The organism is Psychrobacter celer (assembly GCF_016107555.1).
Classification (GTDB): domain Bacteria; phylum Pseudomonadota; class Gammaproteobacteria; order Pseudomonadales; family Moraxellaceae; genus Psychrobacter; species Psychrobacter celer.
In genome coordinates this window covers 1-57,671 of the sequence record NZ_JABASU010000002.1, presented here as the reverse complement: position 1 = coordinate 57,671, position 57,671 = coordinate 1, and the positions used below count along the sequence as shown (strand labels likewise).

Annotated in this window: 49 protein-coding genes (1 of these 49 running past the window's edge); 34 read left to right on the top strand and 15 right to left on the bottom strand. The window is 47.1% G+C overall.

From position 1 onward, the window contains the following. Positions 1-33 carry the start of a lipoprotein-releasing ABC transporter permease subunit gene (locus JFC05_RS01750; RefSeq protein WP_198335518.1) on the bottom strand. It extends 1,203 nt beyond the left edge of the window, so 33 of the gene's 1,236 nt are visible here — the first part of the coding sequence; its start codon is at positions 31-33; the stop codon falls past the left edge of the window. Positions 34-486: 453 nt separating this feature from the next. Here JFC05_RS01750 and JFC05_RS01745 point away from each other — a divergent pair, with 453 nt between their 5' ends. Next, complete coding sequence (locus tag JFC05_RS01745) at positions 487-1,458, top strand: hypothetical protein (protein ID WP_198335517.1); 972 nt, start codon at positions 487-489, stop codon at positions 1,456-1,458. Positions 1,459-1,638: 180 nt separating this feature from the next. Here JFC05_RS01745 and JFC05_RS01740 read toward each other — a convergent pair whose 3' ends face one another. Beyond that, on the bottom strand, positions 1,639-2,028 hold the full coding sequence (locus JFC05_RS01740) for an SCP2 sterol-binding domain-containing protein (RefSeq protein ID WP_105245112.1): 390 nt from the start codon (positions 2,026-2,028) through the stop codon (positions 1,639-1,641). Positions 2,029-2,901: 873 nt separating this feature from the next. Between JFC05_RS01740 and ccoN the strand changes: the two genes are divergently transcribed. The 6 genes from ccoN to JFC05_RS01710 all read left to right on the top strand — a co-directional run bounded on the left by ccoN (position 2,902) and on the right by JFC05_RS01710 (position 9,090). Next, entirely contained in the window at positions 2,902-4,383 is a 1,482-nt protein-coding gene (ccoN, locus tag JFC05_RS01735) for a cytochrome-c oxidase, cbb3-type subunit I (RefSeq protein WP_198335516.1), read from the top strand. 9 nt (positions 4,384-4,392) lie between these two features. Further along, entirely contained in the window at positions 4,393-5,031 is a 639-nt protein-coding gene (gene ccoO, locus JFC05_RS01730; protein ID WP_192993416.1) for a cytochrome-c oxidase, cbb3-type subunit II, read from the top strand. Next, entirely contained in the window at positions 5,031-5,213 is a 183-nt protein-coding gene (locus JFC05_RS01725; RefSeq protein ID WP_075101084.1) for a CcoQ/FixQ family Cbb3-type cytochrome c oxidase assembly chaperone, read from the top strand. Before ccoO ends, JFC05_RS01725 begins: the two co-directional genes overlap by 1 nt. Then, positions 5,210-6,355, top strand: a complete 1,146-nt coding sequence (ccoP, locus tag JFC05_RS01720) for a cytochrome-c oxidase, cbb3-type subunit III (RefSeq protein WP_198335515.1) — start codon at positions 5,210-5,212, stop codon at positions 6,353-6,355. The genes JFC05_RS01725 and ccoP overlap by 4 nt, the downstream gene beginning before the upstream one ends. Positions 6,356-6,760: 405 nt before the next feature. Beyond that, a complete protein-coding gene (gene ccoG / locus JFC05_RS01715) occupies positions 6,761-8,170 on the top strand; it encodes a cytochrome c oxidase accessory protein CcoG (RefSeq protein WP_198335514.1) in 1,410 nt (469 codons plus the stop codon). Between the two features lie 338 nt (positions 8,171-8,508). After that, positions 8,509-9,090 (top strand): FixH family protein, encoded by a 582-nt coding sequence (locus JFC05_RS01710; RefSeq protein ID WP_192993422.1) that lies wholly within the window; start codon positions 8,509-8,511, stop codon positions 9,088-9,090. A gap of 104 nt (positions 9,091-9,194) precedes the next feature. Here JFC05_RS01710 and ttcA read toward each other — a convergent pair whose 3' ends face one another. Continuing rightward, entirely contained in the window at positions 9,195-10,328 is a 1,134-nt protein-coding gene (ttcA, locus tag JFC05_RS01705; RefSeq protein ID WP_198335513.1) for a tRNA 2-thiocytidine(32) synthetase TtcA, read from the bottom strand. A 400-nt stretch (positions 10,329-10,728) separates the two neighbouring features. Here ttcA and queC point away from each other — a divergent pair, with 400 nt between their 5' ends. From queC to JFC05_RS01665, 8 genes are all read left to right on the top strand, one after another. Beyond that, entirely contained in the window at positions 10,729-11,505 is a 777-nt protein-coding gene (queC, locus tag JFC05_RS01700) for a 7-cyano-7-deazaguanine synthase QueC (protein ID WP_198335512.1), read from the top strand. Positions 11,506-11,754: 249 nt separating this feature from the next. Next, positions 11,755-12,084, top strand: coding sequence for a hypothetical protein (locus JFC05_RS01695; protein ID WP_105245104.1), 330 nt, complete (start codon positions 11,755-11,757; stop codon positions 12,082-12,084). A 341-nt stretch (positions 12,085-12,425) separates the two neighbouring features. Then, the gene (locus tag JFC05_RS01690) at positions 12,426-12,923 is read left to right on the top strand and encodes a peroxiredoxin (RefSeq protein ID WP_105245103.1); all 498 of its coding nucleotides are present in this window, start codon (positions 12,426-12,428) and stop codon (positions 12,921-12,923) included. Between the two features lie 79 nt (positions 12,924-13,002). Beyond that, positions 13,003-14,499, top strand: a complete 1,497-nt coding sequence (locus tag JFC05_RS01685; protein WP_198335511.1) for a dihydrolipoyl dehydrogenase — start codon at positions 13,003-13,005, stop codon at positions 14,497-14,499. A gap of 158 nt (positions 14,500-14,657) precedes the next feature. Beyond that, positions 14,658-15,854: a mechanosensitive ion channel family protein gene (locus tag JFC05_RS01680; RefSeq protein WP_227697364.1), complete on the top strand. Its 1,197-nt coding sequence runs from the start codon at positions 14,658-14,660 to the stop codon at positions 15,852-15,854. Between the two features lie 127 nt (positions 15,855-15,981). Beyond that, positions 15,982-18,279, top strand: a complete 2,298-nt coding sequence (gene rlmKL / locus JFC05_RS01675; RefSeq protein WP_198335509.1) for a bifunctional 23S rRNA (guanine(2069)-N(7))-methyltransferase RlmK/23S rRNA (guanine(2445)-N(2))-methyltransferase RlmL — start codon at positions 15,982-15,984, stop codon at positions 18,277-18,279. 258 nt (positions 18,280-18,537) lie between these two features. Further along, positions 18,538-19,113 carry a TerD family protein gene (locus JFC05_RS01670; protein WP_105245099.1) on the top strand — a complete coding sequence of 192 codons (576 nt, stop codon included), beginning with the start codon at positions 18,538-18,540 and terminating at the stop codon, positions 19,111-19,113. A 235-nt stretch (positions 19,114-19,348) separates the two neighbouring features. Further along, complete coding sequence (locus JFC05_RS01665) at positions 19,349-20,410, top strand: DUF475 domain-containing protein (RefSeq protein WP_105245098.1); 1,062 nt, start codon at positions 19,349-19,351, stop codon at positions 20,408-20,410. Between the two features lie 192 nt (positions 20,411-20,602). Here the strand turns inward: JFC05_RS01665 and JFC05_RS01660 are convergent, their stop codons facing one another. Then, complete coding sequence (locus tag JFC05_RS01660) at positions 20,603-21,262, bottom strand: 7-cyano-7-deazaguanine/7-aminomethyl-7-deazaguanine transporter (protein WP_198335508.1); 660 nt, start codon at positions 21,260-21,262, stop codon at positions 20,603-20,605. A 313-nt stretch (positions 21,263-21,575) separates the two neighbouring features. Between JFC05_RS01660 and JFC05_RS01655 the strand changes: the two genes are divergently transcribed. The 3 genes from JFC05_RS01655 to JFC05_RS01645 all read left to right on the top strand — a co-directional run bounded on the left by JFC05_RS01655 (position 21,576) and on the right by JFC05_RS01645 (position 23,810). Then, complete coding sequence (locus JFC05_RS01655; protein ID WP_198335507.1) at positions 21,576-22,151, top strand: TerD family protein; 576 nt, start codon at positions 21,576-21,578, stop codon at positions 22,149-22,151. A gap of 251 nt (positions 22,152-22,402) precedes the next feature. Beyond that, positions 22,403-23,155, top strand: coding sequence for a TIGR00266 family protein (locus tag JFC05_RS01650; protein WP_075101068.1), 753 nt, complete (start codon positions 22,403-22,405; stop codon positions 23,153-23,155). Between the two features lie 46 nt (positions 23,156-23,201). Beyond that, positions 23,202-23,810: a TerD family protein gene (locus tag JFC05_RS01645; RefSeq protein WP_075101067.1), complete on the top strand. Its 609-nt coding sequence runs from the start codon at positions 23,202-23,204 to the stop codon at positions 23,808-23,810. Positions 23,811-23,927: 117 nt separating this feature from the next. Here the strand turns inward: JFC05_RS01645 and JFC05_RS01640 are convergent, their stop codons facing one another. Then, positions 23,928-25,175, bottom strand: coding sequence for a TerD family protein (locus JFC05_RS01640; RefSeq protein WP_198335506.1), 1,248 nt, complete (start codon positions 25,173-25,175; stop codon positions 23,928-23,930). Positions 25,176-25,592: 417 nt separating this feature from the next. Between JFC05_RS01640 and JFC05_RS01635 the strand changes: the two genes are divergently transcribed. Beyond that, a complete protein-coding gene (locus JFC05_RS01635) occupies positions 25,593-26,717 on the top strand; it encodes an ATP-grasp domain-containing protein (protein WP_198335505.1) in 1,125 nt (374 codons plus the stop codon). A gap of 199 nt (positions 26,718-26,916) precedes the next feature. Here JFC05_RS01635 and JFC05_RS01630 read toward each other — a convergent pair whose 3' ends face one another. Together JFC05_RS01630 and JFC05_RS01625 are read right to left on the bottom strand one after the other, a co-directional pair. Beyond that, positions 26,917-27,663 carry an MHYT domain-containing protein gene (locus JFC05_RS01630; RefSeq protein ID WP_198335504.1) on the bottom strand — a complete coding sequence of 249 codons (747 nt, stop codon included), beginning with the start codon at positions 27,661-27,663 and terminating at the stop codon, positions 26,917-26,919. Between the two features lie 270 nt (positions 27,664-27,933). Next, the gene (locus tag JFC05_RS01625) at positions 27,934-28,671 is read right to left on the bottom strand and encodes a hypothetical protein (RefSeq protein ID WP_198335503.1); all 738 of its coding nucleotides are present in this window, start codon (positions 28,669-28,671) and stop codon (positions 27,934-27,936) included. Positions 28,672-29,426: 755 nt separating this feature from the next. On the opposite strand from JFC05_RS01625, the gene JFC05_RS01620 reads away from it, so the two are divergent. The 4 genes from JFC05_RS01620 to JFC05_RS01605 all read left to right on the top strand — a co-directional run bounded on the left by JFC05_RS01620 (position 29,427) and on the right by JFC05_RS01605 (position 34,179). Beyond that, a complete protein-coding gene (locus JFC05_RS01620) occupies positions 29,427-30,674 on the top strand; it encodes a phosphoribosyltransferase domain-containing protein (RefSeq protein ID WP_198335502.1) in 1,248 nt (415 codons plus the stop codon). Continuing rightward, a complete protein-coding gene (locus JFC05_RS01615; RefSeq protein WP_198335501.1) occupies positions 30,671-31,489 on the top strand; it encodes an HAD hydrolase family protein in 819 nt (272 codons plus the stop codon). The genes JFC05_RS01620 and JFC05_RS01615 overlap by 4 nt, the downstream gene beginning before the upstream one ends. 53 nt (positions 31,490-31,542) lie before the next feature. Beyond that, positions 31,543-32,730: a cysteine protease StiP domain-containing protein gene (locus tag JFC05_RS01610; RefSeq protein WP_198335500.1), complete on the top strand. Its 1,188-nt coding sequence runs from the start codon at positions 31,543-31,545 to the stop codon at positions 32,728-32,730. Between the two features lie 372 nt (positions 32,731-33,102). Beyond that, positions 33,103-34,179: an HpcH/HpaI aldolase/citrate lyase family protein gene (locus tag JFC05_RS01605; protein ID WP_198335499.1), complete on the top strand. Its 1,077-nt coding sequence runs from the start codon at positions 33,103-33,105 to the stop codon at positions 34,177-34,179. 138 nt (positions 34,180-34,317) lie between these two features. Here JFC05_RS01605 and JFC05_RS01600 read toward each other — a convergent pair whose 3' ends face one another. Beyond that, positions 34,318-35,130, bottom strand: a complete 813-nt coding sequence (locus tag JFC05_RS01600) for an alpha/beta fold hydrolase (RefSeq protein ID WP_198335498.1) — start codon at positions 35,128-35,130, stop codon at positions 34,318-34,320. Positions 35,131-35,527: 397 nt separating this feature from the next. Between JFC05_RS01600 and JFC05_RS01595 the strand changes: the two genes are divergently transcribed. Next, positions 35,528-36,325: an enoyl-CoA hydratase/isomerase family protein gene (locus JFC05_RS01595; protein WP_198335497.1), complete on the top strand. Its 798-nt coding sequence runs from the start codon at positions 35,528-35,530 to the stop codon at positions 36,323-36,325. 97 nt (positions 36,326-36,422) lie between these two features. Here the strand turns inward: JFC05_RS01595 and JFC05_RS01590 are convergent, their stop codons facing one another. The 3 genes from JFC05_RS01590 to acnB form a co-directional block, all read right to left on the bottom strand. Next, the gene (locus JFC05_RS01590; protein ID WP_198335496.1) at positions 36,423-36,869 is read right to left on the bottom strand and encodes a PACE efflux transporter; all 447 of its coding nucleotides are present in this window, start codon (positions 36,867-36,869) and stop codon (positions 36,423-36,425) included. Positions 36,870-37,038: 169 nt separating this feature from the next. After that, positions 37,039-37,479 (bottom strand): DUF805 domain-containing protein, encoded by a 441-nt coding sequence (locus tag JFC05_RS01585; protein WP_227697363.1) that lies wholly within the window; start codon positions 37,477-37,479, stop codon positions 37,039-37,041. 195 nt (positions 37,480-37,674) lie between these two features. Further along, positions 37,675-40,278, bottom strand: coding sequence for a bifunctional aconitate hydratase 2/2-methylisocitrate dehydratase (gene acnB, locus JFC05_RS01580; RefSeq protein ID WP_198335495.1), 2,604 nt, complete (start codon positions 40,276-40,278; stop codon positions 37,675-37,677). A gap of 587 nt (positions 40,279-40,865) precedes the next feature. Here acnB and JFC05_RS01575 point away from each other — a divergent pair. Together JFC05_RS01575 and lipA are read left to right on the top strand one after the other, a co-directional pair. Next, entirely contained in the window at positions 40,866-41,276 is a 411-nt protein-coding gene (locus tag JFC05_RS01575) for a carboxymuconolactone decarboxylase family protein (RefSeq protein ID WP_198335494.1), read from the top strand. Between the two features lie 117 nt (positions 41,277-41,393). Then, a complete protein-coding gene (gene lipA / locus JFC05_RS01570; RefSeq protein WP_198335493.1) occupies positions 41,394-42,437 on the top strand; it encodes a lipoyl synthase in 1,044 nt (347 codons plus the stop codon). A gap of 301 nt (positions 42,438-42,738) precedes the next feature. Here the strand turns inward: lipA and JFC05_RS01565 are convergent, their stop codons facing one another. From JFC05_RS01565 to JFC05_RS01555, 3 genes are read right to left on the bottom strand one after another with little or no spacing between them, the layout of a single operon-like run. Beyond that, positions 42,739-44,823 (bottom strand): TRAP transporter permease, encoded by a 2,085-nt coding sequence (locus tag JFC05_RS01565; RefSeq protein ID WP_198335492.1) that lies wholly within the window; start codon positions 44,821-44,823, stop codon positions 42,739-42,741. Beyond that, complete coding sequence (locus tag JFC05_RS01560) at positions 44,795-45,319, bottom strand: DUF1850 domain-containing protein (protein ID WP_198335491.1); 525 nt, start codon at positions 45,317-45,319, stop codon at positions 44,795-44,797. The genes JFC05_RS01565 and JFC05_RS01560 overlap by 29 nt, the downstream gene beginning before the upstream one ends. Next, positions 45,300-46,313 carry a TAXI family TRAP transporter solute-binding subunit gene (locus JFC05_RS01555; protein ID WP_198335490.1) on the bottom strand — a complete coding sequence of 338 codons (1,014 nt, stop codon included), beginning with the start codon at positions 46,311-46,313 and terminating at the stop codon, positions 45,300-45,302. Before JFC05_RS01555 ends, JFC05_RS01560 begins: the two co-directional genes overlap by 20 nt. A 380-nt stretch (positions 46,314-46,693) precedes the next feature. Between JFC05_RS01555 and JFC05_RS01550 the strand changes: the two genes are divergently transcribed. From JFC05_RS01550 to JFC05_RS01520, 7 genes are all read left to right on the top strand, one after another. Continuing rightward, positions 46,694-48,457: an amidohydrolase gene (locus JFC05_RS01550; RefSeq protein WP_227697362.1), complete on the top strand. Its 1,764-nt coding sequence runs from the start codon at positions 46,694-46,696 to the stop codon at positions 48,455-48,457. A gap of 116 nt (positions 48,458-48,573) precedes the next feature. After that, the gene (locus JFC05_RS01545; RefSeq protein ID WP_198335489.1) at positions 48,574-49,533 is read left to right on the top strand and encodes an alpha/beta fold hydrolase; all 960 of its coding nucleotides are present in this window, start codon (positions 48,574-48,576) and stop codon (positions 49,531-49,533) included. 101 nt (positions 49,534-49,634) lie between these two features. Further along, the gene (dapD, locus tag JFC05_RS01540; protein WP_198335488.1) at positions 49,635-50,456 is read left to right on the top strand and encodes a 2,3,4,5-tetrahydropyridine-2,6-dicarboxylate N-succinyltransferase; all 822 of its coding nucleotides are present in this window, start codon (positions 49,635-49,637) and stop codon (positions 50,454-50,456) included. Positions 50,457-50,925: 469 nt separating this feature from the next. After that, positions 50,926-51,657 (top strand): 7-carboxy-7-deazaguanine synthase QueE, encoded by a 732-nt coding sequence (gene queE / locus JFC05_RS01535; protein ID WP_192995672.1) that lies wholly within the window; start codon positions 50,926-50,928, stop codon positions 51,655-51,657. A gap of 143 nt (positions 51,658-51,800) precedes the next feature. Next, a complete protein-coding gene (locus JFC05_RS01530; RefSeq protein ID WP_198335487.1) occupies positions 51,801-52,958 on the top strand; it encodes a multidrug resistance efflux transporter family protein in 1,158 nt (385 codons plus the stop codon). A 105-nt stretch (positions 52,959-53,063) separates the two neighbouring features. Next, entirely contained in the window at positions 53,064-53,699 is a 636-nt protein-coding gene (locus tag JFC05_RS01525) for a trimeric intracellular cation channel family protein (RefSeq protein WP_105245076.1), read from the top strand. Positions 53,700-53,940: 241 nt separating this feature from the next. Further along, positions 53,941-54,606, top strand: coding sequence for a trimeric intracellular cation channel family protein (locus tag JFC05_RS01520; RefSeq protein WP_105245075.1), 666 nt, complete (start codon positions 53,941-53,943; stop codon positions 54,604-54,606). A gap of 70 nt (positions 54,607-54,676) precedes the next feature. Here the strand turns inward: JFC05_RS01520 and recJ are convergent, their stop codons facing one another. Then, positions 54,677-56,428, bottom strand: a complete 1,752-nt coding sequence (recJ, locus tag JFC05_RS01515) for a single-stranded-DNA-specific exonuclease RecJ (RefSeq protein ID WP_198335486.1) — start codon at positions 56,426-56,428, stop codon at positions 54,677-54,679. A 343-nt stretch (positions 56,429-56,771) separates the two neighbouring features. Here recJ and JFC05_RS01510 point away from each other — a divergent pair, with 343 nt between their 5' ends. Beyond that, positions 56,772-57,287, top strand: coding sequence for a hypothetical protein (locus tag JFC05_RS01510; protein WP_198335485.1), 516 nt, complete (start codon positions 56,772-56,774; stop codon positions 57,285-57,287). The last annotated feature ends 384 nt before the right edge of the window (positions 57,288-57,671 follow it).

Here is a 57,671-nt window from a genome sequence, read left to right as displayed (position 1 = left end):
TAAGCCGATAAATAACGCTAAAGGACGAAACATATTCAAACTCTTTATCTTATCTACGTGCGACTCTATATATGTTATAAAAACAAGTGGTGGTGCCGCGCTCTATTTTCTAAGAACACTGACCATACCCACATATAAATCAAACACAAAAATAGGGTTTCAGACGAGCCAAACGCAGCCGTCAAAAGGGAGCTAGTTTGACACAATTTGTCTTATATGTGCCAGTCATTCGCACAAACTGTCCATTTTTTTTGCGAAAAAACTCACTTTTGTTATTATTTTTTATGAGGGACTTGCTATTGCTTGCGGCAATACCTATATATTATATGCCAAAGACAATTGTCATTAACCCCTAATTCATTGCGGTTTGTTGACCTCTCGCTAAAACGTCGCAGCTTATCATCATCCAATTTTGATATGATATATTGGTATATAAGCCCGTCACTTTAGGTCCAAACCCCACGCTGACTTAATTTTGAGTATCTCATGACCATCAACTACCAATATAAAAACATCCAGTCCCCCACCAAAGTCGCCTTGAGCGACGAGCAATCAGCCGGCCATGCTGATCATTGGCGTATTCTGACAGACGATATGAGTAACGACGTCCCAGAGTGGCTACAGAAGATGATCGAACATGCGGCGATGCCCAAAGGTCTAAACAACAACATCAGTGCCAAAGACAGCTGTCTGCTGCTCTCAGAAGACCAGCCTTGCCACATCAATCAAGTACTGGCCATGAAAGATGGCAAGCCTGAATGCTTTATCAATGCCTACCCCTGCGTCGATAGCCCATACGGGCTGCATTGTAAAATCGAGCGGATCATTGCCAACGATCACTCGCACGACGCCGTTTTGCGCTTACGCACGGCTGATGGCAGTATCATTTATGCCTTTGACCAACTTTATACCACCAATCGCCATTTATATCAGCAAGACACCAGTTATTTTGTCAATTTTAGCGCATGGGCGCACGAAATCCAGCTAAGCGAACAAAACGAAGTGGTGATGGTAGAGGATCAAGAATCGATTCGTTATCACCGTGCTTTTAATGACATCGTCGCTGCCAATGACGGCCAAATCCCAGATGACCTACAAGAGCAAATCAGCAACTGGCAACCTGAGACCAAAGAGCAGATGGCACCTGTCGAAATCAACCTTGGTCATATGTGCGCGTATTTATTTGGCGACACCTTAGGCCAAGAGGACGAGGCCTGGTGCCAAGGTCAAGTGCTCGGTAAGCAAGAAACGACTTTTAATGACAAATCCATTTTGTTGTTTGATGTAGTGATCCTACGTGAGCAAGATGCCGACCCATTCGTCGTGCGTATCGCTGCCCTCAATACTCCTGAAACTGCCGCGATTGCTGTTCACGACTATGTGCAAGCAAACGTTTGGCTCCAAGCCGCCATCTATAAAGAAAACCAGCAAGCGTCGGCGCAGTCTAAAGCCAGCTGATAAAATTAAATTGATACAATCTAATGAAACAAGACAGTTGTCCGATAAACAGATAATTGTCCAGCTGCTATGACAGTTGAATGTTTGAGCAAATAAAAAGCCCCTAAATAAATAGGGGCTTTTGTATATCTGAGTGAATTGTATATCAATGGCTTGAGTACAAACCACTCAATATAAGATCTACGCCATCGTCGTCATAGACTTGATACGAGTATATAGCTCTTTTTGCTCAGCACTTGGACGCGCGGTCTGCACAGCCATCAGCTGTGACATATCGCCTTCGACACGAATCTTGCCTGCCATAAACGCCCCCATGATTTCATTGGTATTAAAATCGGTGATGATGGATTGTAAAATATCACGATCCAACAGCAAGGTCGTTGTCGCCGATTCATTTAGACCGCGGTGCAGTAGGCCATTGGCAAAATTGGCCTCGATATCTTGCTCAGCATCAGACACTTTTAGATTGACAACCATATTTGCCAAGGCAGGCGGCAGGTTTAACTCACCCGCGTCATTGCTCATTTGCTCTACTTGCTCAAACCATTCATCTGTCAAAAAAACTGCCATATTATTATCCTTAATTGTTATTAAGACGCGCCTCGTACCAATAACGAGGGCACACCTTAGATTAGGCGACCAAAGGTGCGCGGTTATCGATTGTGTTCAGCCACATTATAAAGGCCGAGCGGCGGATAAGTAAAACCTATTTAGACAGCATATGACGAGATTGTTACAAAAATACTGGCCACTTCAAATCGCATAGTCGCAACTATTATGGGTCTGATACAAGATAATTGCGGCGATATCGTTGATGTTTTTGCCTACCATTCACCGCATTTTTTGTCGCAGGCACCCTTTAGAACCGTCCCAAAACTGGGTATAAAATGCACAAATGACACAGCGATTTTCCGCTGTTTGCTCAGATTTTTACCAAAGAGTTTGTATTTTGGCGCATGAGTGTGATGATATTTGATTAGGATTGCGTTACAATACCCTTAAACAGAGTCGGGAGTTTTAACTAAACATTACCTAAACATGTTTTTTTGTCAGCCGCCGCTAGCATACATCTACGGTCAGTAGGCTTTAGGACCTTATGGATATTGGTATCTATCTTCATTGGTACAGCGTTTTTAGTAATAATTAAGATAAATACTTTGCCTCATTAGATGTTTGATGCTCAAAACGGCGCATCTGCTTATTTATTTTGACAGGTTGTTAACAATCCTACTATCGAGCAGCTACAAACCTTTGGCGTCAATACGCTTTGGTCTTTAATACCCGCTGCTATTAAGCGCAAGCTTAGACAGATAGGTGATAATCTAAGGATAATAGGCAGACCAAAAACAGCATGTACCGCTAAGTTCATCTAAGAGATAGCTCTAGATGGTGCGGAGCGTTAGTTAATTCTGTTGATAATTCGGGCTGTAAAGGAATCATCCAATGAGTTTACAAAACACAGCAGTCGCCCCAGTGGACCGTGAATACGAAATCACTATCGTACGTTTTTTTACGATCATGGCCGTAGTATGGGGCATCGTCGGCATGAGTCTTGGTGTGTTCATTGCTTCACAGTTGGCATGGCCAGCACTCAACTTTGACATTCCATGGCTGACGTTTAGTCGTCTCAGACCGCTACATACTAATGCGGTCATTTTTGCGTTCGGTGGCTGTGCCCTGTTCGCAACGTCTTACTATATCGTTCAGCGCACCTGTAAAACGCGCCTATTTGCACCGTACTTAGCTTGGTTTACCTTTTGGGGTTGGCAGGCAGTGATTGTTTCTGCCGTTATTACCCTTCCTCTAGGTTTGACGTCAACTAAAGAGTACGCTGAGCTTGAGTGGCCTATTGATGTCTTAATTGCTTTGGTATGGATCTCTTATGCCATCGTATTTTTTGGTACAATCATCAAACGCAAAACCTCACATATTTATGTGGCTAACTGGTTCTTTGCTGCTTTTATTATTACGATTGCCCTACTGCATATCGTAAACAGCATGGCCATTCCTGTTAGTGCGTTCAAATCTTATTCGCTATTTGGCGGTGCAACTGATGCGATGGTGCAATGGTGGTACGGGCACAACGCGGTAGGTTTTTACTTGACGGCGGCGTTCCTTGGAATGATGTATTACTTCGTTCCTGTACAGATTGGTCGTCCTATTTATTCTTACCGTTTGTCTATCGTTCACTTTTGGGCATTGATTGCTTCATATATGTGGGCTGGTGGTCACCATTTGCATTATTCAGCGCTTCCTGATTGGACGCAGTCATTGGCAATGGTATTCTCCATCATTCTATTTGCACCATCTTGGGGTGGTATGATTAACGGTGTACTCACGTTATCAGGTAGTTGGGATAAGCTGCGTACCGACCCGATCATTCGCTTTATGATTGTGGCATTGTCGTTCTACGCGATGTCGACGTTCGAAGGCCCAATGATGTCTATCAAGACGGTGAACGCACTATCACACAATACTGACTGGACAGTCGGCCACGTACACTCAGGCGCGCTTGGCTGGGTTGGCATGATTACCATTGGTTCGCTATATGTACTGTTACCACGTATCTATAACAAACCAAAAATGTACTCTGTCAGCTTAATCACTACGCACTTTTGGCTGGCAACTGCTGGAACAGTTTTCTACATCGTATCTATGTGGATCTCAGGTATTGGCCAAGGCATGATGTGGCTTGCGACCAACCCTGACGGTACTTTGGTATATAGTTTCGTTGATACGGTTGAGTTCTCACACTTCCCGTATATCGGTCGTGCTTTTGGTGGCTTCTTATACGTATCGGGTATGTTTGTCATGGCATATAACTGCTATAAAACACTCAAGATGCCAGAAGGTAAGCCTGTAGATGTCGCGGATCCAACGGATCATGAACCTAGTGTCGAAAAACCATCGACAGCTAACGTATAAGGAGCGATCATGGCTGGTACACCGCATGAAATTATCGAAAAAAATACAGGCTTGTTGGTCATCGGTATCGTTATTGCTATTAGCTTTGCAACGCTAGTTGAAATCGTACCACTGATTTATGATAACAAAAGCCCTGAAGAAGGCGGGGTAAATGCTCCCCTGCCTGCTATGGAGCCGTGGACCGCGCTCGAATTTGAAGGTCGTGATATTTATATTCGTGAAGGTTGTCACGTTTGTCATACGCAAATGGTGCGTCCATTACGTGCAGAAGTTGAGCGTTATGGACCTTACTCGCGTGCTGCTGAATCTACGTGGGATCACCCGTTCTTATGGGGCTCTAAACGTACTGGTCCTGATTTGGCACGTGTTGGTGGACGCTACTCTGAAGACTGGCAAAAACAGCACTTAATCGCACCGCGTTCATTGGTACCAGAGTCAGTCATGCCTGGTTTCCCATGGCTTGCAACCAATGAAGTAAACGGTGCAAATGTTCAAGCTAAAATGCGTTTATTCCGCGATCGCTTTGGTGTGCCTTACACTGAAGAAGACATCGAAGGCGCGCCAGATGCTGTTCTTGGTGCCACTGAGCTTGATGCTTTGGTTGCCTACTTACAACAACTAGGCACCGCGATGGAAGGACAGCGCTAATGGGTATTGGTGAATTACAAACAATTGCGACCGTTTCTGCCTTTGTTGCCTTCGTAGGTGTTGCATGGTGGGCGTATTCGCCAAAAAACAAAAAACGCTTCGAAGAAGATGCACAACTTGCGCTTGATGACGAGGATGTAAAGTCTCTGTCTGAAGAGCAGCGCAATAAGGATAAACGATGACATTTTTTTGGAGTTCTTGGATTACCATACTAAGTATCATGTGTTGGGCTGCTATCCTCGGTGTCTTGCTAATGGTATTGAAGTACAAGCCAGAACTAGAAGACGATGGTACGACAGGCCACGCATATGATGGTATTAAAGAATACGACAAGCCCTTACCTAAATGGTGGTTGGTCATATTCTTTGGTTCAATCGTATGGGCAATTGCTTATTGGATATTTTTTCCAGCAATTTTCCCATCGAAATGGAATGGTCTTGCCACGGTAGAAGTCGATGGCGAAACTGTGCCTTGGACCTCTAAAAACGAGCTATATAGTGAGCTTGAGAGCAACAACAAAGTATTTACAGACAACTTTGAAAAGAATATCTTGGTTAAAGCAGATGCAGCAGGCGCAACTACGACACTAGCGACGCTGAACGAGCTACAAGCGACCATGCGTCGCAGTGACAACCCGCCAGCTGACCTGCAAACTCAGATCGACCAAAAAGTTGCAGAGCTGGCGCCATATGTCGAAAAGCTGTCTGAAAACCCAAATGCATTGAAAGTGGGTAGCCGTTTGTTTTTACAAAACTGTGCGGTTTGTCACGGCTCTAACGCCAAGGGCGCTTTGGGCTATCCAAACCTCACCGATAACGATTGGTTATATGGTGGTGCGCCTGAAAACATCCTAACGACCCTACATAATGGCCGGGTTGGTGGCATGGCAGCATGGCGTGATCAGATCGGTGAAGATGGTGTACGTGCAGTCTCTGAGTATGTCCTATCGATCTCTGGTAACCAACAAGGTTATGATCTAGATCAGACTAAAGTTGCACAAGGTGAGGTCATCTTTAACGAGCCGACCAACTGTGTGCTTTGTCATGGTGACGACGCTAAAGGTATGATTTCTACTGGTGCGCCAAACCTGACAGACGATATCTGGCTCTATGGCGGCGATCGCGAAAGCATCCGCGAGACCTTACGTTATGGCCGTGCTGGTGTGATGCCTGAGTGGCAGACAAAATTGGGTAATGAGCGTATCATGCTGCTTGCCGCGTATGTCTACTCTTTATCAGACAAGCCTGTTAAATCAGCCAAAGCTGTTACAGCAACTGCGACCGCTGCGACGACTGAAGCGCCAGTAGAAGCTACTGCTAACTGATTATAATCGTTATTAATCAGCCAATTGCTGATATCGTTTAATGGATTTACCAGAAAGGGAGAACTGTCATTGCAGTTCTCCCTTTTATATATATTTTATATATAGGCACCTATATAAGGTATCAGTAGATTGCTTTTTAGGATTATTACCCCATTTATAGTAGGGAGAATGCTAAAATATATACTTGATAGGCAGAGATATTGATGGCTTGCCCGAATGCCGCATTGCCTATCGGCTCTTAGCTATTGACCATCGATCATTTGGTAGTTGGTTTGGCATCGATTAGGTGATTGTCTTGCCCTCTACCCACTGACATTGATAACATCGCACACTCATGCATCTTATTATTCAAGGTGTTTGTTCATCATGCCAGCAGACTGATTCTTTTTTTAAAGAGGCACGTTTATGTCAGCACAACAACCCAATAAGATCCCTGTACAACAAGTAGACCTCGACGCCACCAAGCATCGCGTCCACCCTAGGTTTGTCACAGGTTTTTACCAAAATATTCGTGTCATCACGATGTATGCACTACTGGCGGCGTTTTTGTTATTGCCATGGCTGCGATACAACGGTAGGCAGGCGATATGGTTTGATGTCCCCTCACAGCACTATTATATCTTTGGCTTGACGTTTTTGACCCAAGATTTTTATTTTGTAGCAGCATTCGCCATCATTGCCGCCTTTACCCTCTTTATGGTGACCGTCTATGCGGGCCGCGTCTGGTGTGGTTATGCCTGCCCGCAAACGATTTGGACACATCTTTATCAGTATGTCGAAAAATGGGTAATCGGCGATCGTAATAAACGCATCAAGTTTGACAAAGAACCGATGAGCGCAAAAAAAGCATTTAAGCGAGCGTTGGTCTATTTTATTTGGTTTGTGTTTTCTGTGATTACAGCAGCGACTTTTGTCAGTTATGTCGCGGGCACTGACTATCTGTATCAAAGCTGGCAAATGATAGGGATTGTCCCTGTGCCTGATTGGCCAACGTGGGTATGGATTTCGATGTTTATCTTTACCTTTGCCACTTATGCCAATGCCGGTTATATGCGTGAGCAGATGTGTGTACATATTTGTCCTTATGGCCGCTTCCAAAGCGTCATGTTTGATAAAGACACGCTTATTGTCTCTTACGATTATGAGCGCGGCGAGCCGCGTGGCCCTCGCAAAAAAGGCACCAACCCTGATGACTTGGGCGACTGTATTGAGTGTCAAATGTGTGTGCAGGTGTGCCCAACCGGTATCGATATTCGCGATGGTTTACAAGTCGCTTGTATTCAATGCGCCGCTTGTATCGATGCCTGTAATGAGATCATGGACAAAGTGGGCTACCCACGTGGCTTGATTCGCTATACGACCGAGCGTCAATTGACCGAAAAAGAGCCGAGCCGTGTACTGCGCCCGCGCCTGTTTGCTTATCTGGCATTGCTGACGATACTGTGCGGTGGTGTGGTATATGCGCTCACAGGCCGCGTGCCATTAGAGCTTGATATTCGCCGTGACCGCAACCAGCTGTCCTCTATCAATAGTCAGGGTATGATCGAAAACAGCTATATCATCAAACTGACCAATAAGACCCAAGAGCCGCATACTTATAAGATCGCCTTGGTGCCACAAGAAGGATTGAGCTTAGCGCTACGATTTAACGATGTACCTTTAGAAGCAGGCGAAAGCTTTGATATGCCACTGAGCATCTATGGCGATCCAGATGTGATCGAATTTGGTCAAACACCAGTGACGTTGACCGTGACCAGCGAAGATGGCAAATATCAGGTAAGCAAACAAAACATTTTTACCACTCAAGGTCAGTAAATATTGGCTTTAAAGGCTGTGATTTTTCAAAGCACTTATATTTGAAAGCGCTGACGCTTAAAAGCACTTACATTTAAAAGTGTTTAGGTTCAAAAGCTTTTATGCTGCAAAGCACTGAGAGTCAAGGCTCGGTGCTCAAAAGTACCAAGACGCCGTATTTGGTCCGGCTATTTTTATAACGCTCATCCGTTAGTTGCTCACAATTGGTTTGATTAGCGATTGGCGGATGACTCATTTGTCACTTGGCAGCAGTGTGCCATTAGATTATCCAGTGATAGCGTTTACGGTATCTACTGATATGATATCTGCTAAACCGTTATCTGATTAATAGGTATTTTATGTCTACTCCAGCACCAAACTTTAAGCATCAAGATACGCAGCCATGGTATAAAAACTACATGGTCGTCATCTTTGTGATTGGTATGCCAGCGCTGGTCGTGATCGCATGCATCTGGTTTGTGTATTACTCCTACCAAATCCGTGACAGTGTGGTACGTGACGACTGGTATATGGATGGCAAGACCCTCTACCATGATATCTCTCGTGATAAGCTCACGCATGATTTGGACTTGCATGGCGAAATGCAGTTCGCCGATAATGGCGATATTGTGTTTTATTTAAACTATCCTGAGCAAAGCTTACAGACGGGCAAGCTCCTAAACGGCACACCTCTCACCTATCCTGAGACGCTGGCGCTGTCTATCTCTCATGCCACCGATATCAAAAAAGATCGCGATGTGGTGCTCCAGCACGAAGAAGGCAATAAATACCGTGCTCATGTCGATATCGATCCTGTAAAAGCCAAATACTATCTACAAGTGAGTAATGATGGTAAGGATGACTGGCGTATGCAAGATGTGGCACGGCTACCGCGCTCCGAGGTAAGCTTTGAGCCGCTACCCGTCTTTTCAAAAAGCTAACCACAGGGTTGGCTCTTAACTGGCGCCAAAACCAAAAAAAACCAGCCATTAATCAATAATGCGCTGGTTTTTTTCTGACACGGGTGTGAGTGAATCGGCTCTCTTTAAATCACAGGATTAATCGTTGGAATCTTCTGTGCGGTAGAGCGGCTGTCTGTGGGTCTCTCTGCTGGCGGTTTGCTGGCAAACTTAGGATTAAACGTTTGGGTCTCAGGCGCGATAGGCAGACCAATATCGGCCAAGCTCTGAGTCTGCCCTGCTTGGACATTATCCCCCTCAAACAGACGCTCCTCATTATCGCGATCGAGGCTCAAGGTCTCAAAGTCAAACAACTCACGGTCGGCGAGCTGTGATGGTGCGACGTTTTGTATGGCCTTAAAAATAGACGCCAAACGCTGCGGATGGGCATCGTCCCACTCACGTAGCATGTCATTGATGATGGCACGCTGTAGATTGGTTTGACTGCCACATAAGTTACAAGGAATGATCGGAAACGCTTTGAGTTTGGCATACTCGATGATGTCTTTTTCTTCGACATAGGCCAGTGGACGAATGAGCAAGTTTTGCTTGTCATCACTGAGCAGTTTTGGTGGCATTGATTTAAGCGCGCCCCCATGAAAGAGGTTTAAAAAGAACGTCGCGAGCATATCGTCGCGATGATGGCCTAATGCGATTTTGGTCGCGCCTATTTGCTTGGCAAAACCATATAGCGAGCCGCGACGTAGGCGCGAACAAGCCGAACAATAAGTCTTGCCTTCTGGTACCACGCTTTTGACGATACTATAGGTATCTTTTTCTAAGATATAATGAGCGATGCCCTGCTCGTTCAGATAAGCGGGCAAAATATCCTCAGGATAGCCTGGCTGCTTTTGGTCCAGATTGACCGCCACGATGTCAAAGTGAATCGGCGCGATACGCTTGAGTAGCAGCAAGATATCTAGCAGGGTGTAGCTGTCTTTACCGCCTGAGACACATACCATCACCACATCGCCATCTTCAATCATATTAAAGTCACGAATCGCCCACGATACTTGGCGGCGCAGCTTTTTTTGTAGTTTGCGAAACGCCGCTGTTTGCGTAGGCTCCAACGTGCTACCGTCATCATCCGCGCTATTGTCAGCATCATCTTCTATGCTATCGTGCTCAGGGTACAAATTATCATTGCCCAAGCCTGCATCGGCCGCTGTATCAACAAGCTCTGGCATGGCGTTTGGCGTGAATATGGTCGCTGCGGTCATAAGTTACTCAATATCTTTACTAAAATTATATGGCTATCATGAAGGGCAATCTATTCATCGGCAATTTGTTAAAGCCTGCGCTGACATAGATATCTTGGAAACTTTGGATACTTTGGATGCCCTAGGTGCCCTGACGGCTGCGATTATATCAAAGTTTGCTAACAGATTGAAAAGATGACGTTAATTTATCCGCGCAACTTGTCACAGGCGCGAGCGGTGGCTAGCTTTAGGCACGCATCATTAACAAGACGCCTGAAGGTTCTGTCAGGCAGGTGTTTTTGCTAAAATAGCCAGATAGCCTCCATCACTATGGTGTTAGTCTTTACTTTTGCTCATCACCATTGATAAGCTACTCACTATTTCTCAACCAATAACAAAACAACCAATAACAGACGCCACTATGACTCACGCTACCTTGCCGCCCGCCTCCTCTTCTCAAGCTGCTGACGAGCCAGTCACAGATTTGCATCAGCAAAACGCCGTCGTACTACTATCAGGCGGACTTGATTCGGTAACCTGCTTGTATTGGGCCAAGGCACGCTACGCCTCGGTGACAGCGGTCAGCTTTAACTACGGACAACGCCACAACAGTGAGCTTGTCGCTGCAAAAGCCATCGCCAAAACTGCCAAGGTCAGCCACCGTATCATTGATATCGATATCGCACAGTTGGGTGGCTCGTCTTTGACCGACCACAGTATGACGATCCCTGATGGCGCTACCGACACATTTACCAATCAGCAGCACGATGAGGTCGATAATGACGCCATTCCCAATACTTATGTGCCCGCACGCAATACGATTTTTTTATCCTATGCGCTGGCCGTGGCCGAGGTGACCGATGCCAATCATATCGTCATTGGCGTCAGCTCCGTCGATTACTCAGGGTATCCAGATTGTCGCCCTGAGTATATCGCGGCCTTTGAACACATGGCCAACCTCGCGACCAAAGCGGGCGTAACCGGTCATCATTTGTCGATTCAGACACCGCTGCAGCAGCTGTCTAAAGCCAAAACCATCGAGCTTGGTCTATCACTGGGTGTCGATTATGCTCAGACGATTTCTTGCTACCGCGCAGATGCCAATGGCTTGGCTTGCGGTACGTGTGATAGCTGCGCGCTGCGCCACCAAGGGTTTGCTCAAGCAGGCGTCGTCGACCCTACCCGCTATCAGCCCTAAGCGCAGATAGCGCAGTTTTTGTAGGCGCGCAGCCCAACAATCAACATTTGCGAAACATTCGCTTGCATTAACACAGCATGTCATCATTGTATTTTGCGCCCTATCCTTGCTATGGTATGTGCGATTGCATTGATTGCAAGACATTAGTTACAAAACCTAAGTGACGATATCATCCGCGTATCGCTGTACCTTGATAACAGCGACGCACACCAAATTTATAAAACAAACGCCATCTGTAAGAGGATATTTATGAAGTTGTTGCCAGTATTACCCCTAGCCCTAGCTGCCATCTTTGCGTTGCCCCAAGCAAACGCGGCTGATATCAAGCAAGACAATATCAATACCTGTGTCAATGGCGCGGTCAAATATAAAGTCGCTGACAAAAGTACTGCCACCAAACTGTGCAATTGCACCATCGACGTCCGTAGCAACATGACCATCGGTCAAATGTGGGAAATCGAAAGCTACGCACAGAATAAAAAAGACCCTTCCAATCTTCCATATGTCAAAAAAATGCAAAAAGACTTACAGCAATGCACAGTCGGTCTAGACCTCAAGCAGCCACAAAAACCTGCTTAAGATAACGGGTGCACGATGTACAAAAGACTGGTCATTGCCAGTCTTTTTTGTTGAGGATAAATAGACAAAGTGTAAAACTGATTATTCATTTTTGCTAATCTGCTTATAATAAGAATATGATAACGCTGATAAAGCTCGCTATACTTGCGATGTATACTATACAAACCATCTATAGTCGATACACTCTAAAAATGTCATAGCGCTACTGGGATGCTGTTTTTAAATGTAGGTTGCGCAGCCTCTGGGAACGCAGCACGCAAGTAAAATTTATACCAGTAGCGCGTTTAAATCCATAACAGTTTTACATTCAGCTAACTATATAACACCATAAGGACATTAGCATGGCAAAGCCCACCACAGAGAGCATCAAGTTACCTGATTTTCCTGTTACCATCGTCAGAGCGCTAGACGGTCACTTCATCCATGATGACATCAGCCTAAAAGAGATGGTCGCCCATACCGACAAAGGCCTAATTTTATACTTTTATCCAAAAGACAACACGCCTGGCTGCACCACACAAGCGACCGAATTTACCGCGCGCCTCCACGAGTTTGATGACTTAGGCTATGATATCGTTGGCGTCTCACGCGATAGCATCGACTCTCATCAAAAATTCATCACCAAGCATGACTTACACATCCCGCTTATTAGCGATACTGACGAAAAGCTTTGCCAGTATTTTGATGTAATCAAAGAAAAAAATATGTACGGCAAAATCACCTTGGGGCTGGTACGCTCTGCCTTTGTGTTTGACAAAAATGGCACCCTTACCCATGCACAGCGTAACCTGCGTGCCAAAGGCTATACCGATCGTCTGCTAGCAACATTAACGCCTTAACCAGCTGACAAGATAATAATCACTGACATCATCTGTGATATCTAGGTTAAATAATCATTTCTTAACACTTGAGAATTCTATGAATCAACCGTCTAGTGCTGATAGTGCCGAGCAAAAAATCACTCGTACCGTATCGGTGGCTGTGATTGGCGCGGGCACAGCTGGTCAAAATGCCTTTCGGCAAGCCAGCAAAACCCGTGATGACATCGTCATTATCAATGAAGGGTTTTGGACCACCACCTGTATCCAAGGCGGCTGTATGCCAAGTAAGCTATTGATTGCTGCTGCAGACCGTGCCCATGAGGCCAATCACTCTGCAGACTTTGGAGTGCATGCCACCGCTCAAATCGATGGCAAACGGGTCATGGAACGCGTCCGTGAGGAGCGTAGCCACTTTGCCAGCTATATCAAAAAACAAGTCGAGAGCTGGCCTGAGGACAAAAAAATCGATGGTCGCGCTTATATCAACCAGCAAGGCCTGATCGAAGTCAATAACGAGCTAATCGACGCCAAAAGAATCATCGTCGCCACTGGCAGCTCGACGTTTATCCCAGACGGCTGGGCAGATAAGCTGGGTGCGACCCTGCTTACCTCTGATACCGTCTTTGAGCTCAATGACTTACCCAAATCATTGGCCGTCGTCGGCGCAGGTGCCATCGGTCTTGAGCTTGCGCAAGCCTTTACTCGGTTGGGCGTCGAGGTCACACTATTTAATCGTGTCAAGCGCGTGGCCGGTCTCAAAGACGACGACATCAACAATAAAGCCATTGATTGCTTGAGTCATGAGCTGACCATGCACCTAGGTAGCGATATCAAAGACGTCGGTACACGACATACCGATACGCAAGACCATCCAGAACAAACCGCATTTATCAATTATGAAGACAGTGCCGGCGAAGCGCGCCAGTGGCAAGGCGAATACGTACTGGTCGCCACCGGTCGACGCAATACCATCAAGCAGCTGGGCATTGAAAACTTGGGCGTCGAGCTTGATGATAAAAACCGACCAAAAAACCTCAGTATAAAAACCGGCCAAATTGGCGACTTAAACGTCTATATCGTGGGTGATGCCAATGCACACATACCTTTGTTACACGTTGCTAGTGATGAAGGCTACAGCGCAGGCAACATGATCTGCGGCAATGAAAAAGACGCCTATATACGTCCGCCTGCCCTGCCTTTTTCTATCGTGTTTTGCTCACCGCAGATCGTCAACGTCGGCATGTCGCTTCCTGAGATTCAACAAGACCCAGAGTTAGAGTACGTCGTCGGCCGTGTCAGTTTTGACAATCAAGGTCGTAGTCGAGTGATGGGAGTCAACTGTGGCTTGCTCCATATCTACGGCTGCAAAAAAACCGACAGAATACTGGGCGCCAGCATGATTGGCCCTGATGCTGAGTATATCGGTCATATCTTGGCGACAGCCATTACCAATGACTTAAATATCAAAAACATGCTCGACACGCCATTTTATCACCCTACGATATTAGAAGGACTACGGACAGCATTACGCGATGTACAGCACAAGATGAAAATCCCTTATCAGTACCACGATACGCAAGAAGACAATTTTTAAGGATTTGGACTGTTTTACAGAAAGGACACGCTCTCATAAAAACCCTGATAAAAAAGATAGCATTGCAGGCGATCAGGGCGTATCTTGTGTTTGCTTGCCTCCCTAATTTCAGGTAATTTAATACCTTTACATGTACTCATCACTGCATGGACCAAAAAATGCCAATCGCTAGTATTACCGATTTTTTTCAAGAGATCATTCGTGATCTGCATACTAGCCTTTATTTGGCGCTTGGCGGCTCTGCTGATGAAGAGTCAATCGACTGGTCCTCACAGGTGGTCTATTTGGCCAGTACTGCCATCAAAATCCTAATCTTACTTGCGGTACTTGGGTTTTTTTATTGGTTGGCGATTTATATTCTCAAGCAAAGCAAAACAAAGCTACACTTGAATGAGCGGCGCACCAAGATTGTCCGCTCGGTACTGCGCTATATCTGGATTGTGGCAAGTTTGATTGCCATTATGAGTCAGATATACTTTGAGCCTGAAACCATCAAAGCCACTGCCAAGGCCAGCACATGGGCAGGTATTTATTATGTGCTTTGGACCTCATCTGGGCAGATCATTCACAAAGTCTTGCAGCATTATGGCCTGAATGCCTCGATAGAGCAGCTGCTAAAAAACATCTTGTCTGTGCTGCTACTGGTGCTGGGTCTGGCCAGTGTCATGGCGCAGTTTGGCTTTGATATCGTCTCGCTGGTCGCCGGTCTCGGTATCGTCGGTCTGGCGGTAGGCTTTGCCGCTCAGTCCACCCTTGCCAACTTTATCGCTGGCATCACCATCTTGCTTGAGCAATCGTTTCAAGTAGGTGACTGGATTCATATCAATGAAAATGAAGGCCGAGTGGTACTCATCGCCCTGCGTACCACGCATATCTTGACGCGGGACAACATCACCGTCATTATTCCAAACTCCAATGTTGCCTCCTCTGAGGTGACCAATTTAACCTCCAAAAACTTCATACGGTTTGATATTCGTGTGCGTATCGCCTTTGAAGACGATATCGATACCGCTCGCAAAGAGATCCTACAAGTCCTCAGTGACACCGATGTGGTGCTCAGCCGTCCTGAGACTTCGGCGACAGTCGATGAAATTGGTGAGTACGGAGTTTTCTTTATCGTGCGTTTTTGGGTAAAACCTGCTGCCGTCGCCCGTATGCCAAAAATTAAAGAAGGTCTCAAAGAAGACATCAAACGCGCGTTCGATGCTGCCAACATCTCTACCCCTTATCCACATATGCGTTTGCTGATGCCAAAGGACGTCGATTATCCTATCGCCACTAAGCCCTTTGCCACCACCACGCAGGTAGTATCACAGTCATCAGAGCCGCTACCCCTGACAAAAAATGAGCAGTAAAGACGCGACTATCTTGCTCAATACCCACCACTTTAAACCATCCTACCTGGAAATATGATAAAATCATGGGTTAAACATCGCCATTGCTGATGTGCCTCATTTACCCTTTTAGACCACAGGTATCCGTATGACCGAAACCACTTCGCCAGCATCTTCCACAGCATCTTCGCCAGCGTTGTCGCTTGAGCTTATCGTTACCTGTGCCGATGGGCTCGAAGCACCGCTACAGACTGAGCTGACCAGCTTTGGTATTCAAAGCGATATCAAAAGCACCGGTCGTCTGGCCGTCATTGGCGGCTTGCGTGATCTGTATACCATCTGTCTTTGGTCACGCGTGGCCTCACGGGTACTGCTGCCAATCAAACGCAAAAACATTAATACCGAATATGATGTGGCCGAGCAGCTCTATGGTTTGGCAAAGTCTGTCAACTGGACTGAGCAGTTTGACTTAGAGCAAACCTTTGCCATCCGTCTGTCTGTCGATAAGCGCGTGGCGGTCAGTCAGCAGTTTGCGATGCTGCGTATCAAAGACGCCATCGCCGATACCTTCAATGAAGTATATGACAGCCGCCCCAACGTCGACAGCAAAAACCCAGATTTTTCTGTGTTTGCTACTGTCAATGACAAGCAAGCCGAGCTGTATCTAGACCTCTCGGGTACCAGCTTGCATCGCCGCGGCTATCGTGTGGCCATGACCGACGCGCCTTTAAAAGAAAACCTAGCCGCAGCGCTACTCTATAGCGCAGGTTGGCATAAGAAAAACGACGCAGGCAACGCGCCTTTTTATAACGCTCTTATCGATCCTATGTGCGGATCAGGTACGTTTATTATCGAAGCGCTCTTGATGCATTGTGATTATGCTGTCGGTATCGATAAAGCAGCCAATCAATTCGGATTTTATGCATGGCAACATCATGATGATGCGCTCTGGCAGCAGATGATTGAGAATGCCCAAAACCGTTTTCGCGAGGCGCTCGCCATTGCTCAAGAGCAGCCAGACACCTTGCCGCTGATTTTGGGTTTTGATGCTGATAGCGGTGCGATACTCGCCACAGAAAAAAACCTGATCGCCGCAGGGTTGCAAGAACTGTTGCCGCTGCTTGATATCGAGACGCGCGCTCTCAATCAACTAGGCGGTGTGCTAAAGCCGCTGGTCGATGACGGCCGCTTGAGCAATCCGCTTGTCATTACCAACCCACCTTATGGCGAGCGCTTAGGCGATGAAGACATTATCAAGCCTTTATACCAGTCAATCGGGCTTATTTTGCAAGACAGCTTTGCAGGTAGTGGCATTAATCCAATGCTTGGCATCTTGGCCGCTCGTGTCGAACAGGTCGATATCTTACCAATCAAAGAACCAAAAACTCTGCGCTGTCACAACGGTGCCATTACGGTTTATTTTCGTTATGGTACCCTTATCGCTGGGCAAATAGGCCATCTGGTCAGTCGTTTTGAGAAGCGTGACATCACGGTAGAGGGCGGGCAAGACTTTATCAACCGTCTACAAAAAAACCTCGCCAAGCTTAAAAAACTCGCCAAAAAAGACAATGTCAGCAATATTCGTGTCTATGACGCTGATTTGCCCGACTTTAAAGTTGCCATTGACCTGTATGGTGATTATGCGCACGTGCAAGAATACGCACCGCCCAAAACCATCCCGCCTGAGACCGCAAAAAAACGCTTCAACCTCGCCCTGATGGGTATCCGTGAGGTGTTTGATATCAACCGCGAGCAGGTCTTTATCAAAACCCGCGCCCGTCAATCAGGTAATGAGCAATACAGCAAACAAGGCAGTAGCGAAAAGCGCGGTAAGTTTTATATCGCACGCGAAGATGGCGCTTACTTTTATGTCAACTTTACCGACTATCTCGATACCGGCCTATTTATCGACCATCGCAACATGCGCGCCCGTATCAAAGCCAACAGTCGCGGCAAGTCAGTACTTAACTTATTTGCTTATACCTGTACGGCCAGTGTACACGCAGCACTCGCTGGCGCCAAAAAAGTCACTAGCGTGGATCTGTCACAAAACTATCTCGACTGGGGCAAGCAAAACTTTGCCTTAAATGGTCTGGATGTCAGTGGGAGCAAGTATCAGTTCGTCGCTGCCGATATTTTTGAGTGGATCAAGAACAATACTGAGCAGTTTGATATTATCTTTATCGATCCGCCGACGTTTTCCAACTCAAAAAAATTCCAAGGCACCTTTGATGTGCAGCGCGACCATGCTGCCCTTATCAACCGCGCCATGAACCGCTTAACCTCTGATGGCGTGTTGTATTTTTCTAATAACTTCACCCGTTTTGAGTTGGACGAGCAGCTAAGCGAGCGCTACGATATTGTCAATATCACGCCAAAGACCATCGGCTTTGATTTTAATATCAAAAAACCCATCCACCAAAGCTTTGAGATTCGTCATCGTTAAGGCATAAAAAAGGCCTATACCCGCCTTGTTTGCCCAGCTTTCGTAGTGTTTTGTAGCAAATATCACAATGGCCCAATCGGCTTTGATTGGGCCATTTTTTGTTGTTATGATAGAGCACTACTACGCGGCGAAAAAGCGCAGGCTGTCCAAATACCAATCCCATCATAGGTTTTGCTCGGCTTAATCTACTCAAATGTACCATAATATGGCCCGTGCTTTTATCCTGCGCCTCCCTACTCTAATAATAAGGACAATCCCATGGCTTTATCACTGAACAAAGGCGGTAACTTATCGCTTACCAAAACCGACCCAAACCTAACCAAACTGCTCATCGGTCTTGGCTGGGACGAGCGCGCTACCTCTGGTGCTGAGTTTGATCTGGACGCCAGTGTGTTTTTATTAAATACCGCGGGCAAAGTACGCGGCGATCATGATTTTATTTTCTACAATCAGCTCAGATCTGACAATGGCGCAGTGGAGCATACTGGCGACAACCGTACAGGCGAAGGCGATGGCGATGATGAAGTCATCAAAGTAAACCTCACCCAAGTCCCAGCCGATATCGACAAAGTCGTGGTGACGGTCACCATTCATGATGCGGCAGCGCGCAATCAAAACTTTGGTCAAGTGGCCAACGCCTTTATCCGTGTGGTTAATGAAGAAACAGGTACAGAAGTCGTTCGCTTTGACTTAGCAGAAGACTACTCGGTCGAGACCGCCATGGTATTTGGCGAGGTATATCGCCATAATGGCGAATGGAAATTCCGCGCTGTCGGTCAGGGCTACTCAGGCGGCTTGCAGGCGATGTGTCATCAATATGGCGTCGATATCTAATTTTGAGTATAACCCTCTATCCTAGCGATCAGACAGTCATAGCGCACTGTCAGACACGATGATACGCACAAATTTTGGTTGCAAAACAGTCACAATTTTTCATCGGCAAACGACTAGCAATACTTTAGGTTTCGTTTAAAATTATCCATAAAAAGTGGTTAGCGATAACCACTTTTTTGCAGTTTGTGCCTATAATAGGCCGACCTTAGCTTTACGCAACCAAACAGGATGTGTCATGAGACATTTTTATTTAGACTTTATCTTTACCATTATTGCCCTTGCAATCGCAGCATGGTGGGGATATTCACACGGCGGTATGGGCGGTATGATAACCACCCTATCTATTACTGCTATTTTGGCCGTCATGGAGATTTCATTATCATTTGATAATGCGGTGGTCAACGCTTCAGTCCTCAAAGGCTGGGACGAATTTTGGAAAAAAATCTTTTTAACGGTTGGTATTTTAATCGCCGTATTTGGTATGCGTTTGGTATTCCCAATCGTCATCGTTGCCGTCACTGCTGACCTTGGTATGATGGAAGTGATCAATCTAGCGTTGTATAACCCAGAAGAATACTCTGCCAGACTCATGGCACACCATGCAGAGATTTCTGCCTTTGGTGGTATTTTCTTATTGCTGGTGTTCTTAAACTTTATCTTTGATGATAAAGAAGTGCATTGGTTTGAATGGTTAGAGAGCCGTTTGGTAAAGCTGGGCAAAGTCGATGCCATGAGCGTGTTTGTGGCGCTGATCGTTTTGATGGTTGCGGTATCATGGGCCAGCGCTGAGCAATCAGCGGCGGTATTAATCGCAGGCGTCTGGGGTATTCTTGTCTATCTTGGTGTCCAAGTGGTATCAGGTATGCTCGAGGGCGATTTGGAAGAAGAGCTAGAGCACGAAGGCGGCACCTCAGGATCTGAGGCCACCAGCGCCATCATGAAAGGCGGTATCATCGGTTTCTTATACCTAGAAGTCCTTGATGCGTCGTTTAGTTTTGATGGTGTGATTGGTGCCTTTGCCATTACCAATGACGTGATTGTCATCATGCTAGGTCTTGCCATCGGTGCGATGTTTGTCCGTTCGATGACTATTTTCTTAGTCGATAAAGGCACGCTCGATGAGTTTGTCTATCTAGAGCACGGCGCGCATTATGCCATCGGTGCTTTGGCCATCATCATGCTATTGTCGGTGAAATTCCACGTGCCAGAGCTGATCACTGGTCTTATCGGTATCGCCTTTATTGGTTGGGCGTTTGTTGCATCACTCAACTACCGTAAACGCCAAGCACTTGAATAACGCAGCTGTGTTTAGTGTCAGCATTCGATTTCATTAAGTGATCGAATGACAGGTTATATCGAGCAATTGGTATAACCTGTTTTTTTATGTGTGCTTGCAGACTTCGCTCATTATCTAGCGTGATATCGTTAATCTATTTTAAAATCAGTACCGTCCTACTGGCATTAAGGTGCTCACTATCTTTGCTGGTGTTTACTTCCCTGCTAGCATCTTCTGAAGTTTTGCCAACACCACGCCATAGAGCGGTAAAAAAACACACACGCCCATCACTATCTTAAACAAATAGTCCATCGTACCAATCTCAATCCAGTGCGACGCCATAAAAGGATCTGGGCTTTTATAAAAAGCGATGGCAAAAAAGCAAAAGCTATCGACCAAATTGCCAATAAACGTCGATGCGAGCGGTGCAACCCACCAAATACTCAAACGGCGCAGTTTATTGAATACTTGGATATCCAGCAGCTGTCCGACCACATAAGCACTAAAACTGGCCAACACAATGCGAAAGACAAATAAATTAAAATCCAGCAGATGCTCATGACCAATAAACTGACCATTTGAAAACACCACAGAAAAATAATAAGAAATCATCAGCGCAGGCATCATCGCAAAAAAGATAATACGTCTGGCTAAATGCTGACCAAAGATACGCACGGTCAAGTCAGTAATCAAGAATATAAAGGGAAAAGTAACAGCGCCCCATGTGGTGATAAAGCCAAACAGCTCGACAGGTATCTGCACTAAGTAGTTACTACTGGCGATGATAAAGATATGCAGGCTGACCAGCCAAAATAGCGCGCGGCGATAGCGAATGGGTTCGATCGGGGTTGTCAAAACAGTACTAATACTCATAAATCGGCCTTTTTTTACAGCAGGGTAGAGGGAACCTGAGCGCGCTATTATAAATGATAATCAGATAAATAGCGAAACGACGATGGATATGGTCATAATCTTACTTCTTTGTAGACAGAAAGATATATGTTGTATAGTCACACAAAATACGCCTTGCTTACTCAGCAATCGCTTAGTATAGTTAGACGTAACGATAGGCAGGATATGGCGTACAGGTCGACTTATTGATCTTTTGTGCTCAGATAGTCATGACTGCCCTATTTTTAACTTATAACACCAAAAACTCTTAATTATTAATTCATAGGATATTTATATGGCTATTAGCTTAACAAAAGGCGGCAACGTAAACTTATCAAAAGAAGCGCCAGGCTTGACCAACATCACAGTCGGTCTTGGCTGGGATCCGCGGGCGACCGACGGTCAAGATTTTGACTTAGACGCCATCGCTTTTTTGTTGAATGAAGTGGGTAAAGTCCGTAACGACCAAGACTTTATCTTCTTTAACAACCTAAAATCAGACAACGGCGCGGTCGAGCACACCGGTGACAACCGTACTGGCGAAGGCGACGGCGATGATGAAAAAATCAAAATTAACCTAGCCAATGTCCCAGCGGATGTCAGCAAAGTCGCCATCTGTGCCATCATCTATGAAGGCCAAGCTCGTAACCAAAACTTCGGCCAAGTGGGCGACGCTTATATCCGCGTAGTCAATGATAATGGACAAGCCGAAATCGCTCGCTACGACCTATCAGAAGACGGTAGCACCGAGACGGCTATGATCTTCGGTGAGCTATATCGTCACAACGGCGATTGGAAATTCCGCGCGGTTGGACAAGGCTTTAATGGCGGTCTTGGCCCATTAGCGGCTTCTTATGGCGTAAATGTATAACGCCATCGTTTAACCTTATCTGGGTTTAAACTTATCAAGATCTAGACTTATCATGGTTTAAATCTATCAAAGGTTAAACCCTCCATCGTCGCAGTCACCATCTATATAGGACTGCGGCAGCAAATAAGCCATCAAGTGTGCTCATTTTTCACATTTGATGGCTTTATGTTTATTACGCAGCATAAAGCTTTATAAATCAGCCCCTGTGACATCGCCTCTATCAAAAAGATTAAAAGAAGGATTTGCCCCCTATGGCCGCGACATTTAGCTTAATCGGTACCATTGAGCCTTTTTTGCACTGCAATCTAAAAAAGGGTGACTCTATTTATTGTGAAGCCAACGCCATGGTCATGATGGAGTCCAATCTTGAGTTAAAAGGCAAGCTACAAGGCGGGCTGATGCAGTCGTTGATGCGCCGCTTTGCCAATGACGAATCCCTATTTCAGCAGCAGATAGAAGCGACGGGCGGCGAAGGAGACTGCCTGCTTGCACCAACGCTAGATGGCGACATGCAAATCATCGAGGTCGGCAAGCAGCAATACACACTCAGTGATGGAGCTTTTGTCGCCGCGCAAACAGGCGTCGATATCAGAGCCAATATTCAGCGCAACCTTGGCGGCGCAGTATTTGGCGATACCGGCGGCTTTATGGTGATGCAGACCCAAGGCCAAGGTCAAGTGGTGGTATCAGGTTTTGGCTCGCTGTTTGAGATTGAGGTGACACCAGACAAAGACGTCATCATTGATAATGGTCACGTGGTCTGCTGGGACTCAAATTTAGACTATAAACTGTCGGTGTCGACCAGTAAGAAAAAAGGCATCATGAGCAATATCATCAACTCCGTCACCAGCGGCGAAGGTATGGTGCTAAACTTCTCAGGTAGCGGCAAAGTCATCATCTGCTCACGCAACCGTGACAGCTACCAAGGCTGGCTACAAAGCATCCTAGGCACCAGCTCAGGCGGTCGCGGCGGCGGCGGTGGCTTTTTAGACAATATCTTATAGCGCGGCGCTGTTCGTTTTTACTCACAATTATTATAAGGACAATCTCATGGCAGTTAATCTACAAAAAGGGCAAAAAATCTCTTTAAGCAAAGAAGCTGGCGGCGAGCTGACACAAGTCAAACTGGGCCTAGGCTGGGATGTGGCTCAAGGGCCTCAAGCACAAAAAGGCGGGTTTTTGGGTAAATTGTTTGGCGGTGGTAGCGGCGGCGACTCTATCGATCTTGATGCCTCTTGCATCATGTTCGATAGCAGCAAACAAGCCGTCGATGCGATTTGGTTTAGCCAGCTAAAATCAAAAGACGGCAGCATCGTCCATACAGGCGACAATCGTACTGGCGATGGTGACGGCGACGATGAAGTCATCAACGTCGATCTCGCGCGCGTCCCAAGCAATGTGACGTCACTGGTATTTACGGTCAATAGCTTTACCGGTCAGACGTTTGAGACCGTCGAAAATGCGTTTTGCCGTATCGTCAACGCCAGCAACAACGCTGAGGTGGCGCGCTATAATTTATCCGCACAAGGCGGCCATACTGCGATGATTATGGCCAAGGTCTATCGTCATAACGGCGAGTGGAAGATGCACGCCATCGGAGAGACTGCCTCTGGTCGTACCTTTCATGACTTGATGCCTGCGATTACCCCGCATGCTTAATAGGTGCTACTTGTATTTACTATAACTGTTTTTGTTTACAAAAAATCAGCCCGTCTATTTATCATAGACGGGCTGATTGATATTTGAATACTGATACTTGAAGATTGGGATTAGGTGTTACTTACGTCCACGCTTCCAGCTAAAGCCCCAATGAAAGGCCTTATCCATTTCTTGGTGACCTTTAAAGTATTGGTTGATACGCTCGACATTGATGCTGCCTTGCTGATTGACCAGCCGCGCGATGGCACACATAGGCAGGTTGTCGGTGCCTTCTGTCAGACGAGTCTCAATCGGTGGCTGCTCTGGCACGTGAATGGTCACCACCCCATCAGTTTGGGCCCAGTTTGGCACACCCTCATAAATAAAGGCAAAAATAAACACCTCCTCAATCTGCGACCACTGTTGACCATTGATATCGAGCCATTCACCGTCACTCACCTGCCCGGTTCTATCATCAGCCCGCAAGCACACATAAGGCGCCGACTGCAAGCTACCAAAGCGATTGCCCAGTGCTTGAATCAGGGTTTTTTCGCCATTTTTTAGATGAATCATCGCACCGACATCCAAATCGATGCCGCCAGATTTGTGCTGCTTAAATAAATCGCCTAATAGCCCTTTTTTGGGCGTTTTTTGATCGGCATTTGGCCGCTGGTTCCAGTTGAGATTGACCGCGATTTTGCCAAAATTGTCGCGTTTTTTTAGATTGATGCTGGACTGATTTTTGGTTAAGGTGATTTTGTTTAAATTTACCGTAGGACTGGCGGGTATCGGCGGCGGGGTGGCCTGAGCAGGTCGATTGGGTTTCTGTGTATTGATCGTCTGTGCTTGAGGTGCTGCTTGGCTTGGGGCTGGCGCTTCATCAGCAATCTCGACCCCGAAATGCTCAGATAATGGCTTGAGACCACCATTAAACCCCTGCGCGATAAAACGAAACTTCCAACTGCCCTGCCGGCGGTAGCATTCGGCCAAGATAATGGCTTTTTCGGAGCGGCCAGTACCATTTAGCTGGCAGGTCAACAATACTTGGCTGCCCTGCAATACCTGAATATCCACATCACCGATTTGCGCCAGCGTTTGCTCGCTAGAGAATGCCAAAGCAATCTTGTCGATATTGGCAGGCTGCGCGGGCAAATTGATATCAAAAAACCCATCGCTGTCATGGCCGCGAAAGCTGACATTGCCGTCGTCGCTGCGGGTCTGACCATAAAATATCATGTCGCCATCACCGCGTACCTTACCATCGCTAGTTAAGCGATAAGCGGCGCAATCTACCGCGTTTTGGCTTATGATACGAATACTGATATGGTCATTGGGTAATGGCGCGTTGGCACCCGCCACCAATTGTTGCGGTTGGTTTTGGCTCATATTCTGTCCTTCTTATAAGTAATAATGCTTATTTTTTATTGCTTAATGGATCATACTAGGCTGTGTCTGCATTTCAAAAATAGTGATAAAAATGAGATAAATTGCGGTCAAACAAGGAAAATAGCGCCGTTAATATTGGGTATTGACCTGCTATTTGACGACGTTTAACGATGCTTGCCAAGATTTGGCCATTTTTAGCCCACTCAGATAGCTATCGCGTGAATCGAAGACATGGCCTACACATTGCTCTATAGTAGCAGTCAGTTGAAAATAAGCCCAGTGCTACTGGTATTAAAGTGCGCTCACTATCCCTATGCCATAAAGCTCTGATAAATAAAGCTCTGATAATAAAGTGCTTGAGAAACAGTGACGATCGGATCACGATACTACCCCTAACCCTTAGCATCTGAGAGACCCATGAACAACCCTGCAAACGCTACTCATCACTCAGCGCCTCTAGCCGTCTGGTTGGCTGAAGGTCAATCCAGCCAGCGCGATATGCTCGCTAGCCTGCAAGCTCTAAAAACCAAAACGAGCGCGCCACTGCATATCATTGCCTCACATCGCCATGATAGACCTGAAATCTTTTCGCTGGCCGATACGGTCTATCGTGAGCCTTTAGCGTCCGCAAGTGATGTTCCTAAGCAAATGCCCCCTCTTGATGTACCGCGCTGGCAGTTTGTGCTCGAACAAGCCCAGCAGCAGCAGGTCAAAGTCCTTTTGACTGGACGCAACAGCATAGACTACGAAGCAAAGCGCGACGCGTTTGCGGCGGCTGGCATCCGCCTACTGACAGGGGCCACCAGTGTCGACGCCCTAGCGTCCATCGATGATAAGTTTGCCTTTATGCAGCACTGTCAGGCGCATGACATTCCTGTGGCCGAGGCGTGGCGGTTTGATACCCTAGCCGAGCTTGAAGCATTGCTGGATAAATACTGCGATCAGCCGCTGTGTGTCAAGCCGGTCACAGGTATTTTTGCCCAAGGGTTTTGGCGGCTTGATACCGGAAAGGCAGCAGCTGACCTTTATGACAGCTTTGAGCATCTGTACTTTACCGAAGAGAAAAAAATCAGCACCAAGCAGTTTTTGCAGGCATATAGCCATAGCCAGATGGTGCATGAGCGTCCTATCCCTATGCTACTGATGCCCTATCTATCAGGCCAAGAATACTCTATCGACGTGGTGTGTGAATACGGTGAGGTGCTGGCGGCCGTTACACGCCATAAAACAGGAAAAATCCAGCATGTCGGCTACGATCAGGAGGTGATGGCAGTGGTGATTCCATTGATTAGTGCCTTTGGCTGCGATGGTATCGTTAGCGTCCAGACCAAGGCCGATAGCGACGGCCAGCACCGTGTCCTTGAGATCAACAGCCGCCCCTCAGGTGGTATCGGCTATACGGCGCACAGCGCTGTCGACTTGACTCAAATTGGCTTTGGCTATTGGCTGGGCCTGAGCGACAAGCCCAAACTGGCTGACGTCATTGAGCAAATCACTCCCTGTCAGGTGCGCTCTTTGATGACCAGTGTCAAAATTAAATAAAACTGCCGTCTATTACCCTTGATGCAGACCCTTATTTTAAAGACAATTAGGCAACATCAAAAAAGTGGCGGCATAAAAAAAGGTTTTTAGAGCGTACTCTAAAAACCTTTTTGTCTAAAGCATGCTTTCAATTTAATTGATTGAGATATTGATTGAGCTGACGACACGCCCTAATCTCATCGGGCTGCAGTATGAGATATCACTCACCAAATACCAGTGCTGCCTTTTGCGGCGCATTTTTAGAAGCAATCACCCACAGCAAGCTTAGGACGATGGCCGAGCCGATAAAGATAAGCATCGATGACATAAAAGCGTCTGAGCTGCTATGCGCCATAGACATCATCTCACCCGTATGAACCATTTGCATCTCCATCGCGGCCATACCTGTGTAATGCATCCCGCACACCGCAATACCCATGATAAAGGCACTGCCAAAACGTTGTAGATTGCCACGCAGATTAAAGGCCAACCATAGCGCAGCGATCGATGCGGCAATGGCAATCGCAATCGATGTGAGCAAAAGCGGGGTGTTATAGGACATGGTTGCGTCCATCTGCATGGATGCCATGCCGGTATAGTGCATGGCGGCCACGCCAAGACCTGTCAATATCCCGCCGCCGAGCAGTTTTGCCACACTTGGTACACCGCGGCCAACGATGACCACACCAACCGCCACAAACAGTACCGCCAGCAGCATCGACACAATCGTCAAGCCCAGATCATAGGTCACTGGCATCTTCATATCCACGGCCATCATACCGATATAGTGCATCGACCAAATCGCACCACCGATGGCGAGCGAAGACAGCGCTACCCAAAAGTACAAGTCATTGCCAGGCTTAGCAGACGGAACTCGGATGGCCAAGTTTAGACCAACATACGAGCCAAACACAGCGATGGCATACGAGACAAGCACCAACATCAGGTTATATTCAACTTCTATCATTTTTTCGCCCTTTACATTTTTATAAACAGTGAGCCCAAGCCATTTAAGCCACTTAAGATTTGTACGAGTCGCCGTACTTGAGACGCTCATTACTTTTTTGTCATAGGTGTTATTTGACCCATGAGTGATTTTTACCAGATATAGTTAGCTGAATGTAAAACTGTTATAGATTTAAACGCGCTACTGGTATAAATTTTACTTGCGTGCTGCGTTCCCAGAGGCTGCGCAACCTACATTTAAAAACAGCATCCCAGTAGCGCTATGACATTTTTAGAGTGTATCGACTATAGTAAACTCGCAAACATGGGTACTGCCCGCACCGCAGCTGGTTTCTTCTGCGCGCACTCTGCCCACCGCGGGATTGCTTGCCAAAAAGCCTTCTATATACCCCACCACAAAATGACAGCCTGAATGCGAATGCTCGGATGACTGACAAAACGGACATTTCACCAAAGTAATGACATGATCACGGGCCTTGATTTTAGAAAACACTTTGAGTGCAGGCACCAACTCGCGGCTGATGGCAGCAGACATCTTGAGCGGACTACCGAGCGCATAGTCACGCTGATAGATACCGCCGCCAACCTTGCGGCCTAGCTCATGCATGGCACTAACGCGTCTTTCGGCCGGCAGACTGGCTTTGTACTGAGTGACCACCTCGGCTATGTCTGGATACCGCGCACCGATAGCGGCCAGTACGCTTTTTTCATCTATTGCGGGTGCAGTAGGTGCCGATGGTATCGGAGCCGCAACCGGCGCCGCCGCCTCGTCTTCCTCAATTTCCAGCTTAAGCAGCGTACACCCATCGATGGCAGACAAGTCAGCGATCACATCCGCTTGCGTCTTCGCGCCTTGGCTTTTGGCCACCACCTGTATGATGTTGCCGCCATTGCTTGACGGCTCTTGTCTTTGTGAGACAAGCTGATAGCCAGCTTTGATCAATGGTGAAATCACATTGACCAAACGGATGCGTTCCGAGGCGGTTTCTAGTGCACAAGAAAATCTCAAAGCTCACTCCTTTTTAACAATACAGCCAAACTTTTTCGTGCTGAGTTATTTTGGTAAACTGCGGCGCTGATTAGGTCACCAAAATATCGCCAGACGTACAACTGTTTTGCACCTTTTTTTAACGTATCAATCAGCAATAGCAGTATTGCCAGCGAACACATGGTTTTTTATATATTAGCTGCTCAAAACCTCGTTACCATCTGGTTACTTTACAGAAGTAATTTTGGCTGCATTATCAACGAATACATATTGTCTCGCAAGCAGATAGCCGGCATTGACCGATAAATGGCAAGATTATCCGATAGGTGGCTAAACGCTCACGTTGAGGGTGGGTTCATTGTTTAAAAATCGCCATAAGGCTTGAATACCATGGCTTTGGTGAGGATTTGCTATCATTGGATAGGTGGCGCAGGTCAGGCATTACCACCTTTATCATATGATTTCAGTTATCATGCGGCTATGGTTAACCTATTTTAAAACAGTACCGTCCTACTGGTATTTGTTTCTCTTGCGTGCTGTGCCAACACCGACAGATGCCGCGCAAAATGAATGCCAGTCGCACATGACATAAAGTGTGCCAATATGATGCCGGATTGGCTATATTTATTGATTGTAAAAACGCGGCTCAAGGCTCATATCACCATCAAGGGCACCATAGTTGAAAAGGCCTGAGTGTAAAAATTTCAATATAAAAACCAAGTATAAAAATCAAATATAAACCTAAGTATATTTGAATAATCCTAAAAGGAAAATGAATGCCAAAGCAGCGTACCACCATCGAGCTACCTCGCGGTATCCTTGATCTCACGTATCAGACCAATAGCCATAACGGCCATGCAGCGTATCAATTAAATGATTTATTGGGCTTTGCTCAGCGCATCAATCCTAAGCGCGCATTTTTGTTTGTCTCAAAAGTCTTAGGTCGCCATATTCCTGTCGCTCCCAGCACCATGCGTACCGCTTTTACTGATTTGGCCGCGTTGATTCCCAGCCATTTGCCTGAGCCTATTTTGGTGATTGGTATGGCGGAGACTGCGGTGGGTCTATCAGCAGGCGTGCATCAAGCGCTGCAAACCCGCTACCCCAACGCGCTACTGCTCAACTCCACCCGTCACGCCCAGCATAGCGCTGACGCCGCACCCAACGACAGCGCCTGCCTGCTGACGACTTTTAGCGAAGATCACAGTCACGCCAGCCAGCACCTGATTTACCAAAGTGCAGAGCAAGCAACGCAAGCGCAATTACTTGCGAGTAAGACACTTATTATGGTCGATGACGAGGCCTCGACAGGCAACACCTGCGTCAATGTCGTCACTGCCCTACGTCAAGCTGGACTTAGTCAGTTAGAGCAAGTACATCTAACCACGCTGGTTGATTGGTCACTCAACCAACAGCAAGACACCACGGATACTGCGGACGCTATATCTAGCCGCCTGCCTGATATTGACTTTTATCGTCATCACTTATTGTCTGGCGCGTGGACTTGGACAGATGCCCCCAATCCTGAGCCGATTACGATGCCAGCCGTCGATACCACCGAAGCTGGTAGCCAGCCGTTAGGTGACACCGGCAATTGGGGGCGCTTCCCAACGCTCGATAGTACAGAGGGGTTTGATCGTTATTTGGCGCACTTCCAAACGGTATTTACACGCTTTCGCGAGCAGGTATCGCCTAGCCTGCCTCAGTGGCCTGCGCGCATATTGGTATTAGGCAGTAATGAGTTTGTTTGGTTGCCGTTTTTGTTGGCAGAGTGGCTAGAAAGCCAAACGCAGGCTACCGTCAAATTTGGCGCGCTGACACGCTCGCCGATTGCTCTTGGCGGCGCGATCGGTACGATGCTAAGCTTTCGTGATCATTATGGTCTTGGCATGACCAACTTTGTATATAACGTCGAGCCAAAGGCGTGGGACTTGATTGTACTGTGTGTGGAAACTGCGGCTGATAGCGTCGATGAGATGTGGCAAGATTTGGACAATGTATTGATAGTAGGTGGTAAAATATGACCACGATGTTTTTTCAGCCCAGCGCTCATATCGTCAAACCCTACGCCCTTATGGATCTAGACGATACGCTGTTTCAAACTCAGCGCAAAATTGATGCATGGCATCTGCCTACCGCTGCGCCTGAAGACTTGATCTGCGCCTCCGTCAACAAACAAGGCGAGCCGCTGAGCTTTATGAGTCAGCGACAAGCAAGCTTTGTTAATTGGTTATTAGCGAGTACTGAATTGATAGTGGTCACTGCCCGCGATCGCAAAGAGATCAAACGGGTGAGACTGCCCTTTGATAGCTGGCAGGTATTGACTCACGGGGCGATTGTTTTAACTCAAGATGGCAAGCTTGAGACGCAGTGGCAGCAGCGCATGTATAGCAAGCTTGCGCCCTTGCAAGAGAAGCTGGGGCAGCTAAGCCAGTTATTTACTCAGCACAGCAGCAGCGACAACAGCCATTTAAAGTTTACCACGCATAAAGATCATTTTAATAACGGCACTGAAAACAAAGAACTGACCATCTATCTTGCTATCAAACACGCGCAAAAAAATCATCAAGCTCTGATACAGCTCGCTGAGCAGTTGCCTAAATTGATACGACACTTTGATCAAGACTTCTATGTGCATGTCAATGCCAATAATTTGGCCATCCTACCGCATGCGGTGCATAAGCGTCATGCCGTGCAGTTTTTATTAGCACAGCACTTAGATGCTCAGCGCCCTAGCTTTGGCTTTGGGGACAGCTTGGCCGATTTGCCATTTTTGCAGCTGCTGGACTGGTATGGCATGCCAAATCACGGTCAGATGCATGACAATATTAGCCGCTAACGGCCTGTAGATATCGTGAATAATGACAATCGCTTATATAAGTAACTATCTTTATGACCTATCCCAACATGCAGACATTCACACAATACGGCTCAGGCAGCTACCTACCCTCTGATGTCACCGTACTACTCGACATCGTCGACAAACAAGCAGTCGCCGATATCCCTGTCAGCCAAAAAGAAGCGCTGATCCAAAGTGGGCAGCGGCACTACTCCGATATGCTCACCTTAGAGCAAGCACCAACTGCTAAGCATGAGCAGCTATATCTGCAAGCGCTTGAGCAAGGTAAAGCGCGCATGGCTAGCGATATTGCTAATTTGGCTTATACATTACACGATATCTTTGGGCAGACAGTGGATAATGAGCAGCCGCTGGTACTGGTCAGCTTAGTGCGGGCAGGTTTGCCCATTGGTGTGTTATTGCAGCGCGCCCTATCAGATGATGAAAGGTCAGATAGCGATAGCAGCTACGCTTTGCCTAGTGTACATTATGGTATCAGTATCATCCGAGATCGCGGGCTTGACCCTGTCGCGCTGCAGATGATACTGGACGCGCATCCAAGCAGCCCGATTGTCTTTGTCGATGGCTGGACGGGCAAAGGCGCGATTTATCGAGAGCTTGAGCGCAGCTTGCGGCCTTTTAATCAACCCAATCAGCCGCACTTTGCCAATATTTTTCATCAAGGCGCAGGCGTCGTCCCCCTACTGACGTTGGCCGACCCTGCAGGGGTGGCGTGGCTGGCAGCAAGCAGTGAGGATTGGCTGATTCCATCGGGACTATTAAACAGTACGGTGTCGGGGCTGATTTCTCGCAGTTTGTATACCGAGCCGCAATCAGGGCTACACCGCAGCGTGTTTTATGAGGAGCTGCGTGCAATCGATCACAGCCTTGCCTTCATCGAGCAAATCGATCGTGCGCGGCAAACCCTCCAGCGCCCCATGCAGTGCTTGCCGATGTATCAGCAGCCACGCTATCGGACCGCAGGTTTAATCGATAGCATTGCCGCCGATTATCACATCACCAACCGCAATCGCATCAAGCCAACCATTGCCGAGGCTACCAGAGCGATACTACGCCGAGACCCTGAGCGTATCTTGCTGGCCTGCGCCGATCATCCCGATACGCTACTATTACGACATTTATGTCACGAGCGAGATATCCATATCAGTGTATTAGGTGATAAAATACTACCCTATCACGCCATCACTCTTATCAAACAACGCAGCAAAGACGACTGTTAATATACATAGTCATACCGCTTATACTAGGGCGTGTCTTCAATGACAACTTTCGTGATTTACGGGTTGAAAATGGCTATATTTATGCCAAACGGTGTCTCATTCTTAGCTAATATACTGATATGAACTTTGAGCTGACCCTAGCTGGACAAAAATATATCTCATTTTTAACCTCATAGTTCCGTTGCAGACACACGCTAAAGCCAGTTTAAAAAAGCGCTATCCTAATAACATCGCCACGCTGGTCTACGTTTTTGCTTACTCAGCCTATCGTGTGAGAAGTAAAAACATAGACCAGCCATCCTGTATTGTTTTTTTTGAGTGAGACGATGATAACGTTTTACCCTTTCATTCATCACAACTACGATACCCATTATGTCCGATATACCCAAAAACCAATCAAACCGATACGGGCATACTCAATCTTATGCCCACCTCATCACCGAGCGCCATGCCATGGTGAGACCACATACGCATCACCCTTATCAGCTCGGTGCTAGCCTTTATATGCCGGCCACGCGCCAAGACATCTGGCATGTCATCAAACGCGACAAGCTACCGACGATTAATAGTATTATCATTTGTCTAGAGGACGCTGTCGGTCATAGCGATGTCGAGCTGGCACTCGAGCGCTTACAAGACTTACTAAACACGTGGGCCGAGCATGTCGATACAATCAATCAGCCCTGCAAACGAGCGTCGCTAGAATCCCAGCCGCCCGCCCAGCTGCCGACACGCCCCTTGGTCTTTGTGCGTCCGCGCAGCCCAGCGATGCTACAACAGCTCGCAGACTACGCTCATATCGACCTTATCGATGGTTTTGTATTGCCAAAAGTGGATATGTATAGCTTGTCCAACTGGCGGCTGGCTTGTCAAAATATTAGCAGTACCCAGCTGTTGATGCCGACGCTCGAGACTGCAGCGCTCTTTGATCCGCGGCATAATCAAGAGCTGGCCATCGGCTTTAAAGAAGCCTTTAATCAGCCAGTCTTTGCCCTACGTATCGGCGGCAATGACTTATTTGCTGCGCTGCGCTTACGTCGCCCAAAAAACAGCATCGTCTATGATACCCCTATTGGCACACTGGCCTATCAGCTACTCGGCTGCTTTGTACCGCACGGGTTTTATCTGACAGCGCCCGTCTTTGAGTATCTAGATCAGCCAACGCTATTTATGCAAGAGCTGACCCGCGATGTCAGCTTGGGTTTAGTCGGCAAGACCGTCATACACCCAAGCCAAATTGCGTTAGTGCAGCAGGCGTACTGCGTCTCTCTTAGCACCTTAGATGAAGCACAAGCGATACTGCATAGCGAGGCCAAAGCGGTATTTAAGTACAACAACACCATGCTCGAGCCTGCCACGCATCGTGCTTGGGCGACAGAGATCGTCAACCGCGCTGAGGTGTTTGGCACGATAGATGATAGCAATAGCGAGTATCGCGCTCGCCTCTAGAGATTGGGGCATGTCTTTATTGTACATGCACTGATAAAATCAAGATAAATGGCGCGCACATATCAATCAAAAAAGCCGCTATCACAGCTATGATAGCGACTTTTTGGGTGTTGTACCAATGCAAACGCTAAGGCAATATTAGGCGCAGCACTCTAAAAACTGGCCAATGATGCGATTGACCTGCTCAGGCTCTTCCACAGTGGCAGTATGGCCTGCACCTTTGACAATCGCAAGCTTTGAGCCTTTGATAGCAAAATGCATACGCTCGGCCTTTTCATACGGCGTTGCCGCATCCTCATCCCCTACGACGATCAAGGTCGGCGTGGTAATCGCACCTAGCTGATCGTAAGTACCTGAGCGCTCAATAACCCCCATCGTCGCCTTGATGACGCCACCCTTACGATTGCCTTGTAGCATCGTGAGCCACTCTTTACGCTCAGACTTGCGCGACTTGTCTGCCAAAAAACTACTGCCAAACATAATCGGCATCACTTTATTACTGACGCGCTTGATACCCATCCAGCGTATGGCCTTGACCAGCTTGCGATACTGTGGCACGTTTTTTGGGTCTTCTGGATCGGCAGACGTCTCCAGTAAGATAAGTGATAGTAAGCGCTCTGGGGCTTTGATGGCGATACGCTGAGCCACAAACCCGCCCATTGATAGCCCGACAAAATGACACTTTTCGATATGTAGCGCCGCCAGCAAGGCTAATGTGTCCTCTGTCAGCGTGTCCATATCGTAGCCTGACTTGGTGATCTGCGATTGGCCTTGACCACGAAAATCATAAGCAATACAGCGATAATGCTCTTGGAAGTATGCCACTTGCTTGTCATACATCTGCGTATTCCATAACAAACCATGAGCAAACACCATGACTGGTTTTTGCGTATCATTTGGCGCGCTGTCTTCGTAATAAATGTCTGTGTTATTGATATGGATCATTGGCATAACCACTTCCTTGTCTGATAAATAAGAGAGGTTGGTGACTCATTTCGGGTTTTGACAGTTTAGCATATTTGACCTTTATATAGCCGTGTCTTTAGCGCCCACAAAACTTGCTTTTATAATCAGAACAAGCTGCTATAGTAAGTAATCGAAGCCGCTGATCCACGCCGCCGTCATCTACAAAGGCGGACGCTACAAGCCAATATAGTCAATCGCTATACATGATACCGCGAGATGATAAGTTGTTTTTTGTCGCATCGAGCGGCGTAGGCATAGTGCGCCAGAAAAAAGCGTTTCATTGAGCAGCTTGAGCTCGCTAGCCATGTGTCTGATTTATCTTCTGATTCATCTAGCGATACAATTAGCCAACGTCATAAGACCATTCATATAAGGAAATCCAATGTCACCCTCTCTTGTTGAGTATCAAAGCGAAAACCATATCGCCACCATCACCCTAAATGACCCAAAGAGTCTCAATGCCTTTAGCACACCACTAAAAAAAAGCGTATTGACCGCCCTTGAGCAAGCCGACGCTGATGACGACGTTCGCGTGATTGTCCTACAAGGCGCTGGCGGTAACTTTTCTAGCGGCGGTGATATCAAAGAAATGCTGTCTGAAGGTATCGACAAAACCGTCATCTCAAACAAACTAAAGGGCATGGTCGAAGGCGCAGGCGAAGTCAGCTTAAAGCTACGCCATATTCATAAGCCGATTATTGCTAAATTAGAAGGTGCGGTGGCCGGTGCAGGCATGAACCTAGCACTCACCTGTGACTTTCGTATCACCGCCGACAACGCCAAATTCGTGCAAGCGTTCGTCCACATCGGCCTCGTTCCTGATGCAGGCGGTGTATATTTACTAAACCAGCTAGTAGGCCCGGCAAAGACCACTGAGCTTGTGATGCTGGGCGACAAAATCAGCGCGCAACACATGGCTGAGCTAAACTTGGTCAATCAAGTTGTGGCGCCTGCTGAATTAGATGATGCGGTAGCAAAACTCGCTTCTCGTCTAAGCGCCCTGCCAGCTCAGGCATTATCCAGCATGAAACATATGCTAAACACCCACGCCTACGCAGGGCTAAATGAAGCGCTCGATATGGAAGTACACCAACAAGCAAGATTAGCTAAAACTGATGATTTCATTGAGGGCGTTACCGCATTTATTGAAAAGCGCAAACCAGTTTATATCGGTCGCTAATCCGCTAGGAAGGCTCTGATAACACTCGAAAAGTACTATCATCAAAAAGGCTGCCATCAGGCAGCCTTTTTTGGATGAAATGAGATAACACGGGCTTTTATGAAGAGGTAGCAGCTGGCTTATAGTGATGTGGTAACGTGAATATCTTATCAAATACCAAGGTAAATATAAAAGTATATACCAAGAAATACAACAATAACGCCGCCTCCATTATAAAGGCTGCCACCGAACCAACATCGTACCAAAGCATATACAATGGCAAGCAAATCAAGACCAGTCCGCCTTCAAACCCAATGGCATGAACGCTACGAATCAGCAGTGTACGCGCTGCCACTTGCCGGCGGCGCTCCCATGCTTCAAATACGGTATTGTATAAAAAATTCCAAATCACCGCCGCCAATGACACCATCACTGCCACTGGTAACGACTCTGCGGCATCACTACCACTGAGCATCATCAATATATAGGTGGATGAGATAATCGCAATGATTTCAAAGACAGTCACATATACAAGGCGACGTTTGAGTGGGGATAAAGTAATCAACCAAGACTCCAAAGCACCTGAATGATAAGTGCATAATCAAAGTATCGGTCCGCCCCGAGATAAAAAAATTAAAAAAGTACAGAGCCACGGTTTCCGCCTGCACTTATATTATACCTAAAATAATAAAAAAATCAGCAGCTGTCCTTATCGACCGTTTGGTCAGAAGCGCTTATTTGGCGGGTGGACCCCATTGATTGGTTTCAGGCTTGGTATCACTCGCCAAAAATACCAGTAGGATGATAGAGCCTATCAAAGGTAAAATAGAGATGAAAAACCACCATCCTGAGCGACTGGTATCATGCAGCCTGCGCACCGTCACCGCCAAGCTTGGCAAAAACAGGCCAAGTACCACTACGATATAAAACAGCCCTGTTTCTGCATCAAATATCATACTATCTAACACCATCGCTATAAACAGCAAACCCATTTGTACCAACACAAAATACCAATATTCTTTACGTCTAGCACGACCAGAGAAGTTGCTATAATTTCTAAGACATTTTTTAAACCAATCGAGTATGCCATAGTTTGCTTCGGCACTATGATTGTTCACCGCAGCATCTGGCAGAGGTGGCGGCGTTACTTTATCGAGCATATTTCTATTTTCCATAGGGTTTGTCTTCATGTATCTGTAAGAGTTAAGTCGCCAACCAAAAGTTTGACCAGTTCACTAAAGTATAAACTCCAAAAAAAAGTTTGCAAACTATTCAAGGTATTTTATTTTCATAAAAAACCCCGCATCATTTTGATACGGGGTTCTATTTATACAAAAGTGGTGAAACTTAAAAACATTCCACTGTAAAGATTAAGTCAACTGAGCAACGTTAATCTTATCCGCTTCTTCAGTGTACTCTTCCATACGATCGAAGTTCATGTATTGATACACTTCATCGCCCATGCTGTTGAGCATGCCAGCGTACTGCTGGTACTCGTCGTTGGTTGGCAGTTTACCGAGTACTGCAGCGACTGCAGCAAGCTCAGCTGACGCTAGGTATACGTTTGCGCCTTGACCGAGACGGTTCGGGAAGTTACGCGTTGAGGTCGATACCGCAGTAGACTTCGGTGCGATACGTGCTTGGTTACCCATACATAGTGAGCAGCCTGGCATCTCAGTACGAGCGCCGGCTTGTGCGTAGACGTTGTAGTAACCTTCTTCCATCAACTGGCGTGCATCCATCTTAGTTGGCGGCGCGATCCATAGACGCGTCTTCAGGCTACCTGCTGGGACGTCTTGTAGCAATTTACCTGCCGCGCGGAAATGACCGATGTTGGTCATACACGAACCGATAAATACTTCATCAATAGTGTCGCCTGCGACGTCAGCCAAAGTTTTTGCATCGTCTGGATCGTTCGGGCAGCATAGGATTGGCTCTTTGATCTCGCTCATATCGATGGTCATATCGATGGCGTATTCTGCATCGTCGTCAGCACGCATGAGGCTTGGGTTTGCCAGCCAGTCTTGCATTTGCTCGATACGGCGGCTAATGGTACGTGCATCGCCATAGCCTTCAGAGATCATCCACTTAAGTAAGGTAATGTTTGAGTTTAGATACTCAGTCACCGACTCTTCAGATAGCGTGATAGTACAACCAGCAGCACTACGCTCAGCTGAGGCATCAGATAGCTCAAACGCTTGCTCAGCGGTCAAATCTTCTAGACCTTCGATCTCAAGGATACGACCGTTGAATTCGTTGATTTTGCCTTTTTTATCAACCGTCAAGTAACCTTCTTTGATGGCTTGATAAGGGATGGCATGCACGAGGTCACGTAACGTAATACCAGGCTGACGCTCACCGACGAAGCGGACACGCACAGACTCAGGCATATCTAGTGGCATCACACCAGTGGCTGCAGCAAAGGCTACCAGACCAGAACCCGCTGGGAACGAGATACCCATTGGGAAACGCGTGTGCGAGTCACCACCAGTACCAACGGTATCTGGCAGTAGCATACGGTTAAGCCATGAGTGAATGATACCATCACCTGGACGTAAGCTCACGCCGCCGCGGTTCATGATAAAGTCAGGTAGTGTGTGCTGAGTCTCAACGTCAACTGGCTTTGGATAAGCGGCCGTATGACAGAATGACTGCATGACGAGGTCTGCTTGGAAACCTAGGCATGCCAAGTCTTTTAGCTCATCACGCGTCATTGGACCTGTAGTATCCTGAGAACCAACGGTTGTCATTTTTGGCTCACAGTACATGCCTGGGCGTACGCCTGGTAGGCCACACGCTTTACCGACCATTTTTTGTGCTAAGGTAAAGCCTTTACCAGTATCGGCTGGCTCTTCAGGTTTTGCGAATACGTCTGAATGACCCAGACCCATGTACTCACGAGCACGGTTAGTCAGACCACGACCAACGATCAATGGAATACGGCCACCAGCACGCACTTCATCAAGTAGCGTTGGCGAGTTTAGTTTGAACTCTGAGATGATCTCGTCTGAGTCATGCTTGGTGATTTTGCCGTCATGTGGATAGATGTCGAACACATCGCCCATATTTAGCTTATCGACCGCTACTTTTTCGATTGGCAAGGCGCCAGAGTCTTCCATCGTATTAAAGAAAATCGGTGCGATGTTGTTACCAAGTACCAGACCGCCGCCGCGCTTGTTTGGTACGTTCGGGATGTCTTCGCCCATCAGCCATAGCACTGAGTTGGTCGCAGACTTACGGCTAGAGCCGGTACCGACAACGTCACCAACGTACGCAAGTGGGTAGCCTTTTTCTTTTAGCTCATCAATAAGCTTCATTGGACCGCGCACGCCCTCTTCGTCAGCAGTAATGCCGTCACGAGAGTTTTTGTGCATAGCAAGCGCATGTAATGGGATGTCAGGACGGCTCCACGCGTCTTGCGCAGGAGATAAATCATCAGTGTTGGTCTCGCCTGTGACTTTAAACGTCGTATAAGTTGATTTCTTTGGTACCTCTGGGCGGTTCAAAAACCACTCAGCGTCAGCCCAAGACTGAATCACTTCTTTTGCGATGTCGTTACCCGCTTCGGCTTTTTCGGTGACATCGTTGAATGCATCAAATACGAGCAAAGTTTTCTTAAGCGCTTCAGCTGCGTCTTGAGCAACTTCTTCATCATCAAGCGCGGCGACCAATGGCTGTACGTTGTAGCCGCCTTGCATGGTACCTAAAATTTCAACCGCTTTTTTCTTATCGATAAGTGGTGAGCTCGCCTCGCCTTTAACGATAGCGGCCAAGAATGCAGCTTTAACGTAAGCAGCTTGGTCAACGCCAGCAGGAATACGGTTTTCTAGCAGGTTCATCAAAAACTCATCTTCGCCTGCTGGTGGGTTTTTTAATAGTTCAACCAATTCTGCTACTTGCTTTTCATTCAGTGGTAGCGGTACAGTTCCTAGCTCGGCACGTTCTTCGACATGTTTACGATAAGCTTCTAACACAATAGTCGTCCTCGTCAGTTGGGGTTAGCACAATACGTGGGAGTCAGCATGACCGCCTGCGTCTGTGTACTAGATGAAATAATTATCCGTGCAATCATAGCTTAAAACGCTCTAAATGTTAATGGCTATGGCTTTAAAAGGCTCAGAATAAGGCCATATTGGACATTTATTATAAAAATAGTACTATCAATCAGAGGACTGATTATCTCCCTATTCGTCTAAAAATAATCGGCTGTCTTAGAGGTTATTTTTTGCCTGTATAATCAACATCAACGACATAACAACTGCGATTTTAAAAGTACAGATGGCCGCTTATAGGGCAACACAGACTTGAAAAACTGCGCATACACCTAAATACAAAACACGGCGAAAAATCTCAGAGATAAGAAGTTAAAATATCCATACCACATATAGCCGATGCACTCTAAAAAGAATATAGCGCTACTGGGATGCTATGTTTAAACGTAGGTTGCGCAGCCTCTGGGAACGCAGCACGCAAGTAAAATTTATACCAGTAGCTCGTTTAAACTTATATAACAGTTTTATTTTCAATTGATTATACAATAAACAACAGAGACGACCACAATATGTCAAACAACACCACTTATGAAAACGGCCTACAAGTACGCACTGAAGTGATGGGCGAAGCACATGTCAAACGCTCATTAGATAACGCCACTGGCTTTACCCAGCCGCTGCAAGACTGGATCATCGAGCATGCTTGGGGCAGTACGTGGCAGGATGATTCGGTATTACCGCGCAAATACCGCTCCTTAATCACCATCGCCTTTTTGGTCGCACAAAAAAGCCCGACCGAGCTAAAAGGCCATATTCGCGGTGCCATCAATAACGGGGCGAGCGTTGCCGAGATTCGAGAGGTACTGATGCATAGCTTGCCCTACTGCGGCGCGCCTGCTACCCAAGAGGCTTTTCGCGCGGCTATCGAAGTATTTAATGAGATGGGTATAGATATTGATAACTTAAACAAAAAGCCATAGCACAAAGGGTTGAATAATAAACCCTGAGCGCAATATCTGCTATAATAAAGACACCTATAAAGCATACTGATAATTCCATAAACCCTTATACTATAAAGGGTTAAGAGATCATTGATTATGACTACTGCTGTACAAACCTATGTCCCTGCTGCCAAGGCCAAACCCAAAAAAGCAGTGCAAGGCGAAAAGCTACGTGGCTATGATAAAGTTGCCCGTATTCCCATTAAGGTCATCCCAACGGTCGAGGCCAAAAAAAAGCCTGACTGGATTCGGGTCAAGATGTCTTCCCCTGCGGAAGTCGCACGTATCAAAGCCACACTGCGCGAACAAAAGCTCTATACCGTCTGTGAAGAAGCTGCCTGCCCTAACCTACCGCAGTGCTTTGCCGATGGTACCGCAACCTTTATGATTATGGGCGATATCTGTACCCGTCGCTGTCCATTCTGTGATGTGGGTCATGGTCGTCCAAATGCGCTTGATAAAGACGAGCCGCGCCACACTGCTGAGACCATTCAAGGCTTGGGTCTTAAATATGCGGTGATCACCTCTGTCGACCGCGATGATCTAAAGGACGGCGGCGCTGGGCATTTTGTAGAAGTATTGAACGAATCTCGCGCGCTAAGCCCAAACTGCTTGATCGAGATATTGGTGCCAGATTTCCGTGGTCGTATGGAGATTGCGCTTGATTTATTGACGGAAACCCCGCCAGATGTCTTTAACCATAATATCGAAACTGTGCCGCGTCTGTACAAAGCGTTCCGTCCTGGCTCTGATTATCAGCATTCGCTCGATTTGCTTAAACTGTACAAAGCGCGTCGTCCTGATATCGCCACCAAGTGCGGCTTTATGGTCGGTCTTGGTGAGACAGAAGAGGAGGTCTATGCGCTGCTTGATGACCTAAAAGCGCATGATGTCGACATGATTACTATCGGTCAGTATCTGCAGCCCAGTAAGGATCATGCGCCTGTTGATCGCTACGTGCATCCAGACGAGTTTCAGCGCTATATGAATTATGGCAAAAAGATTGGCTTCTTTAGCATTTGGGCAGGCCCGATGGTACGCTCAAGCTACTTTGCCGATCGTCAGTATTACGGTGAAGATTGCCCGGCGCCCATCCGTAGCAAAAAAGCACTCGAGGCTGAGGGTAAACTTGGTTGTTAATGCTTGAATCAGGTTTGAGCAACCGTTGACCTGTGATTTTAATACAAAAAGGGTGAGTAACAGATCTTGTTACTCACCCTTTTTGTATTTTACAAATGAACCAATCTCTTAGGGTATGTCCTCATTTTAAAAATGGCGATAAAAATGAGATAAATCGCTGTCAAACAAGGAAAATAGCGCAGATAATATCAAGATATTAGTCAGCTATTTGACACCGTTTGGCCAGATTTAGCCATTTTTAGCCCATTCAGATGGCTATCGATTGAATTGAGGACACGCCCTAATATAGATACCTAACGCTTTAAACCGTTAATGTCGGTGTGGGCTTTTCAGCGGTTTTTATGTTCCAAACAGCGATAATTAGCACGATAATCCCACCTACCAAGCCTGTGGTCAGTTCAGGATAAATCAGTAGTAACGCGCCGATGGCCAATATGCCACGCGTGAGTGGACTCATAGCGCCCCTAAAATAGCCCTCTAGCGCCGCCCCTAAAGCAATAACCCCTGTTACCGATGTAAATACCACTGTCACGATATCAAGGATAGGCGGCAGCGGAAAGTCTTTTGCCGTGACTGCCAGACCCGTGGGATCTATCATCAGCATTGTCGGACTATAGATGAACATAAATGGCACGATAAATCCGGCCAATGCCAGCTTCAACGACAAAAACCCTGTCTTCATCGGGTCACCACCAGATATACCCGCACCAGCAAAGGCTGCCAGACAGACAGGTGGCGTAATATTGGCAAAAATACCAAAATAAAACACGAACATATGCGCTGATAAAATAGGAATATCAAAACCTGCTAGTGCAGGCGCTGCCATCGTTGCGGTAATGATATACGCAGGAATAGACGGTAGCCCCATGCCGAGTACCATAGAGGCAAGCATGGTCAATATTAGGGTTAAGAATAACGACCCAGCTCCTAATGTCACGATGGATGAGGTCATCACCGTCCCAAAGCTGGTTAAGCTGACAACGCCAATGATCACCCCGACGACCGCACAGGCCGCCATCACTGCCAGCGACTGGCGAGCACCATCTTCTAGTGCACCCAAAATGTCCGAAAACCCCATTCTGGTCTCTTTGCGTAGCATACTAATGGCAACCGTGAAGCCAATGGTATAGGCCGCGGCATAGCCGACGGGTACGTTTTCAATCAATAAATAAATCAAAAACACAATCGGTAGTAGCATATGACCACGCGCTTTTAATACTTCTTTGACGGCGGGCAGGTTTTCTTTGGCGATGCCTTTTAGGTCGCGGCGACCCGCACGAAAATGCACTTGAGCAATAACGCCCAGATAGTAGAGCACTGCCGGCAATAAAGCCGCTAGAGCAATGGTGCTATAAGGTAGCCCTGTGGTCTCCGCCATGATAAAGGCACTGGCTCCCATAATCGGTGGCAATATCTGCCCACCAACTGACGCGCTGGCTTCTACTGCTCCCGAAAAGTCTTTGTGATAACCGACTTTTTTCATCAATGGAATAGTAAACGCGCCGGTGCTGACAACGTTCGATAATGCTGAGCCATTGATACTGCCCATAAAGCCGCTTGAGATGACTGCAACCTTGGCAGGGCCGCCTTTTTTATCCCCAGCAATAGCCAATGCCAAATCATTAAACAGCTGACCCATACCAGAGCGCGCCAAAAACGCGCCAAATAAGATGAACAAAAAGATAAACGTCACCGACGCGCCAATCGCCACAGAATACAGACCTTCCGTTTTTAAAAACAACTGACCAAAGATATCGCCCATATCATAAGGACGCGTGAGCAATCGATCAGGCATAAAATCTAGATGGCTGACAAATGGATAAGCCAAAAATATCGATGCCAAGATCGGCAAAATCCAACCGGTGATACGGCGACTGCCCTCTAACACACAAATGACGGTGATAATAGAAAATATCACATCGACCGGATTGGCCATACCACCACGTGAGGTCACGATATCTTGATACTCGTATATCAGATAAGCCATGCCAGACAATGATAGCAAGAACCAAATCCAGTCATACCAAGCGACGTGATTGCGGCTACTTTTTTTACTGGCTGGAAATATCAGAAATATCAGAGCAAAACCAACACCGACGTGTACAGAGCGCTGCAATAGTGCTGGCATTGGGTTGAAGGTGATATACAAGTGAAAGATAGAATATAAAATGCAAATCCCAGCGATAAAATACTTAACTGGACCTTGAGTAATGTGACGGGTGATCGACTCTCGATCATACTTTTCTAATATGGCCTGATTATGAGCTTGCGCGTCAAGCTCGGCATCTACATTGGTAGCAGCATGGGTGCTGGCATGGATGGGCAGATCAGCATGATTGGCTGACATCGTGGTCACATTATCGTGATCCGTCACTTGCGAGTTCATGACAAAAGTCCTTTTGTAATCTGTCAATTAAATGATACGTCTTGGGCGTAATCGCTACTTCAGAATAATCTGGCGCCCACTCATGAATCAAAAGCCGATGGTCGGCATAATTTAACTCACCCTTGGTCAATCTAGACACTACCCAATTAAGACTAGGCAGCGTTTCGTTGATTTGATAACCCAAATAGCCAGGTTTTTGTATGGGGGCCAGCGCTTCAGTCGACGGCGTACCTGCACCAAACGCTTCAAAATAAGTGGTGGTCAATAGCAGACCGTCGTCTGTACGCTGATACTGCTCCTCCCACCACTGCTTTTCTACAGAATGGATCCAGCGCAGCTCAAAGTTTGGCTCAGTAAAATAACAGGTGGTGCCATCGACTTGCACTTCGACAACGGGCTGCTGGGATACGCTGGCCCATAGCACAAAAAAAACTAGCGCAGCCATCAGTGCCGCGCTAGTTAATAACCATAGACGTTTACTTGGCTGCTTGCTCATCGTAGTACTTTTTAGCGCCAGGATGGATTGGGGCTACCATACCAGTGTTGGCAGACTCTAAGCTGATATCATTGGCTGCTTGATGCGCGGTTTTTAGGCCGTCCAAATTATCAAACAAAGCCTTAGTCAGCTTATAACCATCGTCTTCAGATAAATCCGAACGCACCAACAACGCATTCATAATCGCGGCCGTCGGTATCGCGGCCTCGTTGCCGTAAGTACCCGCTGGTATCTCAAAGGTTTTAAAGTACGGTTTGGTGGCGATGATCTCATTCAACTTGTCTTGATCGATAGTGACCAGCTGCAAATCCAAGCCCTGCTCTAGCTCCATCAATGACGAGTTTGGTAGACCACTACTAAAGAACGCCGCTTCGATTTTGCCAGCCTTCATACCATCAGCCGCTTCAGCAAAGCCTAAATAGTCGACGGTGATATCATCATAAGTAATACCAAAGCCTTCTAATAGGGTGCGCGCATTCACCTCTGTGCCTGAACCTTGATCACCAACCGCGATACGCTTACCACGCAGATCTTCGATATTTTTGATACCAGACTGTTGCGACGTCACGATTTGCACGACATTGGGGTATAACACAGCGATCTGCTGAATATTGTCAATTGGCTGCTCAAAGTTATTTTTGCCATCGACGGCATCGGTGACGACATCGCTCAGCGCCAATACCATATCTACCTTGCCTTGGGTTAATAAATTGACGTTTTCAACTGAAGCGCCTGTGGTCTGCGTCTTTGAGTTGACCCCAAAGGTTTTGGCATAAACCTCAGACAGTGCTGTACCAATAATATTATAAGGGCCAGATGCGCCGCCTGTGGCGATGGTGACAAACTTTGTGTCCAGCTTATCGTCTGCAGTGGCACTACTTTCTACCGCTGCATTGTCTGTGTTTTCTGAGCTTGGAGAAGAGCACGCGGTTAGGCCTAAAATAGCACTTAACATCGCCGATAAAAGCAAAGGAGATTTTGAAGAGTTGAGCATGGCATTCATCCTTGAAATGTTTTATACGTTTTTCTAAACGCATAGTCTTTAAAAATAGATACGTTACAGACCTGTAATACTATAGCAATTCTTATGATAAATAAACTGCCTGCACCGACGCAAACAGATACTGCGCAAAATGCTTTCCTGTCTTACTGCATTTCTTTTATAGTGGATCAACTATAATTTAGCTGCTTATTCCATATCAGCATTAATGCATGCTCTAGGCGCTACTGGCTCCCACAGGATAGAAAAGCAACAAATCGCCCAAGGATATTGACCGCATTTGGCATTATAGTTAGATTGGTTCTATCGGTATGCTTTGGCAAAGCGCACAGTACGTCTATCATTCATGAGAAAAGATAAGACTAGGGAAGAAAATGAGCACACATCTATTTATAAGACCGGCCTTATTAGGCATGGGCCTACTGGGTATGATCGGCTGTGCAGCAAATCTGACAGCAAACAATCAAGACAGCGCGGTGGCGGTACAAACAGCGACCAGTCAAGCAACCATCTATTACAACGGCAATATCATTACCATGGAGGGCGACCAGCCGCAACTGGCGCAAGCACTGGTCACCCAAAACGGTAAGATTGCTTATGTTGGCAGCTTAAAACACGCGCAAAACAACTATAAAAACGCCGCGACCGTCGATTTGCAACATCAGACGCTGCTGCCAGGATTTATCGATCCGCACAGTCATTTTGGCTTGGTGTCCAACACTATGGGACAGGTGGATCTGAGCGCGCCGCCGATTGGTAAGATAGACAATATCGATAAAGTGCTGCGAGCGTTAAAGGCTTATAAAAAAGACAATAATATCGCTGATGGTGAGTGGATATTTGGCTGGGGTTATGATGAGACTCAGCTCACTGAGGATCGCCATCCGACCAAAGAAGAGATTGATAGCGTTTTGCCAAACAATCCAGTGTATTTGCAGCATACCAGTGGTCATATGGGGGTTGCCAACTCCAGTGCGCTGGCTGCTATGGACATCACTGCCGATAGCCAGTCACCTGAAGGCGGTAATATCGCCCGAATCAAAGGCTCAAACGAGCCAAATGGTCTGCTACAAGAGACAGCGATGTATCCGCTTATGTATCAACTGCTTAAGACGCTTGAGCCCAAGCAAGCGCAGTTTTTTGATCAAACCCAAGACTACTACGCCAAGTACGGCGTGACCACAGCGCAAGACGGCTCTACTACCCGTGATGCTATTCAGTTTTTCCAAAAACAAGCCGATAATGGTAAGCTAAAAATCGACTTGGTCTCCTTGGCAGGGGTTAGTGATTTGGACGAAAACTTGGCCGATAAAGACTTTAAATGGCAAACCTATCAAAGCGGTTTTAAGGTACAAGGCACCAAAATCATCGCCGACGGCTCCCCGCAAGGCAAGACCGCTTACTTTACTCAGCCTTATCTGACGCCTGTACCAGACTGCGAGAGCGACTGCCGCGGCTTGCCGAGTATCAGCCAAGAGAAGATGAATGAGATGTTTGTCAAAGCCTATAAAAATGACAATCAGTTATTTATTCATAATAATGGTGACGCGGCCACTGATATGATCCTCAAAGCGCACGAATATGCGGTCAAACAAACGGGGCAAGCCGCTGATAAAGACCGCCGTATCGTGCCGATTCATACGCAGTTTGCGCGACCAGATCAGCTAGCGGCGTTTAAAAAGTACAATATGGTGCCGTCATTTTTTACCAACCACGCTTACTTTTGGGGCGATGTCCATATCAAAAACTTGGGCGAAAAACGCGCCAACTCCTTAAGCCCTCTTGCTACAGTTGATAAAATGGGCATCCCTTATACCAATCACTCCGACGACACTGTCACGCCAGTCGATCCGCTGTTTTCTGTTTGGACAGCGGTCAATCGCACCTCACGTACAGGTCAAGTCATCGGTGCTGATGAACGCATCACGCCGTACCAAGCTCTCAAGGCCATCACCAGCAACGCGGCGTATCAGTATTTTGAAGAAGACACCAAAGGCACACTGGCTGCTGGTAAACTCGCGGATTTGGTGATTTTAGATAACAACCCACTGACCATAAAACCAGCCGATATCCGCAATATTAAAGTAGTAAAAACCATCAAAGAAGGCAACACTATTTATCAGCGTCCAGTACAATAGCAGTCAAATGATATGGCCCATCATGCACGATATCAGGCAGCTTATATCGTGCGATTTGTCCTCTATGTTTAAGACAATCATGCGCCCCGTATTTTACCGAATCATAGGAGTTTTTTATGAGTAGTAGCACCGATAGCAGTCACGAGCAGATTTTGTCCTCAGACAATATCCACCATCTACATCATACGTTTTTTGTGCCAAGCGATACGCAAACCGATATCAAGGCCACTCTACTCGTCGTACACGGTATGGCCGAGCACAGTGGCCGCTATGCAGATTTTGCACAGTTTTTGGCCGATCACGGTATCGCCGTCGCCACTTACGACCATTTAGGCCATGGTAAAACCGTCAAAACCCAAGCAGACTTAGGTTTTTTCGCTGACGAGCATCCTATGCAGTCATTGCTAAAAGACGTCATCGTGATGGCAGATCAGCTACAAGCGCGTCATCCGGAGGTGCCACACTTTGTCATGGGGCACTCAATGGGCTCCTTTATCGTCCGCAATGTCCTCAAACATCATGCTCATCGCTTTGCAGGTGCTATCTTGATGGGCAGTGCAGATGCCAACCCCTTGACCAAAGTGCTGGTACCTGCCAATAAACTCTTGGCAAAAGTCGCCCCAAAAACCCCAAATCCTGTATTTTCCACGGCCATGAATAAAGTCCTCAATAGCAAGCTAAAGAACCGCCAATCAGACTCTGAGTTTGCTTGGTTAAGTCAAAACCCTGAAGCCATCGCAGACTATGAGGCTGATCCATTGACAGGCTTTGATTTTACCAATAACGGCTTTATGACGCTGTTTTGTTTGATGGAAACGGGGCTGAATAAACACTGGGCCGCCACCATTCCCAAGGACTTTCCGATGCTCTTTATCAGCGGCGAGGACGACCCTATCGGCAATATGGGTCGCGGCATTCGGCGCATCGTCAACCGCTTAAACCAGCAAAACTTTAGCAACGTCGATATCCAGCTTTATCCAAATATGCGTCATGAGCCGCTCCATGAAAAAGACCATCAAACCGTTTATCAAGATATCCTAGAATGGATAGAAGATAATACTGCGGACGTTTGCTAAAAGCGGTCAAATTAGCGACAATACAGCGAACGTGTTTTTTCACCACATTTACGCCCTTATTTTGTTATAAGATTTCTCTTTTATTAACTTTAGGAACCTTTATGTCATTACAACAAACCATCGAACAAGCCTTTGAAAACCGTAACGAATATAGCCCAAGCACCATGCCGCAAGATGTGCGCGATGCCATCGAGCAAGTGCTTGAGCAACTAGATAACGGTAGCCTGCGCGTAGCAGAAAAAAAGGATGGCGAATGGGTCGTCAATCAGTGGGCCAAAAAAGCAGTACTACTGTCATTTCGTCTAAACGACAACTACGTACAAGCCGCTGGCGACCATGTGCAGTTTTATGACAAAGTACCGACCAAATTTGCTGACTGGACCGAAGCGCAGTTTAAAGAAGCTGGCGTACGCGTCGTGCCACCTGCGGTCGCTCGTAAAGGCTCTTATGTCGCAGCAGGCGCGGTACTGATGCCGTCATACGTCAACATCGGCGCTTATGTTGATCAAGGCGCGATGGTCGATACGTGGGCAACCGTTGGCTCTTGCGCGCAAATCGGTAAAAACGTCCATCTATCAGGCGGCGTGGGTATCGGCGGTGTGCTTGAGCCGCTACAAGCCAACCCGACTATTATCGAAGACAACTGCTTTATTGGTGCGCGCTCTGAGATCGTCGAAGGCGTTATCGTTGAGGAAGGCGCAGTCATCTCTATGGGCGTCTATATCGGTCAATCTACGCGCATTTATGACCGCGAAACGGGCGAGATTCATCGCGGCCGTGTCCCTGCAGGTTCAGTCGTCGTTCCAGGCAGCTTGCCATCAGAAGATGGTACTCATAGCCTGTACGCTGCAATTATCGTAAAAAAAGTTGATGCGCAAACGCGTGCAAAAACAGCGGTTAATGAGCTGCTACGCTTAGACTAATCTGCTCGCGTATACGTTGATTTTTGTACCAAACCGTTTTTAGGGCGTGTCCTCAATTCAATCGATAGCCATCTAAATGGGCTAAAAATGGCTAAATCTGGCCAAACGGTGTCAAATAGCTGACTAATATCTCGATATCACTTGCGATATCTTACTTGTTTGACTGCGATTTATCTCATTTTTATCACCATTTTTAAAATGAGGACACGCCCTAGTAAAATAACTTTATATACAGATGCTGGAGCATGGCTTCAGCATCTTTTTTTATATTTTAATTTTTTATGTATTAGCCGCAGCGTAATATCATTGGTTACGTTATAATTCACCGTGATTTTTTGCGCTATCCTCGCATAAAACGGCCGCACCTACGACCTGACTTTTTGCACAAGCTTATCGCCGAGCGCTTTATTACCCTATCGCCTTATCAGCTCTTAATTGTCGTTGAAACTATATTGTATTTGAAACCATTATGAACCAGTCGCCGTTACGCACCGCCGCCATCCCTGTCACCGACCCGAGCGCAGGTCTGCGTTTGACAGAGATTTTTTACTCGCTACAAGGTGAGGCGCTGACCTCAGGCTTACCGACCATATTTGTCCGATTAACCGGCTGTCCGCTCAGATGCGTCTACTGCGATACTGAGTATGCCTTTACAGGTGGCGAGCGTCAGTCATTAGATGCCATCATAGCGACGATCAAAACCTATCCGTGCAAGCGGATTTGTCTGACGGGCGGTGAGCCATTGGCGCAGCCCAATGCCATCGAGCTGATGCAACGCCTGCTCAGCGATGGCTATGAGATTTCCCTTGAGACGGCAGGGGCGCTGAGTGTCAAAGACGTACCAGCGGCGGTCAGCAAAGTCATGGATCTCAAAACCCCAAGCTCAGGCGAAGCTGATAAAAACCTTTGGTCAAATCTTGACCACTTAACCCAGCATGATCAGATTAAGTTTGTCATTATGAACCGCACTGACTATGACTGGGCAAAAGCCACACTCATTGAGCATCAGCTGGATAAACGCGTTGGCACGGTTTGGTTTTCGCCGATGTTTACTGTTGCAGATGATATCGATGACGCGGTCAGTCCAGAGGTGCCTGTGCTTGCCCGCGAGCTTGCCGAATGGATACTGACCGACGCCCTGCCCGTGCGCTTTCAGCTGCAATTGCACAAAATCATTTGGGCAGATGCCAAAGGTAAATAGTGAAAAGGCAAACAGTGAAAAGGCAAATAACGATAGGACATCGCCTCGGCGTTATCATAAACAGCTAAACAGCTGTATCAAGGGCACAAGAAAAACGGTATAAATCGCTCACACGACACGGAAATAAGGATAAGGGCACAAAGATGATCAAGCTAATACTACTGGGCTTATTGGCAGGGGCGTTTTTTAGCTCGACATTTATTTTAAATGAGATGATGAGCGCGGCAGGCGGCCACTGGTTTTGGTCGGCGAGTCTGCGCTATGTCTTTATGTGGCTGATAATCACCGGCATCATCTTGTTTCAGCAAGGGATGGGGTGCCTCAAAGCTTTGACAGCGGTCTTTTTTCAGCACTGGGTTTTTTGGTGCCTCACAGGCAGTATTGGCTTTGGGCTGTTTTATGCAGGTATCTGCTATGCCGCCGATCATGTGGCAGGCTGGGTGGTCGCAGCAACCTTTATGTTTACCGTCGTGACCAGCTTATTGGTGCTGATGGTCTTTGGCCAGCGTTTTGATAAAAAATTCATCCTTTATGCCCTTTTGGTGTTTGTTGGCGTGGTGATGGTCAATGTCAGTGAGGGCTTGCACGCCGCTGCACTTGCCGACACTGATATTGCCCCTGCCGTCCCTATGGCACAGATGCTGCTCTATGGCGCACTACCCGCCCTTATTGCCGCCTTTAGCTACCCGATTGGCAATCAGTTGGTCTGGCAAGTCACTCATAACTCCCGCACGCCAGCGTTACCCGCTGACTTGGCAGATCAGTCGCACGCCGTATCTGGCATTGCCGACACCCATGACGAGCCACTCACCTCTGAAGCTTATGATCTGCCGCCTACTTTATATGACACTGGTACCAGCACCGCTCTAAATGCTCTGCCTGCCGCCGCACCTGCGCCGTCACTACTGCAAACTCTGATCCATCGTATCCCCTCGATTGAGACTACCTTACTACACAATGCCTTTAACAAAGTTTGGCTAATGACTGTGGGGAGTTTGCCATTTTGGCTGCTTTTGGGCATGATAGTGCGACCCGAGCTGCCCGATAGCACACAGGTGTTTAATACATTGCTGGTGGCTTTGTTGGCCGGGGTGGCGGCTACTACTATATTTTTGTACGCGCGCGGTCAGGCGGTGACCTCAAGCGAAGTGGCTGGCGTCGATGCCACCCAAGCCAGTGAGGTGATATTTGCCCTTATCGGTGGAATATTATTACTGGGTAACTCGGTACCTTCAGCGATGGGTTTGCTCGGTATTGGTTTGATCATTATCGGGCTGATATTTTTTGCCAAGGATGGCTAAGTCGTATACAGCTGTCTCGTTGATGTTTTTGCTACACGACGAATGCAATAGCCTTTATTGCGCTCAGTCATCTCATTTTGACGGTCACGACTTGGTACTATAACGATGGTTAATGATTTGATTTTCCCTGATATCTTGTTGTACTTACTGGATATGGTAGGGGTGATAGCCTGCGCAATCGCGGGAACCTTGCTGGCGCAGCACAAAGGCTTTGATATTGCAGGCTGTATTTTGGTATCGCTGGTCAATGCCATCGGCGGTGGTACACTACGTGATATGGCGCTTGATCGTCATCCATTGTTTTGGATGACGGATCTCAATTATGTAATCGTCATCACGCTGACCTCGCTTATTTTACAGATATTTTTTCACCTTTATCATAAGATTGATAATGCGCTAAAGCTCTTTGATGCTATTGGCTTGGCCGCATTTAGTGTCATTGGTTTTAAGGTGGCGCTCACGCAAGATATGTCACCGATCATTGCGATTATGATGGGGGTTTGGACCGCGATTATCGGTGGGCTATTACGTGATATTATCTGTAATGAGATACCGCTTGTGCTACAGCGTGAGATTTATATCACGGCCAGCATCATAGGCTCTACGACCTATCTGCTGCTGCAGTATTTGGGGGTCGATGCTGGCATCAATGAATTTATTATGCTGTTTGTGATTTTTGCTGTTCGGATGTTGGCACTGAGGTTTGACTGGCATCTGCCGTCTATTCGCCTAGTTGATTGACGGTAGATTAACGGCTATAGTCGATTCTAAATAAAATATAACGGGGAACTGGTATAAATTTTTCTGGCGTGCTGTGCCTACGCCGACAGATGCTGCGTAAAATTCATCCCAGTCCCACTGTATCGTTTTTATACTGAACTCACTATCATTAATATCAGATTGTCAGATTGATTGTAGATAGCCTTTATCCTCTTCTACCGATTCGGCCCGCTGCCCCATCATCACCTAATGAGACTTGCGCATGTTGACCATCGCATTAGACCCTGCTGCTCTGATCACCACGTTTGATCCGCGCTCGCTGATATATCTGTTTGATATGATCGGTATCGTCGCTTGTAGCGTCTCAGGTACGATACTGGCCAAGCACAAAAACTTCGATGTCTTTGGTTGTCTGCTGGTGTCTATTGTTACTGCCATCGGTGGCGGTACGGTACGTGATGTCATTTTAGACCGTCATCCGCTGTTTTGGATGGTCGATATGAGCTACTTGACCGTCATTACCTTGTCTTCACTGGTGATGCAGATATTTTTTCATCCAAACTCCAGACGCGTCGATACGTTTCTCAAACTCTCAGACACCATCGGCTTATCAGCCTTTACCCTCATCGGCATCAAAGTCGCAGACAGTATGGGCGCCAACGTGCCAGTGGCGTTACTCCTAGGGGTGATTACCATCGTGGTCGGCGGTATTATCCGCGATATGATCTGCAATGAGATACCGCTGGTTTTGCAGCAAGAGATTTACATCACCGCGGCATTGGCAGGCGGCATTCTCTACTTTGCGCTGCACAATCTCGGCGTGATGCCTTGGGTGGCTGACGTCTCAGCGATGAGTACGATTTTTATTTTGCGTATGCTGGCGATACGTTATGATTGGCAGTTTCCGACCATAGAATGGCGATATTAATCACACGGCGCTGACACGCGGGTCTCAATGCTAAGCAGTCAAAGCACTGGCGGTAAAAGCGCTTTACGCGCTACGCCGCTGCTACCACTGCCAAGTCTTTGATCATGAGTTGTAAGCTTTGTTTGCCGTTCCACTCGTTGATATCGAGCTCAAACAATACATGCACTTGCTGGGCGCGATAATCCCACGCCGCGCTATCAAAGTTAAAATAAATGGCATCAATCGGATACTGCACGTCGGGATAGCGCAGTGATAGCTTTAAGTGCTTGTCTTTTAAAACCTTAAAGCTTAATACCTCAAACACCCCATCAAATATCGGCGGTGCAAAGCCATGACCCCAGATACTGGCATCTGCCAAATGCTCGGCAAACCATAGGCTAAAGTCGCTGGCCTGCAGTGGCCCATCGGTGAGTTTTTGCTCAGCAAACACCTCGTCATCTATCTCTGCCATGACCTCATTGAACGCCGCCACAAACCCGTCAAAGTGACGACGCTTGATCGTCAAGCCAGCCGCCATCGCATGGCCACCAAAGTGGCTGATCAAGTCAGGATAGCGCTCAGCGACCAGCTCAATGGCATCACGAATATGCACGCCTGCAATCGACCGCGCAGAGCCTTTGATTGCGTCGTCATCTCCCGTACGTTCGGTATCTGCTGGCGCAAAGACAATGCTGGGCAGATAATGCGTTTCTTTTAATCGTCCAGCGACGATACCGATGACGCCTTGATGCCAATCGTCTTGATACAAAATAATACTGCGCTTATCGGTGCTACTGGCGGTGCCTGCTAGCGTCTGTACGATATTGTCTGCCTGCGCCCGCATCTCGCCTTCTACCTGACGGCGCGTACGGTTTAGCTGTTCTAGCTGTTGCGCCAAACGCTGTGCGGTGTGCCAGTCTTCGGTCAACAAGCACTCAATACCGATACGCATGTTGTCCATACGCCCAGCAGCGTTGATCCGTGGGCCTAAGACAAACCCAAAGTCCTGCGCGTGCAGCTGCTTTGGATCGCGGCCTGCTTGCTCGAGGAGCGCCAAGATACCCATGCAGCAGCGCCCTTGACGAATGGCAGTTAGCCCATGATGCACCAAGATACGGTTGTTTTTGTCCAGTACGCCAACATCGGCAATCGTGCCGAGCGCTACTAAGTCTAGATATTGACTGACTTGCACCGCCGGTTTACCCGCTTCACGTCTAAGCTTTGCAAGCCTGCCTAAGACATAAAACGCGACACCGACTCCTACCAAAGCCTTACTATCAAAGCTGCAGTCTAGCTGATTAGGGTTGACCACAGCTTCAGCCGGCGGCGTCGCTTTGGTCGTTAGATGATGATCGGTAATGATAACGGTGATACCGTCCGCTTGCGCACGGGCGACACCTTCATGACTGGAGATGCCATTGTCCACCGTCACGATCAAATCAGGCTGATAAGTTTCAATTCCTAATTCGACAATCTCAGGCGTCAGCCCATAGCCATATTTAAAGCGATCTGGCACCAAAAAATCCACCACCGCGCCCATCTTAGTGAGCACACGCATCATCAGCGCCGTGCTGGTCGCGCCGTCGCAGTCAAAGTCGCCGACGATCAAAATCCGCTGACCTTTATCAATAGCAGCATCTAACAGATCCACAGCTTTGGTGACACCATGCAGCTGCTCAGCGGGCAGTAGCCCAGAGAGACTGATCTCCAGCTGCTCAGGATTGGTGATACCGCGACCAGCGTATAGTCGGGCAAGCGTCGGTGACTGGGCGGCAAGAGGCTGTAAGGTGGCGGGCAACTCGTCGATGCGAGTGCTCGTATAACGAGGGGTTAAATTTAGCATGACGGTATTCTACTGGCTTTCATGCAGGGTCACAATGCCAATTTATAGCGGTCAGGTTTATTCTTTACGATTGCTTTTGACTTCTTAAAACACTTGTTTAAAACACTTTGTCAGCCTTCAGCAGATCATACAGCGCTTGCGCTCCATGTCTGCGCACACTTTTGGCTTAGGCTAAATTTACAAAAACGGTGTACAGTGACTGTAATTTTCTGCATTTTGCTACAAAGCGATGATTGTATGCTACCGATAAACCCATAAAATAGATGTCAATCAATATATTTTCACCATGAGTGATATAAAAACCCTATTTTCCATTATCTAAAAAAACGTACAAGGACCTTTTATGAAAACCACACCAGTCGCTGAAAAACTTCCTAATACTATCGACCCCAATCTTGATCTCGATAAAGTCAAACAAGAATGTCTAGGTTTGGTCAAAAAACGTGCCAGAGTCTCAGCTGGTGTCGCCATCGTCCCTGTGCCGTTTTTTGATGTGGCAGTCGATGCAGGCATGTTGACCCAGCTCATCCCTGAGATCAGTGAGCGCTTTGGCTTAATCGAAGACCGTGAGTCAGCGATTGACTTGGAGTCACGCGAAGTGCACTGGAGCGCGATTAGAGACCGTACGGTTGACTTTGCAGGTTTGATGGCGACGCGCGGTCTCGTCAAAAAAACCATTCAAGGTTTTGGTGGTCGTATCGCCGCCAAGCAAGTGACCAAATTTATCCCATTGGGTGGGCAGTTGGTGGCTGCAACGATGGGCTATACCATTTTTAAGAAAATCGCCACCGATCATATCAACGAATGCTATAAGTTGGCCAAAGACATTCAGCAAAAGCAGCACGGTAAAAACGTCTAATATCGGCATTACTAAATAAAAGAACTAAACAAAAAAGATACGCTGCATCAGTTCGCTAGACTGGGATCGACTTATTTCAGTCTCGCTTTGATGCTCTGGCGATCTTAACACGCCAGCGAAGACCAAAATAAATGGCCTTCGCTGGTTTTTTTATGTGCTTTTTTAGGGCTGTCGTGGCACCATGTTTGTCTTTACAACCATTATTTTTATAACCATACCAAGGAGTATTCTGTGAAAAAACACGGGCCTACAAAAAAAATACTGGCATCTACTGCCTTACTGACTGCGTTTGCCTTGGGCGGCTGTACCACCACAGGCAGCGTCAATAATAGACCTCTTGCAAAAGTAGTTGTAAGACACAACGTATATTATTGAACGCTACTT

What these genes read in the sequence shown, in the direction of transcription:
- JFC05_RS01745 (WP_198335517.1), top strand. Translation starts at nt 487, where the DNA reads ATGACCATCAACTACCAATATAAAAACATCCAGTCCCCCACCAAAGTC.
- JFC05_RS01740 (WP_105245112.1), bottom strand. Translation starts at nt 2,028, where the DNA reads ATGGCAGTTTTTTTGACAGATGAATGGTTTGAGCAAGTAGAGCAAATG.
- ccoN (WP_198335516.1), top strand. Translation starts at nt 2,902, where the DNA reads ATGAGTTTACAAAACACAGCAGTCGCCCCAGTGGACCGTGAATACGAA.
- ccoO (WP_192993416.1), top strand. Translation starts at nt 4,393, where the DNA reads ATGGCTGGTACACCGCATGAAATTATCGAAAAAAATACAGGCTTGTTG.
- JFC05_RS01725 (WP_075101084.1), top strand. Translation starts at nt 5,031, where the DNA reads ATGGGTATTGGTGAATTACAAACAATTGCGACCGTTTCTGCCTTTGTT.
- ccoP (WP_198335515.1), top strand. Translation starts at nt 5,210, where the DNA reads ATGACATTTTTTTGGAGTTCTTGGATTACCATACTAAGTATCATGTGT.
- ccoG (WP_198335514.1), top strand. Translation starts at nt 6,761, where the DNA reads ATGTCAGCACAACAACCCAATAAGATCCCTGTACAACAAGTAGACCTC.
- JFC05_RS01710 (WP_192993422.1), top strand. Translation starts at nt 8,509, where the DNA reads ATGTCTACTCCAGCACCAAACTTTAAGCATCAAGATACGCAGCCATGG.
- ttcA (WP_198335513.1), bottom strand. Translation starts at nt 10,328, where the DNA reads ATGACCGCAGCGACCATATTCACGCCAAACGCCATGCCAGAGCTTGTT.
- queC (WP_198335512.1), top strand. Translation starts at nt 10,729, where the DNA reads ATGACTCACGCTACCTTGCCGCCCGCCTCCTCTTCTCAAGCTGCTGAC.
- JFC05_RS01695 (WP_105245104.1), top strand. Translation starts at nt 11,755, where the DNA reads ATGAAGTTGTTGCCAGTATTACCCCTAGCCCTAGCTGCCATCTTTGCG.
- JFC05_RS01690 (WP_105245103.1), top strand. Translation starts at nt 12,426, where the DNA reads ATGGCAAAGCCCACCACAGAGAGCATCAAGTTACCTGATTTTCCTGTT.
- JFC05_RS01685 (WP_198335511.1), top strand. Translation starts at nt 13,003, where the DNA reads ATGAATCAACCGTCTAGTGCTGATAGTGCCGAGCAAAAAATCACTCGT.
- JFC05_RS01680 (WP_227697364.1), top strand. Translation starts at nt 14,658, where the DNA reads ATGCCAATCGCTAGTATTACCGATTTTTTTCAAGAGATCATTCGTGAT.
- rlmKL (WP_198335509.1), top strand. Translation starts at nt 15,982, where the DNA reads ATGACCGAAACCACTTCGCCAGCATCTTCCACAGCATCTTCGCCAGCG.
- JFC05_RS01670 (WP_105245099.1), top strand. Translation starts at nt 18,538, where the DNA reads ATGGCTTTATCACTGAACAAAGGCGGTAACTTATCGCTTACCAAAACC.
- JFC05_RS01665 (WP_105245098.1), top strand. Translation starts at nt 19,349, where the DNA reads ATGAGACATTTTTATTTAGACTTTATCTTTACCATTATTGCCCTTGCA.
- JFC05_RS01660 (WP_198335508.1), bottom strand. Translation starts at nt 21,262, where the DNA reads ATGAGTATTAGTACTGTTTTGACAACCCCGATCGAACCCATTCGCTAT.
- JFC05_RS01655 (WP_198335507.1), top strand. Translation starts at nt 21,576, where the DNA reads ATGGCTATTAGCTTAACAAAAGGCGGCAACGTAAACTTATCAAAAGAA.
- JFC05_RS01650 (WP_075101068.1), top strand. Translation starts at nt 22,403, where the DNA reads ATGGCCGCGACATTTAGCTTAATCGGTACCATTGAGCCTTTTTTGCAC.
- JFC05_RS01645 (WP_075101067.1), top strand. Translation starts at nt 23,202, where the DNA reads ATGGCAGTTAATCTACAAAAAGGGCAAAAAATCTCTTTAAGCAAAGAA.
- JFC05_RS01640 (WP_198335506.1), bottom strand. Translation starts at nt 25,175, where the DNA reads ATGAGCCAAAACCAACCGCAACAATTGGTGGCGGGTGCCAACGCGCCA.
- JFC05_RS01635 (WP_198335505.1), top strand. Translation starts at nt 25,593, where the DNA reads ATGAACAACCCTGCAAACGCTACTCATCACTCAGCGCCTCTAGCCGTC.
- JFC05_RS01630 (WP_198335504.1), bottom strand. Translation starts at nt 27,663, where the DNA reads ATGATAGAAGTTGAATATAACCTGATGTTGGTGCTTGTCTCGTATGCC.
- JFC05_RS01620 (WP_198335502.1), top strand. Translation starts at nt 29,427, where the DNA reads ATGCCAAAGCAGCGTACCACCATCGAGCTACCTCGCGGTATCCTTGAT.
- JFC05_RS01615 (WP_198335501.1), top strand. Translation starts at nt 30,671, where the DNA reads ATGACCACGATGTTTTTTCAGCCCAGCGCTCATATCGTCAAACCCTAC.
- JFC05_RS01610 (WP_198335500.1), top strand. Translation starts at nt 31,543, where the DNA reads ATGACCTATCCCAACATGCAGACATTCACACAATACGGCTCAGGCAGC.
- JFC05_RS01605 (WP_198335499.1), top strand. Translation starts at nt 33,103, where the DNA reads ATGTCCGATATACCCAAAAACCAATCAAACCGATACGGGCATACTCAA.
- JFC05_RS01600 (WP_198335498.1), bottom strand. Translation starts at nt 35,130, where the DNA reads ATGCCAATGATCCATATCAATAACACAGACATTTATTACGAAGACAGC.
- JFC05_RS01595 (WP_198335497.1), top strand. Translation starts at nt 35,528, where the DNA reads ATGTCACCCTCTCTTGTTGAGTATCAAAGCGAAAACCATATCGCCACC.
- JFC05_RS01585 (WP_227697363.1), bottom strand. Translation starts at nt 37,479, where the DNA reads ATGGAAAATAGAAATATGCTCGATAAAGTAACGCCGCCACCTCTGCCA.
- JFC05_RS01575 (WP_198335494.1), top strand. Translation starts at nt 40,866, where the DNA reads ATGTCAAACAACACCACTTATGAAAACGGCCTACAAGTACGCACTGAA.
- lipA (WP_198335493.1), top strand. Translation starts at nt 41,394, where the DNA reads ATGACTACTGCTGTACAAACCTATGTCCCTGCTGCCAAGGCCAAACCC.
- JFC05_RS01565 (WP_198335492.1), bottom strand. Translation starts at nt 44,823, where the DNA reads ATGAACTCGCAAGTGACGGATCACGATAATGTGACCACGATGTCAGCC.
- JFC05_RS01560 (WP_198335491.1), bottom strand. Translation starts at nt 45,319, where the DNA reads ATGAGCAAGCAGCCAAGTAAACGTCTATGGTTATTAACTAGCGCGGCA.
- JFC05_RS01555 (WP_198335490.1), bottom strand. Translation starts at nt 46,313, where the DNA reads ATGCTCAACTCTTCAAAATCTCCTTTGCTTTTATCGGCGATGTTAAGT.
- JFC05_RS01550 (WP_227697362.1), top strand. Translation starts at nt 46,694, where the DNA reads ATGAGCACACATCTATTTATAAGACCGGCCTTATTAGGCATGGGCCTA.
- JFC05_RS01545 (WP_198335489.1), top strand. Translation starts at nt 48,574, where the DNA reads ATGAGTAGTAGCACCGATAGCAGTCACGAGCAGATTTTGTCCTCAGAC.
- dapD (WP_198335488.1), top strand. Translation starts at nt 49,635, where the DNA reads ATGTCATTACAACAAACCATCGAACAAGCCTTTGAAAACCGTAACGAA.
- queE (WP_192995672.1), top strand. Translation starts at nt 50,926, where the DNA reads ATGAACCAGTCGCCGTTACGCACCGCCGCCATCCCTGTCACCGACCCG.
- JFC05_RS01530 (WP_198335487.1), top strand. Translation starts at nt 51,801, where the DNA reads ATGATCAAGCTAATACTACTGGGCTTATTGGCAGGGGCGTTTTTTAGC.
- JFC05_RS01525 (WP_105245076.1), top strand. Translation starts at nt 53,064, where the DNA reads ATGGTTAATGATTTGATTTTCCCTGATATCTTGTTGTACTTACTGGAT.
- JFC05_RS01520 (WP_105245075.1), top strand. Translation starts at nt 53,941, where the DNA reads ATGTTGACCATCGCATTAGACCCTGCTGCTCTGATCACCACGTTTGAT.
- recJ (WP_198335486.1), bottom strand. Translation starts at nt 56,428, where the DNA reads ATGCTAAATTTAACCCCTCGTTATACGAGCACTCGCATCGACGAGTTG.
- JFC05_RS01510 (WP_198335485.1), top strand. Translation starts at nt 56,772, where the DNA reads ATGAAAACCACACCAGTCGCTGAAAAACTTCCTAATACTATCGACCCC.